This is a genomic window from Allobosea sp. (assembly GCF_017308075.1).
Classification (GTDB): domain Bacteria; phylum Pseudomonadota; class Alphaproteobacteria; order Rhizobiales; family Beijerinckiaceae; genus Allobosea.
Window position 1 is genome coordinate 1 of the sequence record NZ_JAFKFX010000024.1, and the last position, 55261, is coordinate 55261.

Genomic DNA, 55261 nt, shown 5'->3' on the forward strand with positions numbered 1-55261 from the left:
CGAGTTGCCTCAGGCTCTCTTGACTATGCTGTATCGCTCGACGGACCGCCTCTGTCGTGCGGGCGCTCCCGTGCAGAACCTGTCCCATAGCGCTTCCTTCCACTCGCGCGAAAAGACTGCACCATCAAAGCCTGGGATCAAACAACTAGTCTCAACCCCTGTCAGGGCCTGCAAGGACTTTACGCGCTTCGCCGCACCCTGAAATAGAGCCAGGGCAGGAGGAAAGCACTCACGATCGTGCTGATCAGCAGGAGGCCAAAGTTGTTGGCTGCGACATTGCCGCCCACCACGGCGTCGTGGACGTGCACGATCGTCACGCCCAGGTGGAATATCACCACGTAGACGATGACGGCGGCCTTGAAATCCAAGGTTCGCCAGGACGCCAAGAAGGCCATGACACCCATTGCGATGTCGGCAATGCCGATTTCGGTCTCGAAGGGGCTTGGTGCCCAGCCGATCGAAGCAGAAGCGATGCCGGGAAAGAAAACGTGGAAGATGCCGGACCACGTGCTGCCAATCCCCAGAAACAGAAGCAGCAGCCAGTCGAGCAGCCGGGCCTCATATCGCGCCGGCTTGCCTGCGAAGGCGGCAACGACGAACGAAAGGACGAATAGAATCGGGACGAGGTTGCCCAGTATTGCCCTGATCAACGCTTCCATATTTCGCGCGGCGCCCCATGTGACGTTACGGAGGGCAGCAGTATCTGAGTCCTGACGAGAGGCCTATCCCTGCGTTTCGCGGACCATGTCGGTGCGGCAGTCGCCTTGGCGCTCGCCCTGCAATACCGCCTCGATCCGTGCAAGGCCCCATTCGAGAAGCGTTGGGCCGGCCGTCGCCGGACGCGCGGTCGCGCTCACGGGGCGAGCCCGGGATGCTGCGCCGATAGCTGCCGCACAGCCCGTGCGATCCGCCCACGGCCCGATATCACCTGATCGGGAGTCGATTCGGGGCAATGCCTCGCTTGTTCGGCCGCGGTCCTGCTCTCGCCGCTATCGAAGGCACGAGTGACTGGTGTCGCAAGTCTTCCGCCGGCGCGGCCCTTCAGCCGGCGCGGGCGGCGGCCTTTTTCTCGAGGGCGTGCTGCTCCTCGGAGAGGCCGTTGCGCCAGTAGCTGACGATCAGGTGCTGGTCGAGGTCCGGGCGCAAACGCTGGCGCGTCGCGCTACGCAGCTGCCGGAACGCCTCGTGTTCCATCGCGGCCCAGACATAGAGGCTGGGACCGTCCTGCTCCCAGTCGAGCGCCTCGAATGCCGCCAGCAACTGTGGAGCGGCATCGCTCTCAGCCTGGTGGCGGTGCAGCCAGCGCACGGTGACGCCGGCCGGGGCCTGCAGCACCTGCTCCTCCTGCGCGTTCGCGACTTCGATCACGGCGAGCCCCCGCGCAGCGCTGGGCAGGTTCGCCAGCATGCGAGCAATGGCGGGCAGGCCGGTCTCGTCGGCGAGGAAGAGGTAGCGCTCGGCATCGCGCAGTCCGCGCCCACCGGGGCCGGCCATGCCGATCCGGTCGCCGGCCCGGGCGCGCTCGGCAAAGGTCGAGCCGGGACCCGTATCGCCGTGCAGAACGAAGTCTATGGCGAGCGTACCCGCGGCGACGTCGATCTCGCGGATCGTGTATTTGCGGACGGCCGGGCGCTGCTCGGCCGGAGGCTGGGTGATCAGCCCGTCCTCGCTCAGCACCGGCCAGGCCGGCTCGGCAAGACCGGCCGGCGGGATGAACAGGCGCACATGCAGCGCTTCCAGCGTGTCGAAGCGCGCCAGATCCTCGCCGTAGAAGCGGATGCGGCGCATATGCGGGGTCAGCGTTTCGGTGTCGGTGACGGTCAACACCCTGAAATCGGGCAGGAGCGAGGGACCGCTGCCATCACCTTGCCAACCGATGGCGGGCGCGCTGCCGGCAGGCGCGAGCTCGACGACATGGCTCGCGATCGCGAGCTTCATTGCCTGCAGTCCGGCGAGGTTCGGTGCCTCGACGCGCGCCAGGAGTTCCTGCTTCGCCAGGCGAAGCACAGCCTTGCTGCCGTCGAGCACGATCAGTGTCGCGCCCTCCCGCTCGCTCACCGTCGCATGGTGCTCGACGAGATGCTCGCAGAGCGCGCGCAGCAGCGCGGCCGGGTCGGCGAGGCTGAAACGCGCCTCGGTGCAAAGAACCGTCATGATCGGAAAGCCTTTCTGCTCGTGCGCCTCTAGCTTTTCAGCGCCGGCCTCTGGCGGTCCCGTCGATCCAGAGCGTGCCCTCGAGCGGGATCGCCGAGAACCGCGTCGAGATCTCTTTCAGCGTCGCCTGCGGGTCGAGATCGGCGAAGCGCTCGGGATGGATCCACTTCGCCAGCGCCTCGATCGCCACGATGTGCAGCGGGGTGTCGTTGAAGAGCTGCCAGAGGCCGTAGGCCCGGCCGTTGCGCACGGCACTGAGCGCGCTGATGCCCGGGCTGGCGAGCAGGGTGGCGAAGCTGCGCGCGCCTTCCTCCGGCGAAATGCCGAGTCCGAGCACGAGGCCGCCGCGCCGGGCGAGATGCACGCCGCCCGTCGCGACATAGATCGCAGGGTCGGCGGCCAGCAATTGCTCGAGGCTGATCTGGCCGGTCGCGCCGGGCAGGATGGAAGCTGCGATGTTGCGGCCACCGGCCAGCGTGATGAACTCGTCGAAGGTGCCTTTGCCGGGCGACTGGCAGCAGTCGAAGCCGCCGGCATGTGCATGCATGAAGACGCTCGGCCGTTCGGCGTCGCGTACGCGGCTGGCGAGCACGGCGCGCCGCGCCTCGTAGAAGCGGATATAGGCCTCGGCCTGCTCCTCGCGGCCGATCAGCTTGCCGAGCACGCGCAGGCTCGGCACCGTGTCGCGCAGAGGCTGCAGGTAGAAGTCGACTACGGCGACCGTGATGCCGGCCGCCTCGAAACGCGCGACGAGATCGCCCGGGCCGCGCCGCGTGCCGGCGAGCGATTGGCTGAGGATCACGAGGTCCGGCGCCAGCGAGACGGCTTTCTCGAATGAGAAGCCGTCCTGCGTACCGCCATCGCCGACCGTCGGCACGGTCTCGATCGCCGGGAATTTCGCGGCGTAGCGGGCATAGGCGTCGGGGTTCTGGCGCTTATGGTCGCTGCCCCAGCCGGCGAGCAGGCTGATCGGGTCGGGATGCAGGAGGCCGAGCCCGTTGAGCTGGCGCCCCTGGGCCAGCACGATGCGCTTCGCCGGCCCCGGCAGCGTCACCATACGTCCGGCGAGGTCGGTGACGGTGACCGGCTCGGCCGCCGCCGGGGCGGCGAGCATTCCAAGGGCGAGAAGAATTGGGATCAGCTTCGTCGCGATCCGCTTCAGCCGGACGATCATCGGGCGCTATCCCCCTGAACGGGTGCCTCGGCGAGCGTGAAAGCCACGGCGCGCGAGAGCATGGCGGGAATGACGGAAACATGGTTCTCGCCGGCGAAGACGACATGCTCGCAGTCGAGGTGACCGGAGGCGGCGAGGCTGCTTGCCATCTCGGCGGCATTGTCGACCATGCGGGCCTTCTCGAGGCGGGTCGCGCGTTCGGGGAAGCGAAGCGGATCGGTCTTCTGTTCTTCGCCACCGACGGTGATCAGCAGCCTTGGCCGCATGATCGGCGCCGGGCTGCGCAGGAACTGCGCCCGCGTGGCGAGGATGCCGCGCTCGTTCCACCAGATCGAAGGGCTGCCCGCGACGAGGCTGCGGAACAGCCCCGGTCTGTTGAACAGGGCGTGCAGGGTGAAAAGCCCGCCGAAGGAATGGCCGGCGAGCGCAAGTCGTGCCCGGTCGATCGGCGCGAGATCTGCCACCATCGGGAGCAACTGCGTCTCGATCAGGTCGAGGAACCGGTCGGCACCGCCACCGTCCGGTAGCAGGTCCTGCCGCCGCCGCTCGGCATCGAACGGGGCTGCGCCGGGATAGCCGATCCCGACGATCACCGCCGGGCAAACGCCGCTCACCTCGGGCCGGCCCCCCTGCAGGCGGGCGGTGGTCAACGCCGTCGCGAACAGCGCGTCGCCATCGACCAGCACCAGGACCGGAAAGCCAGCGGCAGGTGGCACCTCGGGAGGCACCGCGACCAGCAGGCGATAGGGCAGGCCCTGCGTCGAGCTGATCTCGAACTGGCGTGCATGCGGCAGCGCGACCGCGATGCCGGGCGAAAGCTCGCCCGGCCTGTTGCTTGCAGATGCAGCGCGCACGCCTTCTGCCCTCACCAGCGATAGGACAGGGTCGCCAGCACCGTCCGGCGCAAGCCGAAGGAGCACTGCACGACGGCGTAGCAGCCTGCGACATACTCCTTGTCGAACAGGTTCTGGGCGTTGACCTGGACCTTCCAGCCCTTCATCGCGGCATTGGCGGCGCTAAGATCATAGCTGATCGCAGCATCGACCAGGGCGTAGTCGTCGGTGAAGAAGGTGTTGCCGGGATCGCCGGCGCCCTTGCCGACATAGCGCACACCGGCACCGAGGCCGAGGCCGGAGAACAGGCCGGTCTTGAAAGTGTAGTGCGCCCAGAGCGAGGCCATGTGGCGGGGCACGACGGTCGGCCGCTTGCCGAGATCGGCACCGTTGCTCTTGGTCACCTCCGCATCGGTATAGGCATAGGCCGCGACGAGATCGAGATTCTCGAGCACGGTGGCGCGCGCCTCGAACTCGAAGCCACGGGCCCGGACCTCGCCGGTCTGGATCTGGAAGCCGACATTGTTCGGGTCGGCCGTCGCCACATTGGTCTGCGTCAGATCGTAGACCGAAGCCTGGAAGAAGGCGTTGTAGCCGGGCGGCTCGTATTTCAGGCCGACTTCGAACTGCTCGCCTTCTGTCGGCTTGAACGGGCTGCCGCCGAAGCTCGTTCCAGCCACCGGCTCGAACGAGGTCGAGTAGCTCGCATAAGGCGCAAAGCCGTTGTCGAAATTGTACATCAGCGCGACGCGCCCGGTATTGGCGGTGTCGTCCTGCTTGGTCAGGGCGCCGTTGGTCATGGCACGCGTCCGGGCCATGGCGCGGTCGAAGCGGCCGCCGACCAGCAGCGAGAGCCGGTCGAGCTTGATCTGGTCCTGCAGATAGACGCCGTACTGCTCGGAGAGCTGCGTCGTGCCGGGGGTGGCGGGGACCGCAAAGGGCCGGCGGCCATAGACCGGGAAGAAGGCATCGAGCGGCTGCACCGTGCCGCCGGCACCGGTGAAGGCCGTGCCGTCGGCCCAGTAACCGTCGACACCGAACAGGAGCTTGTGCGTCAGCGGCCCGGTCCGGAAATCGGCCTGGAGCTGGTTGTCGACCCCGAAGGTCTGGGCCGTTTCGTTCGAGGCGGTGACGCGCCGGTTGAGCGTGCGCTGGTTGGCTGCGAGCGAGGCGACAGCGACCGTCCGGTTGCGCGATTCGAGGTCGCTGTAGCGCAGGTTCTGGCGGAAGGTGAAGACGTCGTTGAAGCGATGCTCGAAGGCGTAGCCGAGGTTGAGCGCGTTGCGGCTGTAGCCCTCATAATTTGGCTCGCCCGGGAAGAGATTGCTGCGGATGCGGCCGTTCCGGTTCGGCAACGCGGTGCCGACGGACGGAATGAAGCCGTAGAAGCCGGTCTCGGGGTCGCGCTGGAACGAGGTCAGCAGCGTCAGGCTCGTTGCCGCATTCGGCTGGAAGGTCAGCGAGGGCGCGATGTAGAGCCGCTCCTCCTTTGTGAAGTCGACCTGCGTGTCGGCGGCGCGTCCGAGCCCGACGAGGCGATAGAGGATCGTCTTGTCCGGCGTCACCGGCCCGCCGATGTCGAAGGCGAGCTGGCGGCGATCATAGCTGCCGAGCACCAGCTGGACCTCGCCATGCGCCTGCTCCTGCGGGCGCTTGCTGACCATGTTGATCAGGCCGCCCGGCTTGACCTGGCCGAAGGTGATCGAGGACGGCCCGCGCAGCACCTCGACGCGCTCCAGCCCCCAGGGCTCGGCGATCGGCACGAGGAAGTTGACGCCGCGCTGCAGGCGCAGCCCGTCGAGATTGTTGATGAAGCCGGCGCTGCCGCCGCTGCCGCCGAATCCGCGGATGAAGACGCTGTCGTAACGTCCTGAGGAGAGTCGGGTTTCACCCAGAACGCTTGCGCTGTAGCGCAGCGCCTGGCTGACGCTTTGCACGCCCTGGTCGTCCATCTGCGCGCGCGGCACGACGCTGACCGATTGCGGCGTCTCGATCAGCGGCGTGTCGGTCTTGGTCGCGGTCGCGCTGCGCCGCGCGACATAGCCGTCGACCGGCCCGTTCGCCCGCTCGCCCTGCACCTCGATCGTGTCGAGGCCGATCGCGGGCTCGCTCTGAGCGTGGCTCGAGCCCGACCAGCCGACGATGATTGCCGCGAGCGCGACCGAGGCCTTGGCCACAGCGCGATTGCCGATGATGAAGTTCATGAACCCGACCTTTGCCCCACCACCTCGCGGTGGATTACCCAGGCGGGTTGTTTCAGGAACGGCGCCCCGGGGGCAACGAAGTCGGCTTTCGATCGCGGCAGTAATTCTTTCGCTGCAGTTTCGAACCGCTTCAACGAGAGAATAGCCTGCGTTGGACCAGCGGCGATCAACGCAACGCACTCGGCGGAATGCCGAAACGCTTGCGGAAGGCGCTCGAGAAATGCGCCGGACTGTAGCCGACGCGGAAGGCGGCGACGGCGACGCTGGCCTCGCCGCTGGCGATCATGGCGTGGGCCTGCTGCAGCCGATATTCTTGGAGATAGCCGAAGACGCTGGTGCCGAACTGGGCGCGGAAGGCCGAGGTCAGCTTGCTCGGATTGAGGCCGGTGCGGCGCGCCAGCTCCGAAAGGCTCGGTGGATCCTGCACCGACTCCTCCAGGATCTCGCGCACGGCCTGGATCTGGTCGCGGGTGCGCGCATCGAGCTTCGCCGGCCGCACAGGCCGTTCGCCGATGATCTCGTTGAGGGCGAGTGCTCCAAGCTCCAGCGCCTTGCCGGCGAGATAGAAGCTGCGCAGCGAAGCGGCGACGCGGCATTCGGCCATCTGGAGGGCGAGAGAACGCATTTCGGCGCTCGCCGGGCGAACCCAGAGCCCGGGATCGTCGGGTCCCGAGACCAGCAGCAGCCGGGAGAGTTCGGCGCCGAATTCCTGCGCCACGAAGTCGAGCTCGAATTGCATCAGCGCGCAGCGCACCGCTCCGCCCGCCAAGCCGGTGCGTTGCTGGATGTGCTCGCCGCCATTGGCGGCCACGAGCAGTGCCGGGCCTTCGATCATCACCGGCGGCCGGTCGTCGAGCTCCAGCATCTGGCGCCCGTCCAGCATCACGCCGACCTTGAGTCCGGGCCGCATCGGACCGGTGACGCTTTCTCCTTCGGCGATGAAGAACGTTCCGGCAGAGAGCGAGAGGCTGCCCGAGAACAGCTTCAGCATTTCGCCTGACGAATGTGCGGGAACGGGACCAGATGGCATCGCGACCTCGGGAGATCGCTTCGTGATACCGATCGTGAGACAAAAAGTAAAATAAATCAGTAGTTTATATGAGTTCCAAGTTTGTCGATGCGTGAGGCGTCAGCCGTCTGGCTCCAGGGCGTTATCCGCAGCATCTGCCGCCGCGCTGCGAGAAGGCGCGCTGGCGGCAGGAGAAGAAGATGATCTGCTGGTCGCTGGCCTGACGGTGCAGCGCGTCGAACATGCGCTCGATGCGGTCGCCTCGCTGTCAACTTCTTTGCCGCTGTCTGCATTGCAGCTGCCGTCAGCTACTGGTTATGAGCCTCGACCGTAGTTGGCGTCGCGGGCGCTGGGCGTGCGCGTCAGGATTTCGCGCCTCCACCTGGTTCTCTCCCCTGGCTACGGCAGAGCGGGCGGCCTCCCGCACGGGCGCGCGCGAATTGAGCGTGGGCTGTGCGATCAAGGCGGCGATCTCCTCGGCCGGCTCACCGCCGGCGAGTGCATGTCGCCGGCCGTTCGCACGATCCGTCCTTAGGCCGGCTGAGGAGGTCCGCCGCCCGGGCGAGCTTGGCTTGAAGCTTCTGCATCTGGCTGTCGTCGGCTAACAACTGCATGCGCAGTTCCCGGAGCGTGTCGACCTGGCGCTCGCTCTGGCCCTTCCACATGTCTCGGTTGTTTGTGATCCGCTCGAAGGCTGGGTGAATGCCCGATGGCAGCCACCTGTCGGTTTGATTGAACTGCTGGGGCGGGTGCAGCTTCCGTCTGATGCGGCGAGCGGTCGTCTCGAAGGCGACATCGGTCGGCTGATTGGAGCGATAGCCGTTGCGCCGCAGGCAGGCGGCAACAAGGTTGAACCAGTCGTCGCGCCCGCTGGCGGATCTCGTTGCGACATGGTTCTACGTTGTTCGACGGAATTCGTAGGGCGGGCGCTCACCAGTTGCAGGCTGCCCATCCCGTCACTCGGCGCGCTCCTTCTGTCGATCCTGGGCGACCTGAAATGCGCCGATGGTCACCAAAACGCGCTGCAGCCCGAGGCGATCGTCGAGCGGCAACCAGCCTGTGCTGCCGGAGGGACGCTTCAGCCTTCTGCTACTCGATCGTGAGCGCCGTCGAGAAGGCGGGCGGTCCAGGCAGCGGCATCGCCGTGGTCAAGCGGCCGAGCCCGGCCCTGAGAGTCTGCCAAGGCAGTGCTAATGTCTTTTTACGAAGTGAAAGATGGTGTGCGCAGTCATCGATGTTGCGGCGTTCGGCGGGATCGCGTACGCCGCTAGCTTATCCGGAGTATAGGTTCCCGCCATGTCCATCCGGTCGAACCCCTCAAATAAGGTGAGTAGCCGCTCCTTGGCATCGAGGGTGCCGAACGATCTGACGTGGTCGTGCTGGCCAAAAAGACGCTCTCGCTCGGCGTGGGGCATCGAAAGGTCCATGTCCTCGCGGTAGTAATTGGAATAAAACGGGACGCAGAAGGTATGGAATCCGCCGGGAGCGATCGCTGCATTCATGTCCTTGATCGTTCTGTGCAGATCGGAAGGTACATGTTCGAGCACATGTGAATGAACGAAACCCTGAACTGATTCTTTCTCAAAATAGTCGAGAGGACGCGTCAGGTCGATTTGCCTCACTGGTCTCTCGACCCACGGGTAGAATGACGGATCGTAGTCCGCTGGCTGGTAGTCGTCGCCGTATTTTTGCATCAGCAGTGCCGTAATGGCGTGTTCAGGCGCGCAATGAACGACCGGTAGGCCGTTCGGAGGTGGCGCCAAGTCTCTCAAGACACAGTATATGAAGCGTGTTCGCTCTTTCGAGCCACAGCCCGCGCACCGAACAAGTCTACGCCCGCGGTAATCGCCAAACTTGGTGGAGTGGCAGATCGGGCAGGCCGGTTCAGTCATTGCAGCGGTTCCTGGTTCGAGAGTCGGGCTACCGAATATCATTCGCTGACAGATCGCAACTTTCCCAACTGTCTTTGCGCAGCTTTTCTTTGTCGGGAGTATCCGATGAACCGCGCTGCGGCTTGGTGGGCACTGCTGGCACTCGGCTACGAGATCAGCAAGGTCGAAGGCGGAGCGGCTCCATGCAAGCCGGCTCTGTCTTCCAGTGCGGCCGCGGCCTGCGGAATCGACGCCGAGACGATCAAGGCGCAACAGGCGGCCGTGGCGGAAAGCGACCTGTGAACGATCGTGGCGACAGCGTCACTGATCGGCCTTGCGCTCGCCCGCCGCGCGAAAGCGAGCTGCTGCCGCGCGCCGCGGCTTATCCTGCTCGGAACTGGCTTCTGCGGGGCGAGCGGCGGCCAAGCTATGCGAGGCCGCCGCCAGTGGGCTCAGGCTACTGCCGCAACCGATGCGTTCTTGCCCGGCTCGTGGCCTTCGAGATTGGCGATCGCCGCCGCGACGCCGCCGGCGCGATAGGGCACCCCTGCTGCCGAAAAGCCCATCTCGACGCCGGAGAGTGCGCCGAGCAGGGCAAGCTCGTTGCATTCGCCGAGATGGCCGATGCGGAAGACCTTGCCGGCGACCTTGCCGAGGCCGGAGCCCAGCGAGATGTTGTATTTTTCCAGCGCGATCTTGCGGAAGCGGTCGGCATCATGGCTCGGCGGCATCAGCACGGCCGTCAGCACGGGCGAGTGCTCGGCCGGATTCTCGCAGAGCACTTCGAGGCCCCAGGCCTCGACCGCGGCGCGGCAGGCGCCGGCCAGGCGCTCGTGCCGGGCGAAGACATTGTCCAGCCCTTCCTCCTGCAGCATGGCGAGCGCCTCCTTCAGCCCGTAGAGGAGGTTCGTGGCTGGCGTATAGGGGAAGAAGCCGCCGGCGTTGATCTTGATCATCTCCTGCCAATCCCAGAAGGAGCGCGGCAGCGTGTTGGTCTTCGATGCCGCGAGTGCCTTCTCCGAGACGGCGTTGAAGCCGAGGCCGGGCGGCAGCATCAGCCCCTTCTGCGAGCCGGAGACCGTGACGTCGACCTGCCATTCGTCATGCCGGTAGTCGACCGAGGCGAGCGAGGAGATCGTGTCGACCATGAACAGGGCGGGGTGGCCGGCGGCGTCGATCGCCTTGCGGATCTCGGCGACGCGGCTGGTCGCGCCGGTCGAGGTCTCGTTATGGACGACCATCACGGCCTTGATCTTGCGGGCCTTGTCCTCGGCCAGCCGCGCCTCGATCGCGGCCGGGTCGGCACCGCGGCGCCAATCGCCGGGGATGAACTCGACCTCGATGCCGAAGCGCGTCGCGATGTTCTTCCACAAGGTCGCGAAATGGCCGGTCTCCGCCATCAGCACGGTGTCTCCGGGCGAGAGCGTGTTGACGATCGCCGCTTCCCAGGCGCCGGTGCCGGAGGAGGGGTAGATCACCACTGGCTGGCTGGTCTTGAACACGGCCTTGCTGCCTTCGAGCACATGCTTGCCGAGCGCGGCGAATTCGGCGCTGCGATGGTCGATGATCGGCATGGCGATGGCGCGCAGGATCCGGTCCGGAATCGGGCTCGGGCCGGGAATGTGCAGGAAGTGACGCCCTTGCATGATCTTCTTATCCTCCCAGAGGGTCAGGCGCTGTCACGCCATTCCGGATTATTTTGCATTCATTTTTTGGAAGATCAATCTTGATATGGTATGCGATAATCGTGCTATCAGGCTCGACAGCGGGTGCGGGCCGACTTAGCGGTGACGCATGAGCGTGCCATTGCCTGATCCTTGCGACGAAACCGCCCCGGTGGACGAGGCGACAAAACCCGCTGCCTCCCTGCATGAAGGGCTTCTGGTCGCGCTGCGCGACTTCATCGTCGAGGGCAGTCTGGCCGATGGTGCGCGCGTGCCGGAGCGGGCGCTGTGCGAGCGTTTCAACATCTCGCGCACGCCGTTGCGCGAGGCGCTGAAGGTGCTTGCGGCCGAGGGGCTGATCGAGCTCTTGCCCAATCGCGGTGCGCGCATTCGCCAGCTCAGCCCCGAGGATGTCCGCGAGCTCTTCGATGTCATGGGTGGGCTCGAGGCACTGGCCGGGCGCCTGGCCTGTGAGCGGATTTCGGAGGCCGAAATCGCCGAAATCGAGCGCATGCATCATGAAATGTATCGGTTCTATCTGCGTCGCGAGATGCATGGCTATTTCCACTGCAATCAGGCGATCCACCAGATGATCGTCGCAGCCGCCGGCAATGCCATGCTGGCCGCGACCTATGCCGGCCTGGCCGGGCGGATCCGGCGGGTGCGCTATTCCGCCAATCTCGCCAAGGATCGCGACCGCTGGGGCGAGGCGATGCGCGAGCACGAGGTCATTCTCGATGCGCTGCGCCGGCGCGCCGGCGCGGAGTTGTCCGAGATCCTGTTCCTGCATCTGCGCAACAAACAGAAGGCGGCGCAGGCTTCGTCCTGATCGGCATCGTCAGTGCGGTTGCGGCGTTTTCACGCCATGCATGCGCTGCTGTCTGCGGGAAACGCGATTGTCGCAGGAAATCGTCGCCAATTTTATGATCGGCAAATTTTGGATTGAATGCAAAAATTTTTGATCTAAGTTTTCTCCACAGCGCCGTCAGAGCGCAGTCATCGGGAGGGAGCGATCATGAAGCAGCACTGGCTTGCCGCGACCGCAATCTTGGCAGCAGGCATCGGCCCCGCGGCCGCCTGGGAGCCGACCAAGGCGATCGAGATCGTGGTGCCATTCTCGGCGGGCGGAGCGTCCGACCAGATGGCGCGGACGATGCAGGGCATCATCCAGAAGCACAACCTGACCTCGCAGCCGGTCATCGTCGTCAACAAGCCGGCCGCCGGCGGCGCCGAAGGCATGCTCGACATCCAGAAATCGGTCGGTGACGCCCACAAGCTGATCACCACCTCGAGCGGCATCTTCATGACGCCGATGGCGACCAAGCTGCCGCTGAACTGGCAGGACTACACGCCGGTCGCGATGATGGCGCAGGACTCCTTCGTGCTCTGGGTCAACGCCAAGGCGCCGTACCAGAATGCCGGCGACTTCATGGCCGCGGCCAAGGCGGCCTCGCCGCCACTCAAGGTCGGGGGCACCTCGTCCAAGCGTGAGGACAACCTGATCGTCTTCGCCATGGAGAAGGCCGGCGGCGTCAAATTCGCCTTCATTCCCCACACCAGCGGCGGCCAGACCTCGACGCAGCTCTCCGGCAATCATATCGACGCCAGCACCAACAACCCGGCCGAGGACGTCGCGAACTGGCGCGGCGGCGCGACCCGGCCGCTCTGCGTCTTCTCCGACCAGAAGATGACCTATTCGACCCCCGTCGCCGAAGGCAAATCCTGGGCGGACATTCCGACCTGCGCCTCCCAGGGGCTGAACGTCACCTACCAGATGCTGCGTGGCATGTTCATGCCGGGCAAGGTCACCAAGGACCAGCAGGCCTATTATGTGAGCCTGTTCAAGAAGGTCTCCGAGACGCCGGAATGGAAGGAGTACCTCGCGCGTAGCGCGCTGGTTCCCGACTACCGCGACGGCGAGGCCTTCGTGCAGTTCCTCAAGGCCGACGAGGCGAAGCACGCCAAGCTGATGGGCGACGCCGGCTTCATGGCCAAGTGAGGCCAACTCAGCACCGAAGCGCTTCGTCAGCTCTGCCCGGCCGTCATTTCGGGCGGAGCGAAGTGGAAGGCTCGGAATCCGTCGTAGGGCAGCGCCCTGCGATGGATCCCGGATCGGCGCCGCTACGCGGCTGGTCCGGGATGAGCGCGCGGGAGATGATCGATGTCGGGTTCAGCTGAAACCGAAGCTCCGGAACGCGGCATCTCGCGACGCCCGGTCGAGATTGCCACGGCCGCGATCCTGATCGGCCTCGGCCTGATCGTGCTCTGGGATTCCTATGGCCGCGGTGCCGGCTGGGACAACGGTCCGCAGAACGGCTTCTTCCCGGCTCGCGTCGGCTGGCTCTTCCTTGCGGCTTCGCTGTTCATCCTGTTCCAGTCGTTCCGCTCGGAAGACAAGATTTTCGTCACCTACGCGCAGCTGGGACAGGTGGCGCGGGTGCTGGGGCCGCTCATCGTCTTCGTCGCGCTGATCCAGCCGCTCGGGCTCTACGTGGCCTCTGCCGTCTTCATCCTGATTTTCATGGGTGTGATCGCGACGTCGCGCTGGTGGAGCATTGCGCTCACAGCGCTGCTCGTGCCGCTCGCCTGTTTCTGGATCTTCGAGCTGCAGTTCCGCGTGCCCCTGCCCAAGGGCCCGCTCGAAGCCATGCTCGGCTACTGAGGTTTCGCCGATGGATGACCTCTCCTCGCTGATCACCGGCTTTCAGATCGCGCTGTCCTGGCAGAATATCGGCTTCATGGCGATCGGGGTCATTCTCGGCATCGTCGTTGGCGTGCTGCCGGGGCTGGGTGGTCCGAACGGCGTCGCGATCCTCCTGCCGCTGACCTTCGGCATGGACCCGACCTCGGCGATCATCCTGCTCTCCTCGATCTACTGGGGGGCCCTGTTCGGCGGGGCGATCACCTCGATCCTGTTCAATATTCCGGGCGAGGCCTGGTCGGTGGCGACCACCTTCGACGGTTATCCGATGGCAGTGCAGGGCAAGGCGGCGGAGGCGTTGACCGCCGCCTTCACCGCCTCCTTCATCGGGGCGCTCTCGGGTGTCATCCTGATCACCTTCGTCGCGCCGCTCGTCGCCCAGTTCGCGCTGCGCTTCGGGCCGGCCGAGTTCTTCGCCGTCTTCCTTTTGACCTTCTGCTCCTTCATCGGCATGGGCCGCGAGAACCGGGCAAAAATCCTGGCCTCGCTCTGCATCGGCTTCCTGCTCGCGGCCGTCGGTCTCGATTCGATCTCCGGCGACCTGCGGATGACTTTCGGCTCGACCGAGCTGATGCGCGGCTTCGACTTTCTGATCGTCGTCATCGGCCTGTTCGGCGTCTCCGAGATCCTGCTGACCGTCGAGGAAGGGCTGGTCTTCAAGGGCAAGCAGGCGCGGATCGACCTGATGGTCGTGCTGCGCACCTGGGCCGGGCTGCCGCGCTACTGGGCGACGCTGATCCGCTCTTCGTTGGTCGGCATGTGGATGGGCGTGACGCCGGGCGGCGCTATCGCCGCATCCTTCATGGGCTACGGGCTCGCCAAGCGCTTCTCGAAGCGCGGCAAGAATTTCGGCAAGGGCGAGATCGAGGGCGTGCTGGCGCCGGAGACGGCAGCGCACGCTGCCGGCACTAGCGCCCTCCTGCCGATGCTGGCGCTCGGCATTCCGGGCTCCGCGACGGCCGCCGTGCTGCTCGGCGGCCTCCTGGTCTGGGGCTTGCAGCCCGGCCCGATGCTGTTCGTCGAGCAGAAAGACTTCGTCTGGGGGCTGATCGCCTCGATGTATCTCGGCAATCTCGCCGGGCTGATCATCGTGCTCGCGACCGTGCCGCTCTTCGCGGCGATCATGCGCGTGCCCTTCTCCTTCGTCGCGCCGGTGATCCTGATCGTCTGCGCCATCGGCGCCTATACGATCTCGAACTCGATCTTCGACATCTGGTTGATGCTGATCTTCGGCATCGTCGGCTATGTCTTCAAGAAGCTCGACTATCCACTGGCGCCTCTGGTGCTGGCGCTGGTGCTCGGCGACCGGGCGGAGGATGCTTTCCGTCAGGCGCTGCTCGGCTCCGGCGGCAGCCTGCATGTCTTCATCGCCAATGGCCTGGTAACGACCCTCGTCATCCTCGCCATGATCCTGCTGCTCTGGGGGCCGGTTTCGGACCTGATCGTCACGGCGCGCGGCCGCCACGCCGGAAAAGCGGCGGAAGCCGCCGAGTAGTCATGCCGCCTTCGGAAAGAACCACCGACATCCCGGATAGGCCGCAAAGCCGCACCGCTCCGGGGTCAATCGCAGAGCGCCCAGATTTCCGATGGATACCGGCGCTCCGCTTCGCTACGGCCGGGATGACGGCTCACATCAGAATTGGCTAGCAGAACGATGACACACGCAGCCCCCCTGCCCAAGCAGGGCTCTCGCAATCTCGGGCTGGAGCGGCGCCTGGCGCAGGCGCTGGAAGGGGAGGTTCGCTTCGACGCCTTCACCCGCGGGCGCTATGCCACGGACGCCTCGATCTACCAGATCATCCCGCAGGGCGTCGCCTTCCCGAAGAGCGAGGCCGACATCGCCGCGGCGCTCCAGATCGCGGCCGAGCACGGCGTCCCGGTGATCGCGCGTGGCGGCGGCACCTCGCAGAATGGCCAGCCGATCGGCGATGCGCTGATCCTCGATATGAGCCGGCACTTCAATGCGATCCGGGACTATGATCCGGCGAGCCGCACCGTCTCGGTCGCGCCCGGCATCGTGCTTGAGGCGCTCAACACGCATGTGAAGAAGGATGGGCTGTTCTTCCCGGTCGAACCCTCGACCGCGAGCCGCTGCACGATCGGCGGCATGGCCGGCAACAACTCCTCCGGTGCGCGCTCGCTGCGCTATGGCAAGATGGCCGACAACGTCATCGGCCTGCGGGCGCAGTTCCATGACGGCGAGGCCTTCGCGCTCGGCGAAGCGCCGGTGGGCGACAATGCCTCGGTCAGGACGCGCGAGCTGATGACGCGGATGCTGGTGCTGGCCGACAGCCATCGCGCCGAGATCGAGGCGATCTTCCCCAAGGTGCAGCGCCGCGTCGGCGGCTATAATCTCGACGAGCTGATCGTGCCGCGGCCGAATCTGTCGCATCTTCTGGTCGGCTCGGAAGGCACGCTCGCCATCACCACGCAGGCGACGCTGAAGCTCTCGACCCTGCCGGGGCATCGCGTCATGGGCGTCTGCCATTTCCCGAATTTCCACTCCGCCATGGAGACGACGCAGCACATCGTCGCGCTCGGGCCGGTCGCGGTCGAGCTCGTCGATAACAATGTGCTGGTGCTCGGCGCCGACATCCCGCTCTTCGTGCGCACCCTCGCCGACATCACCAAGGGCCAGCCGAACTGCCTGCTGCTGGTCGAGTTCGCCGGCGACGATCTCGCAGCGCTGAAGCGCGATCTGAAGCGCCTCGACCAGTGCATGGCCGATCACGGCTTCCCCGATGCCGTGGTCGAGGTCGTCGAGCCGGCCCGGCAGAAGCCGGTCTGGGAGGTGCGCGAGGCCTGCCTCAACATCATGATGTCGATGAAGGGCGACGGGAAGCCGGTCTCCTTCATCGAGGACTGCGCCGTCCCGCTCGAGCACCTCGCCGACTATACCGATGCGGTCACCGCGCTGTTCGAGCGGCATGGCACGCGCGGTACCTGGTACGCGCATGCTTCGGTCGGCTGTCTGCATGTCCGCCCGATCCTCAACATGAAGACGGAAGCCGGGGTGAAGGCGATGCGCGGCATTGCCGAGGAGGCCTGCGATCTCGTGCGGCGCTTCAAGGGCTCGTTCTCGGGCGAGCATGGCGACGGGATCTCGCGCTCGGATTTCGTCGAGCCGATGTTCGGCGGACCACTCACCCGCGCCTTCGAGGCGGTCAAGGACGGCTTCGATCCGGAGAACCGGCTCAACCCCGGCAAGATCGTCCGCCCCTACCATATGGACGATCGCAGCCTGATGCGCTTTCCGCCGGGCTATGCCACGCCGGTGCCGATCGAGACCGCGCTCGACTGGTCCGACTGGGGCGGGCTCGGCGGTGCCGTCGAGATGTGCAACAACAACGGTACCTGCCGGAAGATGGCCGGCGGCACAATGTGCCCGTCCTGGCGCGCGACGCGCGAGGAGCAGCATCTCACCCGTGGCCGGGCCAATACGCTCAGGCTCGCCATTTCCGGCCAACTCGGCGAGGGCGCCTTCACCTCGCTGGAGATGAAGGAGACGCTCGATCTCTGCGTCTCCTGCAAGGGTTGCAAACGCGACTGCCCGACCGGCGTCGACATGGCCCGGATGAAGGTCGAGTTCCTGCATCACTATCATGCGAAGCACGGCCTGCCGCTGAAGGAGAGGCTGATCGCTTTCCTGCCGCGCTATGCGCCGTTCGCCGCGAAGCTCGCGCCGCTGATGAACCTGCGCGACCGCATCCCGTTCCTGGCGAAGCTCAGCGAACGCTGGCTCGGCTTCTCGGCGCGGCGCTCCTTGCCGGTCTGGCGCAAGCCCTGGGCTCAGGGCGGCAAGGAAGCGACGATGGCAGAGGTCAAAGGCGACGGCCGGGACATCGTGCTCTTCGGCGACACCTTCAACCGCTATTTCGAGCGCGAGAATCTGGAGGCGGCCGAGCGCGTGCTCGCTGCCGGCGGCTACCGCCTCCACCGCGTCGCGGCGAAGGATGGCGGGAGGCCGCTCTGCTGCGGGCGCACTTTCCTCTCGGCCGGGCTGGTCGACGAGGCCCGGGCCGAGGCGCGGCGCACGCTCGATGCGCTCGGCCCCTTCGTCGCCAAGGGGGCGCGGGTCGTCGGGCTCGAACCCTCCTGCCTGATGAGCTTCCGCGACGAGTTCGCGGCGCTGTTGCCGAAGGCCAAGGTCGAGCCTTTGGCCAGGGCGGCGCTGCTGGTCGAGGAACTGCTCGCCGCCGACATGGCTGCGGGCAAGACCAGCCTGCCGCTGCGCGACCAGGGCGGGCGCGTCGCGCATCTGCACGGCCACTGCCACCAGAAGGCCTTCGACGCGATGGGAGCGGTCGAAAAGACGCTGCGGGCGGTGCCGGGGCTCGAGGTCAGGCCGATCGAGTCGAGCTGCTGCGGCATGTCGGGGGCCTTTGGCTATGGCGCGGCGACGATCGACGTCTCCTTCGCCATGGGCGAGCTTTCGCTGTTGCCGGCCGTGCGCAAGGCCAAAGCCGACGACCTCGTCGTCGCCGACGGCACGAGCTGCCGCCATCAGATCCACGATGGCGCGGGCCGCGAGGCGCTTCATGTCGTCAGGGTGCTCGACGAGGCATTGGCGGAGCGTGGCAGTCCGGCCTGACGGCGGACCCGGCGCCGCGAAACGCCGGCGCGTTTGATCTAGATTAAGCACCTCCGTCCCGGCGTTCTCTACCAAGGGGCCAGATGCCACTGCCCGAGTGGCTGCCGATCCCTGCTTAAGAGGCGTAGCTAACGTGTTGGATGCCGTTCTGGTCGGTGGCGGGATGATTTCCGTCGCCGGCTTTTCCTGGTGGGCGACGGTCCGCTGGAATCTCTAGATCATCGGTGAGCGGGAGCTGGTCTCCGGGCCTTCGCCTCCCGCCCCCAGCCGCGATCCCAATCAAAATCGATCCTCGTATCGGCCTGAAGCGGAGGTTTCGTCGTGGCGGCGGAACCTCCCGGGCGCGCTCCGGTTGCAGTGTCTGGAAAGGCAACTCGTTTCGCCGCGCCGCTTTGGAGGCGGCGGGCGATGGTGGGCAGGGCGGTTCGCGCGGTCGCCGGAGGCTGCCGTACGGTCGTGCCGGCGATGGGCTGCCACCATCGGCTGCGTGGAGATGCGATGATCGGCGAGATGGAATTGATCGGCAGGCTGCTCATCGGCACGGCCGCAGGCGTGGCCGTCGGCTTCGAGCGGACGCGCAAGCAGAAGAGCGCGGGAATCCGCACCTTTGGTCTCGTCGGGCTGGGGACCGCGGCTGCCGCCTCGATCTTCAGCGAGCCCGGCCAGACCGATGCGGCGAGCCGTGTCGTGCAAGGCATCGTCACCGGAATCGGTTTCCTCGGGGCCGGCACCATCGTCCTGCGGGATCGCGAGCTGCATCCGCGTGGCCTGACCACCGCTGCGGCGATCTGGGTCACGGCGGCGCTGGGCTGCGCGGCCGGGCTGGGCGACTGGCCCATCGTCGCGACAGCGGTTTTCGTCGCGCTGCTCCTGCTTGCGGTCGATCACTCCATTGAGCGCTGGGCCGGCGGCGATCGCGATCAGGAGGCGGAGGCCTCCAGAGCAACGCAGGATCGCGAAGGGGCGCCGTCCAAGGCAGCGGAGCGCTGATCCCGCGAGCCATCGCGGCCTGCGCCTTGGCGGTGGCCCTGGTCTCGTAACGATCAATGGACGGCTTCGTCGCGCCGCAGCTCGAATGCCAGCATGGCCTCGGCGAGGGCTTCCAGTTCGCGGGCCTTTTCCGGACTGTCGGGCGCGCTGCTCAGCTCTGCCACCCGGCGCTGGGCGCGTTCGTAGTCCTCGTCGGTGTGGACGGCGATCGCGGTCTTCATGACAAGGCTCCTCGCTGCTGCCGCGAGAGCGATGTTGCGCGTGCACCCGCAGCGGGCTCAACGGTTCAGGTGGTGGACGGCAGGGCGCAGATGCGCGCGGGCGCGATTCCGCCGTACCGCAAATGCGGTAGGAGGTTATTCCTCCCGACCCCAGTCGCGCAGCTGACGGATCGTCGGGCGGGCGCGCCAGAGATCGACCGCGAGCCTGCCGCCGAAGCAGAGCGCGAAGCCGGGCAGCGCGGTGGCGAACGGCACGGCGGCGAGCCCCATGGCGCAGCCGCCCGAATCGCCGGCGCCGCATCTGGGATCGAACAGCAGGAAGACGAGGGCCAGCAGCGTGGCGAGCAAGGGGCCGAGCAGAAGACCGAGAAGCCCTGTCTTGAACGCGCGCCACAGCATCGGAATTGCCCCCGAACCCGGCGCGGCTGAACGACGCGCAAGGCATGATAGCGGCTCGGCGTCCCGGCGTCGCCTGGGGTGGCGCGCCGGTGCATTCGCCGGCAGCATCTTGCCGCTGGCGCCGCGAGGCCGTAAACGCGCGGCAGCCGCGCCGCCATGATCATGCCCGAAAGGCGGGCCATGGCGCTGCGCCTCGTCTGTGGGACCGGCCCGCGATCTCCCGTCGGCGTTCGGGCGGCCACAGGTTTGCGATCCCGCAAGGCGCGGCGGCCAGGCCGCAGCTGCAAGGAGTGTCGATGATCCCGTTCGGCTCTGGCCTCGACCGGCTCGCCGGCTTCGCCTCGGCGAGCCATTGGCGGGCCTGCCTGCTGCTGCTCCTGATTTCGCTCGGAGCCTTCCTGCCGGGCTTCGCCTCGCTGCCGCCCTTCGATCGCGACGAGCCGCGCTTCGCCCAGGCCAGCAAGCAGATGCTGGAGACGCGCGATTTCGTCGATATCCGCTTCCAGGACGAGGCCCGGCACAAGAAGCCGGTCGGCATCTACTGGTTGCAATCGGCCAGTGTCGCGGCCGGCGAGGCGCTCGGCGTTTCCGAGGCCCGCACGCAGATCTGGCTCTATCGCCTGCCGTCGCTGATCGGGGCGATCGCGACCGTACTCTTGAGCTATTGGGCGCTGCTCGCCTTCGTCGGCGCGCGCCTCGCTCTGCTCGGCGGGGCGCTGATGGCTGCGGCCGTGCTGCTCGGCGTCGAGGCGCGGATCGCCAAGACCGATGCGGTTCTCGCCGCCTGCGCCGTCGCGACGATGGGCGCGCTCGCCCGGGCCTGGCTCGACTGGACCCGCTCGCTCGCCTTCGTGCCCAGCCGCCACAACTGGCTGGTCTTCTGGGGCGCGACGGCGCTTGCTTTGCTGATCAAGGGGCCGATCGTGCCGATGGTCTGGGGCCTGGCCGCGCTGGTGCTCAGCATTCGCGAGCGCTCGCTGCGCTGGTTCGCCCCGCTGCGACCCGGCCGGGGTCTGCTGCTCTGCCTGGTCGCCGTCATGCCCTGGTTCATCGCCATCGCGCTGAAGAGTGGCGGCGAGTTCTTCGCCGAGAGCGTCGGCAAGGACATGCTCGGCAAGGTCGGCGAGGGGCAGGAGAAGCATTGGGGCCCGCCTGGGCTCTACCTCCTGCTGTTCTTCGGCACCTACTGGCCGGCGGCGGCGTTCGCCGCCATGGCGGTTCCCTTCGCCTGGGCAAGACGCCGCGAGCCGCAGATCCTGTTCCTGATCGCCTGGATACTGCCGTCCTGGCTCGTCTTCGAGGCGGTACCGACCAAGCTGCCGCATTACGTGCTGCCGCTCTATCCGGCGATCACGGCCCTGCTGCTGCTGGCGATGATCAATGGCGGCATCGACCGTTTCCGGCGCGGCGCGACGCTTACCGCGGCGCTGGTGGTGCTGGTGCCGGCCGCGCTCGTCGGCGTCGTGCTCTACGGCAACTGGACGCTCGACCGCACTCTGCCGTTCCTGGCATTGCCCGTTCTTGCGCTCGCCCTGTTCGTCGCCTGGCTCGTCTTCCGGGCCTTCCAGCGGGGCGAGATTGAGGGCGCGCTCTGGCGCGGCGTCGTCGCGAGCCTTTTGCTCAGCGCTGGCGTGCTCGGCCTTGCCGCGCCTAGCCTGCGTTCCCTGCAGATGTCGCCGCGGCTCGCCGAGGCCGTCCGTGCCGTGGGCTGTCCCGATCCGAAGGTCATCACCGTCGGCTATCGCGAGCCGAGCCTGGTGTTCCTGGTCGGGACCGATCTCGCCATGGGCTATGACGGCGCCGCGGCCGCCGCTTTCCTGCGCCAGCCGGGCTGTCGCGTCGCGCTCGTCGAGCAGCGCACGGCAGCTGATTTCGTCGCCGCCATCGCCGCCATCGACCCGCCGCCGCGCGTTGCCACCACTGTCCGGGGCTTCAACCTCAATGGCGGCAAGCGCCTTTCCATCAGCGTCTATGTGCGTGAGTGATCGACGCTTGCCCCGCTGCGCCAGTTGACGCAGTTTGCGCCCGCAACTGCAGAAAGACCTGTTTACGTGACCGAATCCGTGCCTCCTGACGGCTTGCCGCGCCTCAGCATCGTCGTCCCCGTCCGCAATGAGGAGGGCAATATCGCCCCGCTCCTGCGCGACATCGAGGCCGCTTGCGCGCAGACCGGCCTGTTCGAGGTGATCTATGTCGACGACGGCTCGAGCGACGGCACGGCCGGCGTGCTCGCCGGCCTGGCGGCGACGCGGCCCTGGCTGCGTGTCGTTGGCCACGCGCAGAGCTGCGGGCAGTCGGCAGCGGTGCGCAGCGGCGTCAGGGCCGCGCGGGCCGCGATCGTGGCGACGCTCGACGGCGACGGCCAGAACGATCCTTCCTTCCTGCCGGCGATGCTGGCCCAACTCGAGGCGGCCGGCCCGGGGGTCGGCCTGATCCAGGGGCAGAGGGTCGGGCGCAAGGATACCGGCTTCAAGCGCTTCCAGTCGCGCGTCGCCAACAAGGTGCGCGGCGCCGTGCTGAAGGACGCGACGCGGGATACCGGCTGCGGCCTGAAATGCTTCCGCCGCGAGGCCTATCTGGCCTTGCCCTATTTCGACGCGCTGCACCGCTTCATGCCGGCCCTGATCGTGCGCGAGGGTTATGCGGTCGCCCATCACGATGTGCGCGACCGTCAGCGCATCAGCGGCGTCTCGAATTACGGCTTCTTCGATCGGCTCTGGGTCGGCATGCTCGACCTGATGGGCGTATGGTGGCTGATCAGGCGCCGCAGGCGGGTGCCGCAGCTCCGAGGGGAGGCGCGCTGATGCTCGTCGACCTGCAGAACATGATCGGTGACTATTTCCACGACGTCTTCGTCAACAATGTCGACTGGTGGGTGCTGCTCGGCGTGGTCGCGCAGGGTCTCTTCACCATGCGCTTCGTGGTGCAGTGGCTTGCCAGCGAGAAGGCGCAGCGCTCGGTCGTGCCGATGACCTTCTGGTGGTTCTCGATCGGCGGCGGCGCGCTGCTGCTGGTCTATGCGCTCTATCGGCGCGACCCGGTCTTCATCCTCGGCCAGGGCTTCGGCCTGTTCGTCTATCTGCGTAATCTGCAATTCGTCCTGCGCGCCAAGGCGCGCGGCGAGGATACCAATTCCGGCCCGGGCTGAGCGGCTGCGTCCAGACGGCGATGCGGCGTCATTCCGGGGCTCAGGCCTGTCGGCCCGCCCCGGAATGACGGCGGAGTTTCACCTGAGGCCAGCGGACTTCAACTCGCCGCCCTCAGCCGGGCAAAGCCGGCATCGAGGTCTTCCTTGAGATCCTCGAGGTCTTCCAGCCCGATATGCAGACGGATCGTCGGGCCGGCGAAGCCTGGCTTGGTCGCCGTGCGATAGGCCGTGCAGTCGAAGGGCAGGACGAGGCTTTCATAGCCGCCCCAGGACGCGCCCATGCCGAACAGGGAGAGCCCGTCCAGCATCGCGCCGACGGCCTTGGTCGCAACCGGCTTGAGTTCGATCGCGAACAGCGAGGAGGCGCCGGTGAAATCGCGCTTCCAGATCGCGTGGCCGGGATCGCTCGGCAGGGCCGGGTGCAGCACGCGCGCGACCTCCGGGCGGGCGGCGAGCCAGTTCGCCATCTCGATTCCGGCCGGCATCTGCTCCTTCAGCCGGATCTGCATGGTGCGGATACCGCGCAGCGTCAGGAAGGCGTCCTCGGGCGCGATGATCACGCCGAGCGTCTCCCAGGCCTCGCGCAGGCGCTTGTAGAGCGCGGGCGTGCGGGCCGAGACGGTCCCGATCAGCACGTCCGAATGGCCGGCATAGTATTTGGTGCCGGCCTGGACCGAGAGGTCGACGCCTAATTTATGCGAGTCGAAGAAGAGCGGCGTCGCCCAGGTGTTGTCCATCAGTACCAGCACGTCGCGGGCATGCGCAGCTTCGACGATCGCCGGGATGTCCTGCATCTCGAAGGTCTGCGAACCGGGGGCCTCGGTCCAGACCGCCTTGGTGTTCGGCTTGAACAGATCGGCGATCCCGGCACCGATGGCCGGATCGTAATAGGTCACCTCGACGCCCATCCGCGACAGCATCTTGTCGCAGAACATTCGCGTCGGCCGGTAGACGCTGTCCGTCACCAGCAGGTGGTCGCCGGAGGAGAGCACGGCGAGCAGGGGCAGGGTGCAGGCCATCAGGCCGGAGGGGCAGACCACCGAGCCGGCGCCGCCTTCCATTGTGTTGAGCGCCGCCACCAGCGCATCGATCGTCGGGTTGCCCTGCGTGCCATAGGTGTAGCGCGCCTTGCGGAGGAGAAAGTCCTCCATGTTCGGGTAGACGACCGTGGAGCCGCGCACGATCGGCGGGTTGACGAAGCCGTAGGAATCCGCCGGATCGCGACCGGCGAGGACGAGGCGTGTCTTCTCGCGAAGACGCGAGAATTCGGGTGTCGACAGCTTTTTCATGGGATCTAGGCCGGGCCGCGGAGCAGGAATCGGGGGCGGTCGCACTTGACCACCCTATGAAACTCGCATGTGATGTTTGAGGTGAAAAGAGGCGGGTGTGCGGGGGAGCCTTTGCTTGACGCTCATGGGTTGCTCTGGCAATCGACCGAGGCCGGACGCTCCCTAGAATGGTGCATCAAACGGGACATCCAAGTCGCGACGATGCCAGGGAACCGGCATGCTCCCAGCGGCAGCAGCCGACGGGGAAATCAATGGGAGAGATGACGATGAAGAAGTTCATGGCAGCCGCGGTCGCCGGGCTGGGACTGGCGCTGGCCGCGACGACGGCACAGGCGCAGGCGCCCCAGACGCTCGCGCAGGTGAAGAACCGCAACGTCCTGAACTGCGGCTCCAATACCGGCCTTGCCGGTTTCGGTCTGCCGGATGCGCAGGGCAATTGGGTCGGTCTCGACGTCGATCTCTGCCGGGCGATCTCGGCCACGATCTTCAACGACCCGACCAAGATCAAGTTCATCCCGCTCTCGGCCAAGGATCGCTTCACTGCGCTCCAGTCGGGCGAGGTCGATGTTCTCGTCCGCAACTCGACCTGGACGATGTCGCGCGACACCGCGCTCGGCCTGCTCTTCACCGGCGTCAACTATTATGACGGCCAGGGCTTCATGGTGCGCAAGAAGCTCGGCGTGACTTCGGCGCTGCAGCTCTCCGGCGCCTCGGTCTGCACCCAGCAGGGCACCACGACCGAGCTCAACCTCGCCGACTTCTTCCGCGCCAACAATCTGAAATACGAGGTCGTCGCGTTCGCCACCTCCGACGAGACGGTCAAGGCCTATGATTCCGGGCGCTGCGACGCCTTCACCACCGACGCCTCCGGCCTCTATGCCGAGCGCCTGAAGCTGACCGCGCCGGACGACCATATGGTCCTGCCCGAGATCATCTCCAAGGAGCCCCTCGGACCGGCGACGCGCAACAACGACGCGCAGTGGTTCAACCTGGTGAAGTGGGTGCACTTCGCCATGGTCAATGCCGAGGAACTCGGTGTGACCAAGGCCAATGTCGACGAGATGCTGAAGTCGCCGAATCCGGAGATCAAGCGCCTGCTCGGGACCGAAGGCAAGTTCGGCGAGGCCATCGGCCTGACGCCCGACTGGGCCTACCGGATCATCAAGCATGTCGGCAATTACGGCGAGAGCTTCGAGAAAAACGTCGGTCAGGGTTCGCTGCTGAAGATCGCCCGCGGTCAGAACGCGCTCTGGACCAAGGGCGGCCTGCAATACGCCCCGCCGGTGCGCTGAGTTGACGGGGGCGGCCGCTTCGCGCGGCCGCCCCTTTCGTGTTTCCGGGAAGACTTGAAGAGGCTGGTTTGCACGGGGCGGGTGGGCCTCGGATTCGCCAGCCGGCAGAGAACGGGCCGAACCCGTTCCGCCTGACAGGGGAAAAGCATGTTGAAATTCATCAGCGCGGCGTTGCTGGTCGCCGCGAGCGTATTCGGCTCCGCGAATGCGCAGGCGCCCCGGACCCTCGATCAGGTCAAGAGCCGCGGCGCCCTGAACTGCGGTGCAAATCCCGGCCTGATCGGCTTCGGCGCGCCCGACGCGCAGGGCAACTGGGCTGGGCTCGATGTCGAATACTGCCGCGCCATCGCCGCGGCCATCTTCGGCGACGCCTCCAAGGTCAAGTTCATCCCGCTCTCGGCCAATGACCGCTTCAAGGCACTTCTGGCCGGCGAGGTCGATGTGCTGATCCGCAATTCGACCTGGACGATCTCGAACGACACGCCCCCCGGTCTACTCTTCGTCGGTGTCAATTACTATGATGGCCAGGCGATCATGGTGCGCCGCAAGCTCGGTGCGACCTCGGTGATGCAGCTGTCAGGCGCGTCGATCTGCGCGCAGCGCGGCACTACGACCGAACTCAATCTCGCCGACTACTTTCGCGTCAACAAGCTGAAGTACAAGCTCGTTTCCTTCGATACCGGCGCCGAGACGATCAAGGCCTACGATGCCGGCCGCTGCGACGCCTTCACCACGGACGCATCGTCGCTCTATGCCGAGCGCCTGAAGCTGTCGGCGCCGGATGATCACATGGTGCTGCTCGAGATCATCTCGAAGGAGCCTCTCGGTCCTTTGACGCGCGACAATGACTCGCAATGGTTCAAGCTGGTGCGCTGGGTCCACTTCGCCATGCTGAACGCCGAGGAGCTCGGCGTTACCAAAGCCAATGTCGACCAGATGCTGAAATCGGAGAATCCGGAGATCCGGCGTCTCCTGGGGATCGACGGGGCGTTCGGGGAGGGGCTCGGCTTGACCAAGGATTGGGCCTACCGGATCATCAAGCAGGTCGGCAATTACGGCGAGAGCTTCGAACGCACGGTCGGCAACCGCTCGGTCCTGAAGATGATGCGCGGCCAGAACGCGCTCTGGACCAATGGCGGTCTGCAATACGCGCCGCCGATCCGGTAAACCAGGGCCGTTGCGGGCAGGTCGAGCCGCTCGTCCCGACGTCTCTTCTTACGGCTACGACGAAATTCTTGTTGCTATGACGAAAGGAGACAGGCGGACCGGAGGCTGGTCCGGGACTTGCTAGCTAACCGAGAACGGGCAGGAACCCGTTCCGCCAAACAGGGGAAAGCAAGATGAAGAAATTTATGGGCGCGGCGTTGATCGCCGCCGCCGGCGTGATCGGAGTCTCCGCTGCACAGGCGCAGGGCGGCGGCCTGCTCGCGCAGGTCAAGAGCAAGGGCGTGCTGACCTGCGGTGTCGGCCCCGGGCTTGCCGGCTTCGGAATGCCAGACGCACAGGGCAATTGGAGCGGCCTCGATGTCGATCTCTGCCGCGCCATCGCGGCGGCGATCTTCAACGATCCCGCCAAGGTCAAGTTCATCCCGCTCTCGTCGAAGGATCGCTTCACGGCGCTGCAATCGGGCGAGGTCGACCTGCTCTCGCGCAACACCACCTGGACGATGTCGCGCGACACCTCGCTCGGCCTGAACTTCGCGGGCGTCAACTATTATGACGGCCAGGGCTTCATGGTGCGCAAGAAGCTGGGCGTCGACTCGGCGATGAAGCTCGAGGGCGCCTCGGTCTGTACCCAGCAGGGCACCACGACCGAGCTCAACCTCGCCGACTTCTTCCGCACCAACAAGATGAAATACGAGGTCGTCGCCTTCGCCAGCAATGACGAGACCGTCAAGGCCTACGAGTCCGGCCGCTGCGACGCCTTCACCACCGATGCCTCCGGCCTCTATGCCGAGCGGCTGAAGCTCAGCACCCCCACCGATCACATCGTGCTGCCGGAGATCATCTCCAAGGAGCCGCTCGGCCCCGTGGTGCGCCATGGCGACGATCTCTGGCTCGATGTCGTCAAATGGACGCACAATGCCATGCTGAATGCCGAGGAGCTCGGCATCACCAAGGCCAATGTCGACGAGATGCTTAAATCGGAGAATCCCGAGATCAAGCGCCTGGTCGGCACCGAGGGCAAGTTCGGCGAGGCGATCGGCCTGACCAATGACTGGGCCTACCGGATCGTCAAGCATATCGGCAATTACGGCGAGAGCTTCGAGCGCAATGTCGGGATGGGCTCGCTCCTGAAGATCGCGCGCGGCCAGAACGCGCTCTGGACCAAGGGAGGTCTGCAATACGCGCCGCCGATCCGGTGAGCTGACATTCAGCGGCGCGCCGCCCTCGGGTCGCGCGCCGTCCACCTTGTCTCCATTCGGGTGAGCCGGATAAAAATGGCCGCGATCGGTTCCTTCAGGGATCGCTTCCGGACCTCGGCCGCCAGACCAAAAAAAGGGCGTCAGACGTGTCCACGACTTCAACGGAACCGGTTCGACCGGGCAGAGCATCGCTCCTCTACGATCCCAGGATCAGAGGCTATATCTATCAGCTGGCCTTGCTCGCCATCGTCGGTTTCCTGATCTATTCGGCCGCGTCCAACGCCATCGAGAACCTGCGCGCGCAGAAGATCGCTTCGGGTTTCGGCTTCTGGCACAACGCCTCGGGCTTCGACGTCAACCAGAAGCTGATCCCCTATGACGCCTCGACCGGCACCTATGGCAGGGCCTTCTATGTCGGCCTGCTCAACACGCTGCTCGTCGCCGCGATCGGCATCGTGCTCTCGACCTTCCTCGGCTTCTTCGTCGGCGTCGCCCGGCTTTCGAGCAACTGGGTCGTGGCGAAGATCGCGATGGTCTATGTCGAGATCATCCGCAATCTGCCGCTGCTGCTGCAATTGTTCTTCTGGTACAATGCGGTTCTGAAGCCGCTGCCCAATCCGCGCCAGTCGATCCAGCTGCCGGCCGGGGCGCTGCTCAACAATCGCGGGCTCTACATTCCCGACCCGCATCTCGGCCCCGGCGGCAGCCTGATCATCTGGGCCTTCCTGATCGGCATCGCCGCGACGCTGGTCTTCCGTCACTGGGCCCGCAAGCAGCAGGCCGCGACCGGCAAGCAGTATCCGATCGGGCTCGTCGCGCTCGGCCTGGTCGTGCTCCTGCCGCTGGCGGTCTATTTCGCCACGGGACGCCCGGTTTCCTTCGTCTATCCGGAGCTCGCCGGCTTCAACCTGCGCGGCGGCATCCAGATTTTCCCCGAATTCGTCGCGCTGCTGCTGGGCCTCACCACCTATACCGCGGGCTTCATCGCCGAGGTGGTGCGTGCCGGAATCCTCGCCGTGTCCAAGGGCCAGACCGAAGCCGCCAATGCGCTCGGGCTGAGGGCCGGGCCGACGCTCAAGCTGGTGGTGATCCCGCAGGCCATGCGGGTGATCATCCCGCCGCTGACCTCGAACTATCTCAACCTGACCAAGAACTCTTCGCTTGCCGTGGCGATCGGCTATCCCGATCTCGTCCAGGTCTTCACCGGCACGGTGCTCAACCAGACCGGCCAGGCGGTCGAGGTCGTCGCCATCACCATGGCGGTCTACCTGACGATCTCGCTGGTGACGTCGCTGTTCATGAACATCTACAACCGGCGCATGGCGCTGGTCGAACGGTGAGGGCGCTGCGATGACCGATGCAACCACCGAAATGGCGCCCTACGCCTTCGTCCGCAAGGAAACCCTCGAGCAGCAGGCGGCGCCGCTTTCCGTCGCCGGCCCGCTGGCCTGGGTCCGCAACAACCTGTTCTCGGGGCCGCTCAACACGTTGCTGACGCTGCTCTGCGTCTACATCGTCGCGACGAGTCTGCCCGAGCTCATCCGCTTCTATTTCATCGATGCCGTCTGGACCGGTGCGAATCGCGATGCCTGCCTCGCCGACAAGGTCGGCCGGCCGGTCGGCGCCTGCTGGGCCTATGTCGCCGACCGCCTGCAATACTTCATCTATGGTTCCTATCCGATCAGCGAGCGCTGGCGGGTGAACATCGTCTTCGCGATGTTCGCGCTCGGTGTCGTCTGGATGCTCTGGACCCAGGCGCCGAAGAAGAAGCTCGGCTTCTTCTACTTCTTCGTGCTGATGCCGATCTCGGCCTATGTGCTGCTGCTCGGCGGGGCCGGCGCGGAGCGCCTGGTGCGCAACGGCATGGTCCTGTCGCTCGCGCTGGCGGCGATCTATGTCGTGCTCTCCTTCGTGCCGCAACTGGTTGGCTTCTATCTCGGCTCGGCCAATCTCGCCGTGGTCCAGGAGGCTTCGCCGCTGAAGCGTTTCTCCGGCCCCAAGCAGCTCATCCTGTTCGCGCTCGTCGTCTTCGGCGCGCTCGGCGTGCTGGCGAGCTCGATCGGCCTGCCGCGCGTCGACACCGGGCTCTGGGGCGGCATGACCGTGACCTTCCTGATCGCGGCGGTCGGCATCGTCTTCTCGCTGCCCTTCGGCATCTTGCTCGCCCTCGGGCGGCGCTCGAAGCTGCCGATCATCCAGCTCATCTCGGTGATCTTCATCGAGTTCGTGCGCGGCGTGCCGCTGATCACGGTGCTGTTCATGGCCAACACCATGCTGCCGCTGTTCGTGCCGCAGGAATATTCGCCGGACCGCCTGCTGCGGCCGCTGATCGGCGTCGCCATGTTCGCCGCCGCCTATATGGCGGAGGTTATCCGCGGTGGCCTGCAGGCGATGCCCAAGGGCCAGTATGAAGGGGCGATGTCGCTCGGGCTCGGCTATTGGAGCATGATGCGGCTGATCATCCTGCCGCAGGCGCTGCGCATCGTGATCCCCGGCATCGTCAACACCTTCATCGGGTTGTTCAAGGATACGACGCTGGTCACCATCGTCGGCATTTTCGACTTCCTGCGGACCATCGAGGCGACCCTGGTCGATCCGACCTGGGCGACGCCGACCACCCGCGCGACCGGCTATGCCTTCGCCGCGGTCTTTTATTTCCTGTGTTGTTGGGGCATGTCTCGCTATTCGATCTCGGTCGAGAAGCGGCTCGCCGCCGGCCAGAAGCGTTGAGGAGAACTGGGAACATGGCCATGGCAGAGACCAAGACGAGCGCCGCGCGCCCCGCCGCCCTGAAGCAGACCTCGCTGAACACGGCGACGGCGGTCGAGATGATCGGCGTCAACAAGTGGTATGGCGAGTTTCATGTCCTGCGCGACATCAACCTCAAGGTCGGCCGCGGCGAGAAGCTGGTGATCTGCGGCCCGTCCGGCTCGGGCAAGTCGACGATGATCCGCTGCATCAACCGGCTGGAAGAGCACCAGAAGGGGCAGATCATCGTCGACGGCACGGAACTCACCAACGATCTCAAGAAGATCGACGAGATCCGCCGCGATGTCGGCATGGTTTTCCAGCACTTCAACCTGTTCCCGCATCTGACGATCCTGGAGAATCTGACGCTGGCGCCGATCTGGGTGCGCAAAATGCCGAAGAAGGATGCCGAGGAGATCGCGATGCACTATCTCACCCGCGTCAAGATCCCCGAGCAGGCGGCCAAATACCCCGGCCAGCTCTCGGGCGGCCAGCAGCAGCGCGTCGCGATCGCCCGCTCGCTCTGCATGAGCCCGAAGATCATGCTGTTCGACGAGCCGACCTCGGCGCTCGACCCGGAAATGGTCAAGGAAGTGCTCGACACCATGGTCTCGCTGGCGGACGAGGGCATGACCATGCTCTGCGTCACCCACGAAATGGGCTTCGCCCGCCAGGTCGCCGACCGTGTCATCTTCATGGACGCCGGCCAGATCGTCGAGATGAACGAGCCCAACGAGTTCTTCAAGAACCCGCAGCACGAGCGCACCAAGCTCTTCCTCAGCCAGATCCTGCACTGACCGCAGGTATCTGCTCTTCAGACAGGTTTTCCGGAACGGCGTCCGCTCAGGCGGGCGCCGTTTTGGCTATGGCGGGATCTCGGACAAGGCCTCGACCCGCGTTCACGATTGGTTCAAAAAACTTGCCCATGGTCGCGCCAAGTTTGCGGCAGTGTCCCCGCTGCCGCCGTATTGGAGAACGACCATGAAGCGTATCATCCCCGCCCTCGTCGCGGTCCTGCTCGCCGGGGCCGGCGCTTCTGCCCAGAGCCTGAACATCGGGCCGGGCGGCATCACGGTCGACCCGCGCACGCCGCGCGAACGCGCGATCGATCGCGAAATTCGCCGCGAGGAGAGGGAGCGCGAGATCCGTCGCGAAGAGCGCGCTCGGGAGCGCGACGCCTATGAGCGTCGTCGTGAATGGGAACGCCGCCGCGACTGGCGTGAAGGCCGCCGTGGCGAGCGCTGCCGCACCATCACCACTGTCGAGGAGACCCGCCGCGGGCCTGTTCGGCGCACGACCCGCATCTGCGATTGAGCAGGCCCTTCCGGGCGCTATCGGGTCGGCGCGGATCGCGCCGGCCTTTTTTGTTTCGCGTCCTACTCAAGGCCAATCCGGAACTTTCTGGTGATTTTCCGGTTGTTCGCCACAGAAGCAGAGGAAAAACGCGATGAAACTCGCTTTGTCTACGATCGCCGTCGGGCTGCTGCTCGGCAGCGCCGGCGTCAGCGCCCAGTCCGTGAATATCGGCCCCGGCGGCATCTCCGTCGACCCGCGTACGCAGCGTGAGCGCGCCATAGACCGCGAGATTCGTCGCGAGGAGCGCTGGCGCGAGCGTGAGCGCTATGAGCGTCGCCGCGACTGGCGGGCAGAGCGTGGCCGCGATTGCCGCACCATCACGGAAACCCGAGAGACCCCGCGCGGCGAGGTCAGGCGCACCACCCGCGTCTGCGACTGATCGCTCACGATCGGGGCAGGCAGGATCGGGGCAGGTCGGAAACCAAAGGGCCCGTCCCGCGGCAGCGGGGCGGGCCTCGACTTTCTGGCGGTTCGGGCGCTGGACTACTTCGCGTTGCGCGCCTTAACGGCGGTGCCCGGGAAGTCGGAGAACAGCCCGTCGATACCGAGCGCGAGGAAGGCCTTGTACTCGGCCGCCGCGTCGCCCTTGAAGTCCGAGGCGAGACGCTTGGGTTCGCTGCGGAAGGTCCAGGTGTGGACGAAGAGCCCCGCGGCGTGCGCGTCCTTGACGACATTGGTCGGTGTGATCAGCACGCGATCCTGCTCGTCGATCTTGCCGTCGCCATTCAGGTCCTTCGGCTTGCCGTCCTCGCCGATGACCTGCTTGCCGGCCAGGATGTAGGGCTTCCAGGGGCCGACGCCGTCGGCATAGGTCCTGATCTCTTTGAGCCCTTCGGCGGTGACGAGATCCTTGAACGTCCGCTTGTCGCCGGTGACGGCGAAATCATAGGGCTTGTCGAAGGGCGCGGCGAGCACGATGCCGCCATCCTTGTCGACATCGTCGGCATCGACGAGCTGGACGAGGCGCAGCTGGGTCTTGCCGCGCAGATATTTGAGATTGGCGGTCTCGAAGCTCTGGATGATCACCGGCGAGCTCTTCTCGGTCCAGCCGGCGGCCTTGAGCTGGTCGAGCAGCCGGTCCTCGAGCGGCAGGCCGATCGCGACGTGGAAGATCGGGTGCTTGGTCTCCGGATAGATCCCGATGGTGCGCCCGGTTCGGGCGCTCTCCGCCTTGGCGAGGTCGATCACCTGCTGCAGGGTCGGAATCTCGAACTTGCCGTTATGCGACTGGTCGCGATCGGCGAAGGCCTGCTTGGCGCGCAGAGTCTTGAGCTCGGCCAGGGTGAAATCGCCGGCGAACCAGTCATTCGTGTCGACACCGTCGACCTTCTTCACGGTCTTGCGCGCGGCGAATTCCGGCCGGGTCGAGACGTCGGTGGTGCCCGACAGCATCGGCTCGTGCCGCGCCACCAGAACCCCGTCCCTGGTCGCGACCAGGTCCGGCTCGATGAAGTCGGCGCCTTGTTCGATCGCGAGCTTGTAGGCTTCCAGCGTGTGCTCGGGCAGCGTGCCGCTGGCGCCGCGATGGGCGACGATCAGCGCCGGCTTGCCGTCGAGCGTCGGCGCCTGGGCGAGGGCGGCGGGCGCCGCCAGAGAAAGAGCGAATGTGGCCAGCAGCGAGGCCGATTGCAGCAAGGGCTTCATGACGATCCGATCCTTGGACGCGAAATCAGGCGGCAAGCGTGCTCGGTCGATATGACAGCGCTTTGAAGGCGGCGCCCTTCTTGTTGGGGCGCCGGTGTCCGGCGCCCATCTCGGCGTCGTCTCAGCGCCGGCCGCTTTCCAGCTTGGTCTTGGCGTCGACCGGTTTGGCCGGAGGCGGGGTCAGATCCTGCTGCGGGGTGGCGCAGGCAGCGAGCGAAAGGCAGAACAGGCTGGCGAAGGCAAGGCGGGCGAACTTGGTCATCGGCGACGGCCCCGAGGCTGGGTTGGCGTTACGTAAGCTATTGTATCGTCTTTCTGCTTGTGGAACGACGGCGTCAAGAGCCCCAAACCTTGTTCAGAATCGGTCGAGACCGCGCGCGGTCCGACAAGCTCAATCCCAGGAAGCCGGACATGACGCCCGCCGCCCGCATCAGCGCCGCCATCGAGGTCCTGACCGATCTGATCCAGCGCCGCCGGCCCGCCGCGGACGCCTTGAAGGATTGGGGGCTGGCCCGCCGCTTCGCCGGCTCGAAGGACCGCGCCGCCGTCGCCTCGCTGGTCTATGACGCCCTGCGTCGCCGGGCGTCCTCCGCCCATGCGCTCGGCGAGGAGACGCCGCGGGCCCTCGTGCTCGGCATGCTGGTCAGCCAGCGCGGGATGCGGGCGGACGAGATCGCCGCCCTGTTCACCGGCCAGAACCATGCTCCGGCACCGCTGACGGAATTCGAGGTGGCGGGGCTCGCCACCTTCGATCTCTCGGCCGCCCCGGGCTGGGTCCGCGCCGATGTCCCGGAATGGCTCTGGCCTTCCTTCGTCGAGGCCTTCGCCGAGCATGCCGTCGCGGAGGGCGAGGCGCTCGCGGAGCGGGCGCCGGTCGACATCCGGGCGAACCGCCTCAAGACCGGGCGGGACGCGCTGCGCTCCGCGCTGGCTCATCTCCAGCCGGAAATGGGAGCCTGGTCGCCGGATGCGCTGCGCTTCCAGCCCGGTCCCGACGGCCGCGGGCCGACGCTGCAGAGCGAGGCCGCCTTCTTCGCCGGCGAGTTCGAGATCCAGGACGAGGGCTCGCAGCTGGTCGCTGCGCTGGCTGGAGCGCGAGCGGGCGAGACCGTGATCGATCTCTGTGCGGGCGCCGGCGGCAAGACGCTGGCGCTGGCGGCGCTGATGGGCAATGAGGGCCGTATCTTCGCGACCGATCTCGATAGCCGCCGGCTCTCGCCGCTGCATGACCGGCTGACGCGCTCCGGGGCGAGCAATGTCGAGGTGCGCGTCCCGCGCAGCCGCGGCCATGACGCACTCTCCGATCTTTCCGGCACCGCCGATCTCGTCGTCGTCGACGCGCCCTGCACCGGCTCAGGCACCTGGCGGCGCAATCCCGACGCCAAATGGCGCGTGCGTCCGGGCGCGCTCGCCGAGCGGATCAAGGAGCAGGCCGAGGTGCTCGACCGCGCCGCCGGCCTCGTCCGCTCGGGCGGGCGTATCGCCTATATCACCTGCTCGGTCCTGCCCGAGGAGAACGATGTCGCGGTCGAGGCCTTCCTCGCGCGTCATCCCGGTTTCGCCCTGGTCCCGATGCGCGATCTTTTGAGCGCGGGCGAGGTCGATTATGGCCTGCTCGCCCGTTTCGCGACGCAGAGCGGGCTGCAATTGTCGCCGGCACGGACCGGGACGGACGGCTTCTATCTGAGCTGCCTCGCGGCGCCGGGCTGAGCCTCAGCTGGGCGTTGCGCGCTCGCTCGCGATGGCGTAACCGAGCGCGATGAGCGCTCAGCCCCAGAACCCCACCCACGACTCCATCCTCATCATCGATTTCGGCAGCCAGGTGACGCAGCTGATCGCGCGCCGGGTGCGCGAGATCGGCGTCTATTGCGAGATCGCCCCCTTCCAGTCGGCTTCCGAGGCTTTTGCCCGGATGAAGCCGAAGGGCGTGATCTTCTCCGGCGGCCCCGCCTCGGTCCCGGACGTGAATTCGCCGCGTGCGCCGCAGGAGGTCTTCTCCTCCGACCTGCCGGTCCTCGGCATCTGCTACGGCCAGCAGACCATGGCCCATCAGCTCGGCGGCAAGGTCGAGGGCGGCCACGCCGCCGAATTCGGCCGGGCCGATGTCGAGATCGTCACGCCTTCGGCGCTGTTCGCAGGCGTCTGGGAGCAGGGCGGGCGCTATCCGGTCTGGATGAGCCATGGCGACCGGGTCACGCAGCTCCCGGCCGGCTTCAGCGTGAAGGCCACCTCCGAGAACGCGCCCTATGCGGTGGCGAGCGACGAGGATCGCCGCTTCTACTCGACCATGTTCCACCCCGAAGTGGTGCACACCCCGGATGGCGGCAAGCTGCTGCGCAACTTCGTCGTCAACATCTGCGACTGCAAGCCGGACTGGAGCATGTCGGCTTATCGTGCCGAGATGCAGAAGAAGATCCGCGACCAGGTCGGAACCGGCCGGGTGATCTGCGGGCTCTCCGGCGGTGTCGACTCGGCCGTCGCGGCTGTGCTGATCCACGAGGCGATCGGCGACCAGCTGACCTGCGTCTTCGTCGATCACGGCCTGATGCGGATGAACGAGGCCGAGGAGGTCGTTCGCCTCTTCAGGGATCACTACAACATCCCGCTCGTCCATGTTGAAGCTGAAGAGCTTTTCCTCAGCGAGCTCGCCAAGTGCGGCGCCGATCCCGAGGCCAAGCGCAAGACCATCGGACGGCTCTTCATCGACGTCTTCGACGCCGAGGCGGCCAAGCTGGGCGGCGCCGATTTCCTCGCGCAGGGCACGCTCTATCCCGACGTGATCGAGAGCGTCTCTTTCTCCGGCGGCCCCTCGGTGACGATCAAGAGCCACCACAATGTCGGCGGCCTGCCCGAGCGCATGAAGATGAAGCTCGTCGAGCCGCTGCGCGAGCTCTTCAAGGACGAGGTCCGCGTGCTCGGCCGCGAGCTCGGCCTGCCCGAGGCCTTCGTCGGCCGCCACCCCTTCCCGGGGCCGGGCCTCGCCATCCGCTGCCCCGGCGAGATCACCAAGGAGAAGCTCGACATCCTGCGCAAGGCCGATGCGATCTATCTCGAGGAGATCCGCAAGGCCGGGCTCTACGACGTGATCTGGCAGGCTTTCGCCGTGCTGCTGCCGGTGCGCACCGTCGGCGTGATGGGCGACTACCGGACCTACGACCATGTCTGCGCCCTGCGCGCCGTGACCTCGGTCGACGGCATGACCGCCGACTTCTATCCCTACGACATGGCCTTCCTCGGCCGCACCGCGACCCGCATCATCAACGAGGTCAAGGGCATCAACCGGGTGGTCTACGACGTGACCTCGAAGCCGCCCGGCACAATCGAGTGGGAATGAGGACGGCGCGTCGAACCGTCCGGTAAGCCGCGCCGGGTGTCCTTGGCCGCCCGGCCATCAGCGCTTCGCCGCCTGTAGCGCCGTCGCCAGCTTCCCGACCGCAGCCTCGATCTCGCTCGGCGTATAGGCGGCAAAGCCCATCAGGAAGCCGGGCTTGCCGTCGCCGGCGGCGTAGAGCGACGACAATCCCAGCAGCGCGATACCGGCACGGCGTGCAGAGTCGATGGCGGCCTGCTCGGACAGGCCGGATTTCAGCAGGCAGGGCATCTGCAGCCCGCCGGCCGGCACCTGCGCCTCGGCGACTCCCGCAAGATGCTTGTCGACGAGGCCGGCCAGCAGGCCGAGGCGCTCGGCATAGATGCCGCGCATGGCGCGGACATGCGCGCCGAAATGCCCGCCTTCCATGAAGCGGGCGAGCGTCATTTGGGCGAGCGGGGCGGAATGGCCGTCGAGCAGCGTCCGCGCCACGGTCATCGGCTCGACGAGTTCGCGCGGCAGCACGACATAGCCGATCCGCAGGCCCGGAAAGAGCGATTTGGTGAAGGTGCCGATATAGATGGTCCGCTCATGCGGATCGAGCCCCTGGACGCAGGCGGTCGGCTTGCCGGCATAGTGGAACTCGCTGTCGTAATCGTCCTCGATGATCCAGGCCTGATGGCGGTCCGCCCATTCGATCAGCGCCAGGCGGCGATCGAGCGCCAATGTCGCGCCGCTCGGGAACTGGTGCGAGGGGGTGAGGAACACGGCCCGGGCCCGGCGTGGCTCGGAAATGATCTCGTCGACCAGCAGGCCCTGATGGTCGAGCCGGATCGGGACGCAATCGAGCCCGGCGGCATCGAAGGCCTTGCGCGCGCCGTAATAGGCGGGGTCCTCGATGAAGATGTGCTCGCCCGCGTCGAGCAGCACGCTCGCGCACAGTGCCAGCGCCTGCTGCGAACTGGTCAGGACGAGAACCCGGTCGGGCGTGGCATGGGCGCCGCGTTCGAGATTCACATAGTCGGCGATCGCCCGCCGCAGCGGCTCGACGCCTTGCGGGTCGGCGTGCAGCAGTGCCGCCGTGCCGGCCTCCTTCAGCACCTGCCGTTCCAGGCGTTCCCAGAGCCGGATGGGAAAGCTGCGCGTCTCCGGTATGCCCGGCGCGAAGGGCCGCGGTGATAGAAGCTCGCGCACGCCGCCGCTGCGGAATATCGCCTCGCCGCGCCGGCTGAGGTTCGGCGCGTGGCTGAGCCGGGGCGCCGCGCGCCGCCACTGCCGGCGGCCGGGAGCGAGCTCCGACGTCTCCGCCACGAAGCTGCCGCTGCCGACCCGGCGCTCGATGAAGCCTTCGGCATGCAGCTGCGCATAGGCGGCTTCGACCGTGTCGCGTGACAGGTCGAGCGATCGCGCCAAGGCACGCGAGGCCGGCAGCGGCTTTCCGCGTCCGAGGGTGCCGTCGAGGATGAGCTGGCGGATCGCACGCTGGATCCTGGCATGCAGCGGCAGCCCCGCATGAGCGGGATGGGCCAGCCAGGCTTTCACCGATTCCAGTTGCGAATGCTTGAACAAATGGTCTGGGCCTCTCTTCGGAAGTGGTTGGGATTGTCAGACCATTGATCGGCTAGTTGTCAACGTGCCCCGCAGCGCCTGCGCCCCATCTCTTGGAAGACCTGTCACGATCATGCCGTCCGGTTCCGCGCCCTCCAGCCGCCTCAACGACCTCATGCATCCCGTCGTCGCGGGGGTGATCTCGGTGATCGTCAACTATGGCGGCACCTTCATCCTGGTCTTCCAGGCAGCGAAGGTCGCCGGCCTCAGCCCGGAACTGACCGCTTCCTGGGTCTGGTCGGTCTCGATCGGCGTCGGCGTGACCGGGCTTGTCCTCAGCTGGCGCTATCGCGAGCCGATCATCACGGCATGGTCGACGCCCGCTGCCGCCTTCCTCGTCACCGCGCTCGCGACCACGCCCTATGCCGAGGCGGTCGGCGCCTACATCGTCTCCGCGGCAGCCTTCGTCGCGCTCGGCCTATCGGGCTGGTTCGAAAGGGTCATCCGCCTGATCCCGCCCGGAATCGCCTCGGGGCTGCTCGCTGGAATCCTGCTGCAATTCGGCATCGGCGCCTTCGGCGGTGCGAGCGTCGATCCGTTGCTGGTCGGCCTTCTGGTCCTCGCCTATCTCGCCTTGAAGCGCTGCTCGCCGCGCTATGCCGTGGTCGGCATACTCGTGCTCGGCCTCGTCTTCCTGCTGCTGCAGGGCAGGGTGGACCTGTCCGGCTTGCGGCTTCAGTTCGCGGCGCCGGTCTTCACCATGCCGGAATTTTCGCTCAACGCGCTGCTCAGCGTCGCGCTGCCGCTGTTCCTGATCACCCTGACCGGCCAGTACATGCCGGGAATGCTGGTCCTGCGGAACGACGGCTTCAAGACCAGCGCCGATCCGCTCGTCACCGTGACCGGGCTCGGCTCGCTGCTGATGGCGCCTTTCGGCTCCCATGCCTTCAATGTTGCGGCGATCACGGCGGCGATCGCCACCGGCAAGGAGGCGCATGAGGACCCGTCGAAGCGCTGGATCGCGGGGATCGCGGCCGGCGTGGCCTATATCCTCGTCGGGGTGTTCGGGGTGACGCTGGCGGCGGTGTTCATGGCGTTTCCTGCGACCTTCATCACGACGCTTGCCGGCCTTGCCTTGCTCGGTACGATCGGCGGCAGCCTGGCCGGCGCAATGGCCGATCCCGCGTCCCGTGAGGCGGCTCTGATCACCTTCCTGGCCTCGGCCGCGAACATCCAGCTGCTCGGCATCGGCGGAGCATTCTGGGGCCTGCTGATCGGCCTCGCCGCGCACCTCATCCTGAACGGCCGTCTGCCGCAGCGTGCGCGTGCCGAAATCCTCACAGGGCAGGGCGCAGGGAAATAATGGCTGGGGCGACCATGCCCGCGCCTGGTCGCCATCTAGCGCGGTCGCCGTACCGCCCTGAGCACGCCGCTCTTGCCGCCGCCGCAATAGAAGCGGTCGCCGCCATCGGCCTCGAGGCCTGAGACGCCGGTGCCGGTCGGCATGTCGAGGCGCTCGAGCACCGCGCCGGTCCGCGGATCGACGCGCCTGAGCTCGCTCTCGTCGTTCTCCCAGGTGCCGTGCCAGAGCTCGCCATGGCTCCAGGTCACGCCGGTGACGAAGCGGTTCGACTCGATGCTGCGCAGGACGGCGCCGGTTTCCGGGTCGATCTGATGGATCTTGCGGTTGCGATACTGGCCGACCCAGAGCGTCCCTTCCGCCCAGGCGAGCCCGGAACTGCCGCCCCCCGGCGCCGGGATTGTCGCCAATACGGTGCCTGTCCGCGGGTCGAGCTTCTGGATGCGGTCCTCGGCGATCTGGAAGAGGTGGCGGCCATCGAAGGCCGTGCCGGCATCGGCGGCGACATCGAGCGAGCGTTCAGTCGCTCCGCTTTCGGGATCGAGCGCGTTCAGCCTGCGGTCGGTCGCGAACCAGACATGCCGGCCGTCATAGGAGACGCCGTGAACGCCGTCGATGTCGGGGAAGGGGCCGTATTCGCGGATGATCTCGGCTGCTGATCGTTTCATGGCGCGTCTCCGGAACGGGTGATTGCGACCTTGCTGTCGCCTGCCGTTCTAGCTGCCGGGCGAGGAGGCCGGGAGTAACAACACTGTCGGGAACCCCGGCACGGGCGGCGTCACCCAGCGCCGCGCCGGCCCGCGCCCGAAGGACTGGACCCGGCCTGCCGAGGCGAGCACCTCGAGCGCGCGCTGCACGCTGCGCGGGCTGGTCGCGAGTGCCAGCGCGAGGCCCGAGCTCGACCATGCCTCGCCATCCGAAAGCAGGGCGAGCAGCGTCCCATGCCGTTCCTCGACGGGCGGGGCGAGAACGACGATCTCGGCGCCGTGGCGAGGAACCATGGCGAAACCGTCGGCCGTCGCATCGATCGCGGCCAAGTCCCTGAGCTCGGCGCGCAGCCGCCCGATCTCGACCCGCAGCCGGGCGCGGTGCGATTCATCGACCTGCCTTGCCCGGAAGGCCCGTGCGACGAGGACGCTGCGCGGCACGTCGACGGGCCAGGCTTCGGCGAGGGCACGCGCCAGCGAGAACAGCACCGGCCGCGTCGCGAGCGAGACCGCCGCATTCCTGCTCCGCACGCTGTTCCGGCAGGCGTCGATGATCAGCGCGTCCGTCGCAGACAGGGCTTCGACCTCTTCGAGCGGGAGAAGCCTGGCTTCGCCCCGTGCGATCAACTGTGCCGCCGGCGCGCGCAGCAGGGCCGCTGCGCTCTCGACTTCGGCTATAAGGGCGCCGATACCGGACTGGCGGGCGGCGCGTTCGGCCTGCGCCAACGCGTCGTGGGCGATCTGCGTCCGCAGCCGCCTGATCGCGATTCCGGCAATGACGAGTGCATGCGCAGCCTGCAGGGCAGCCGGGAACGGGCTCGGATCGATCCCGGCCAGAGCCTGTTCTGCTTGGTCGAGCTGGCCGATCAGGAGGAAACGGCGAACCGAAAGATGCCGGGCATGGGCGGCATTCAGCCGGTCGCCATGTTGCTCCAGCACCGCTTGCGCCGCCTCGAGCACCTTCGCCGGCCAGCCGAGATCGCGCGAGACTAGGGCGATCTCGGCTTCGGCGACGATACATCTCGCGCGGGCCACCGCTTCCCTCTGCCCGAAGCCGCGTGCCGCCTTCTGCAGCAAGGCCTTGGCGCGGGCAAAGTCGCCGAGCCGGGCCATGGCGATGCCGCGCAAGGCCAGTGCCGGCGGGTCCTCGCGCAGCGCGACGCGGTTCAGCACGCCGAGCAGATCGCCCGCCGCCAGCGCACGCGCCGCGGCCGTGATCATCGAGTCCATTCAGATCCCGCCAAACTTGTCACTCCAGCGTCTCACGGCCGGCGACTACCAACAAGGCGACGCCGCTCCGCCACGAAACCCGCGGCGCAGGACAGGCGACGACAGGAGACAAGATCGATGACGATGCATCCGACCGCTTCCCGCGACGAATGGCTCGCAGCGCGCATCGCACTGCTCGGCAAGGAAAAGGAGCTGACGCGGCTCAGCGACGAACTCGCCCGCCAGCGCCAGCAACTGCCCTGGGTCCGTATCGACAAGGCATTCCGCTTCGAGACCGAGGAGGGGCCGGCCTCGCTGGCAGAGCTGTTCCGGGGGCGCTCGCAGCTCCTCGTCTACCACTTCATGTTCGGGCCCGATTACAAGGCGGGCTGCCCATCCTGCTCGGCCATCGCCGATGGCTTCGACGGCGTCGCCGTGCACCTCGCCAATCACGACGTGACGCTGATGGCGGTCTCCCGCGCGCCGCTGGCCAAGCTCCTGGCTTACAGGCAGCGCATGGGCTGGCGCTTCCCCTGGGCCTCGTCCTCGGACGGTGCCTTCAGTTTCGACTTCAACGTCTCCTTCACCGAGCGGCAGCAGCGCGACGGCTCGATCGAGTACAATTTCCAGCGCGAGCCGGCCTTCGTATGGCGTTCGCGTCTGGAAGGCGACAGCGCCTCGGTGACTGAGCGCTTCGCCGCCACGACTGGCACCGATGTGGCGAGCTATACGCGCGAGCGGCCGGGAGTGAGCGCCTTCGTGATCGAGGATGGCGTCGTCTACCACACCTATTCGACCTATGCGCGCGGCGTCGACGGCATCTGGAGCATGTATCCCTGGCTCGACCGGGCTCCCAAGGGCCGCAACGAGGCGAACGGTCCGTGGTGGCGGCGCCATGACGAATATGAGCGGAGCTGAGGCGGTCATGGAAAGCCGCTCCGGTCCCGTCGGTGCCGTCGCCCTCGGTGCAGCGGGCTGGCTGGCCTTGGCCGCGGCGCCGACCTTCGCCACCATGGGCGTGCTCACGCTGGTCTTCGAGAGCGGCGCGCCGGCGGTCCTGTGCCCGGCCATGCCGGGCGCCGGGCCGATGCACGGCATGGCTGCGATGTACCTGCTGATGAGCGCCTTCCATCTGGCACCCTGGCTCAGGCTGGCAGCCGGTCGGAGTTCCGCTGCTTCGGCCTGAGCAGGCAACAGGCAGGAGGGCTCGCCTTGCTGCGAGCTCGCCCGGCGCGTCGGGCTCTTGCATATGTGTTCTCTTTATGTTCTTTTTCTCGCAAGGGCGTAACCGAGGAGAGGCACATGTTCATGGCCGAACCGGGCGGGTATCGGCTTCGCCAGCCCGCTAATCGCTACTTCTTCGCCGTCCTGCCGACCGCCGAGGCGGCCAGGGCAATCGCCTGCATCGCCGACGGGTTTCGGCGAGCCCACGACCTCCGCGGACCGATCATCGGGCCGGACCGCTACCATATCTCGCTCTGCGGCGTCGGTGCGCCCGGTCCGGCGCCGGACGAGGTGCTGTCCTCGCTATTGGCTGTCGGCGACCAGGTTCGTTGCCAGCTATTCGATGTCGGCTTCGATCATGCCGTGAGCTTCAGCCAGGGCGCGCGTAAGCGGCCTCTGGTCCTCGCCAGCAGCGAGGGATTGCCGGCGTTGGGCTGGCTGCAGGCCGGGCTCAGGCGCGCCATGGCCGCATGCGAACTTCCGGTCAAGCGCCAGTTCAATCCGCATCTGACCATGCTCTATGACGAGCAGATCGTGCTGGAAACCGGCATCCCGCCGCTGCGCTGGACGGTGCGCGACTTCGTGCTGATCCACAGCGTCAACGGAGAAGGCCGGCACCGCCATCTGGCGCGCTGGCCGCTCGTCGTCGCTTGATCCCCGTCGCCGCTCATGCGAGGCGAGGTGCGTCCGCCATCGGGGCGGGCACAGCAACGATCTGCGCGAGCGATTGAACGAATGGTCACCCTCTACGGCATCCGCAATTGCGACACGATGAAGAAGGCCTGGAGCTGGCTCGAGGCGCATGAGATTCCCTACGCCTTCCATGATTACCGTGTCTCCGGCATCGACAAGACGAGCCTCGAGGCTTGGTGCCGCGAACTCGGCTGGGAGAAGGTGCTCAACAAGGCCAGCACGACCTTCCGGGCGCTGCCGGAGGCGGAGAAGCAGGAGCTTGATGCCGACAAGGCCGTTGCTCTGATGCTGGCGCAGCCGACCATGATCAAGCGCCCGGTGCTCGACATCGGCGAGCGTCGCCTGCTCGGTTTCAAGCCGGACGCCTACGCTGCCGCCTTCGCCAAGCGGTAGAGCTGGGGCGTCATTGCGAGCGTAGCGAAGCAATCCAGTCTCATAGAGCTTTGCCGTCTCCGGATGGCTTCGTCGCTGCGCTCCTCGCAATGACGGTCGGCGTAATCGCTCTTCCGTAGAGCGCCGGCCTGGGCTAGGCCGGCGAAATGACAACAGATTTCAGCTTCCATCTGCTCGGCCGCGACGGCGCGGCGCGCACCGGCGAGGTCCGGATGCCGCGCGGCGTGATCCGCACCCCCGCCTTCATGCCGGTCGGCACGGCCGCGACCGTCAAGGGCATGTATCCCGAGCAGGTCAAGGCGCTCGGCGCCGATGTCGTGCTCGGCAACACCTATCATCTGATGCTGCGCCCCGGCGCCGAACGCGTTGCCAGGCTCGGCGGCCTGCACAAATTCATGAACTGGCCGCACCCGATCCTGACCGATTCAGGCGGCTTCCAGGTGATGTCGCTCGCCAATCTGCGCAAGCTGACCGAAGAGGGCGTGACCTTCCGCTCGCATATCGACGGCTCGAAGCATGTGCTGACGCCGGAGCGCTCGGTCGAGATCCAGAACCTGCTCGGTTCCGACATCGTGATGCAGCTCGACGAATGCGTCGCCTTGCCTTGCGAGCACAAGGTCGCGGAGAAGGCGATGCGGCTGTCGCTGCGCTGGGCCGAGCGCTGCAAGGCGGCTTTCGGCACGCAGCCGGGCAGGGCGCTGTTTGGCATCGTGCAGGGTGGCGACGTGCCTGCCCTGAGGGTCGAGAGCGCGCGCGAACTCGCCGCCATGGACCTCAAGGGCTACGCCATCGGCGGGCTCGCGGTCGGCGAGCCGCAGGAGGTGATGCTGGCGATGATCGAGACGGTCGAGCCGCATATGCCGCAGGAAAAGCCGCGCTATCTGATGGGCGTCGGCACGCCTGACGACATCGTCGAGGCGGTACGCCGCGGCGTCGACATGTTCGACTGCGTGATGCCGACCCGGGCCGGGCGCCACGGCCAGATCTTCACGCGCTTCGGCAGGATGAACCTGAAGAACGCCAAGCATGCCGAGGATGTCAGGCCGATCGATCCGCAATCGAGCTGCCCGGCTGCGAACAGCTATTCGCGCGCCTATCTGCACCATCTGGTCAAGGCCGAGGAGATGCTCGGCAAGATGCTGCTGACCTGGATCAACCTCGCCTATTACCAGGATCTGATGGCCGGGCTCCGGGGCGCCATCGCGGCCGGCCGGCTGGGCGATTTCATCGCCGAGACCAAGCTGGGCTGGGAGCGGGGCGAGCCGGCGTGATCGAGCCCTGGCTTGCGCTGCTCGCCCTGAAGATGGCGATCGCCGCCGGCATCGTCGTCGGCTGCTCGGTCATCGCCGAGCGTAGCGGCCCTTTCCTGGCTGCGATGATCGCGACCCTGCCGATCTCGGCGGGGCCGGTCTATGTCTTCCTCGCTCTGGAGCATGATCCGGCCTTCATCGCGGCGAGCGCGCTCGCCGGCATGGCGACCAATCTCGCCAATGGCGGCTTTCTGCTCGCCTATGTGCCGCTGGCGCAGCGCTTTGGCCTCGTCGTCAGCCTTGGGGCCGCGCTGCTGAGCTGGTCGGCGGCGATCCTGCTGTTTCGCGCCAGTCAGCCACCGTTCCTGGTTCTTCTGGCGCTCACACCGCCGGTTTTCCTCCTGCTCAATCACCTGCTGGGTTCCTATCGGCAGGCCCGTCCCGCCGTGCCGCCCAAACGCGTCTGGTTCGCGATCCCGCTGCGCGCGGCGGCCGTCGCTACCCTGGCGGGCGTCGCCAGCACGGTCAGCGCGCAGGTCGGCCCCACCTGGTCCGGCGTGATGGCCGGGATGCCGATCGTGCTCTCGAGCCTGGTCGTCATTCTCCAACCGCGGATCGGCGGGCCGGCCTCGGCGGCGGTGATCGCCAACTCCGCCATCGGCTTTCTCGGCTTCGGCGGGGCGCTGGCGGTGGTGCACCTTGCCGCGCCGGCGCTGGGGTCATGGCCGGCCCTGGCGCTCGGCTTCTGCGTCAGCATCGGCTGGAACCTGGCGCTGATGGGTCTAGCGCGCCGCCGTGCGGCGCCATGAGGCGACGAACAGCCCGGCAATGATCATGGCGATGCCGCCGATCTGCAGGCCGCTCGGGATCTCGCCGAGCACCGGAATGGCGAGCAGCGTGCCGATCACCGGAATCATCGGCGGGAAGCGGCCGATCACCGCCGAACCCAGAATCGGCGCCGACCAGCTCCAGATCCACAGGCCGACGATGACGTTGAGGACGCCCTGATTGATGGCATGCGCTGCCAGAACCCACCAGGGAGCGACGTCGAAGCCGCGGAAGAAGAACAGGAAATAGAAGGGCAAATAGAGCATCGACAGGACCGAGACGACGGCGGTCGCCTTCAGCGCGTCGACGCGCCAGAGCTGGACGACGAGCGGATAGCCGCCCCAGATCAGGCCGACACCCAGGAAGCAGAGATCGCCGAGGAGGATCGTGTCGCTGGTCTGGCGCGTCCCGGCGATACCGAGGCAGGCGAGGCCGAGGAGCACTGCCAGGACGCCGATGACGAGCGGGCGTGTCAGCCTGCTGCCGAACAGCACGACGCTGCCGACGATGCCGATTACCGTGACGGTGCCGGGACCGATGACCGCCCCGTGCGCGGCGGGCGCCAGGGTCAGGCCGGTCATCATCAGATAGCTCATCGGGAAGCCGCTCATCACGGCGAGCGCGAGCCCGCGTGGCCAGCCGATGCCGGCGCAGGAGGTGATGCCGGCTGAGACGAAGGTCGGGAGCAGCAACAGGCCGGCGGTAGCGAAGCGCAGCGCCAATATGTCGTGCGAACTCAGGCCGTTGAGCACCGCATGCCGGCTGACGACGAAGTTCGCGCCGAAGATCAGCATGGCGAGCATCATGCCGCCGAAGGCCAGCCGACGCCGAAGGCGGATCTTCGCGTCGGAAAGCGGCACTGCTTGATGCATGCTCCGGCTTAGCGCCGGAGCATGGTCTTCGTTAGTGGGTTTGCCGCATGGGCTGTGCGCGCCGCTCGCGTTGCGGTGCACAAGAAACCGTCAGGCGAGCGCCTTCAGGGCGGAGCGGCCGGCATAGATCGCCTGGTCGCCGAGCTCCTCCTCGATGCGCAGGAGCTGGTTGTACTTCGCGGTCCGGTCGGAGCGGGCGAGCGAGCCGGTCTTGATCTGTCCGCAATTGGTCGCGACCGAGAGGTCGGCGATGGTGGAATCCTCGGTCTCGCCCGAGCGATGCGACATCACCGCGGTGTAGCCGGCGCGCTGGGCCATCTCGACAGCCGCCAGGGTCTCGGTCAGCGTACCGATCTGGTTGACCTTGACCAGGATCGAGTTGGCGGTCTTCGCCTTGATGCCCTGCGATAGGCGGGTGACGTTGGTGACGAAGAGGTCGTCGCCGACGAGCTGGCACTTGTTGCCGACGAGATCGGTCAGCGCCTTCCAGCCCTCCCAGTCATCCTCGGCCATGCCGTCCTCGATCGAGACGATCGGATAGCTGCCGACGAGCTTGGCGAGGTACTTGGCCTGCGCCTTGGGATCGCGGGTTTTGCGTTCGCCCGCATAGACATAGGCGCCGTCCTTGAAGAACTCGGTCGCGGCGCAGTCGAGCGCCAGGGCGATGTCCTCGCCGGGCTTGTAGCCGGCCTTCTCGACCGCCTGCATGACGAAGTCGAGCGCCGCTTCCGCCGACTTGATGTTGGGAGCGAAGCCGCCCTCGTCGCCGACATTGGTGTTGTGGCCGGCGTCGTGGAGCGCCTTCTTCAACGTGTGGAAAATCTCCGCGCCCATGCGCAGGCCTTCGGCGAAGGAGGGCGCGCCGATCGGCATCACCATGAATTCCTGGAAGTCGATCGGGTTGTCGGCATGGGCGCCGCCATTGACGATGTTCATCATCGGCACGGGCAGGACGCGGGCCTGGGTGCCGCCGACATAGCGGTAGAGCGGCAGGCCGGAGGCGTCGGCGGCGGCCTTGGCGACGGCGAGCGAGACGCCGAGAATGGCGTTGGCGCCGAGCTTGCTCTTGTTGGGCGTGCCGTCGAGCTCGATCATCGTCTCGTCGATCGCGACCTGGTCCTCGGCGTCCATGGCGACGAGGGCCTCGGCGATGGTCATGTTGACCGCCTCGACCGCCTTCTGCACGCTTTTGCCGAGATAGCGGCTCTTGTCGCCGTCGCGCAGTTCGACGGCCTCATGCGCGCCGGTCGAGGCGCCCGACGGAACCGCGGCGCGGCCCATTGAGCCGTCTTCGAGGATGACGTCGACCTCGACCGTCGGGTTGCCGCGGGAATCGAGGATCTGGCGGCCGATGATGTCGATGATCGCGGTCATGGCGGACTCCGGAGAGAGGCGGGAACGGATTGATGTCGCGCTTCTAGACAAGAGCAGGGGCGACGGGAAGGGGTGGTGGCGTTTGCAGGGCGTCAGCGATACAAGCCGCGCTTGAAAAGAACCGGATGCCGCCCACCGGCGGTCTCATTGAAGCATCTCTGATCCTTTGAGCCGCGCGCGTTCGCGTGCCCATCAGGAGGCGGGATGGATGTCGATTGGAGCGACGATGACCCTCGATGCCTCGACCCTGCAGCTCGGCCAGGCCAGCGCCCTGCCGCAATCGCCGGAGGAAGCCCGCCTCGACCGCGTGCCGAATCCGCATGCCGGCACGGATTATCTCGCCCGCTTCACCTGCCCGGAATTCACCTCGATCTGCCCGGTCACCGGCCAGCCCGATTTCGGCATTCTGGTGATCGACTATCTGCCCGGCGACTGGCTGGTCGAATCGAAGTCGCTGAAGCTCTATCTCGGCGCCTTCCGCAATCATGGCGCCTTCCACGAGGACTGCACGGTCAATATCGGCAAGACGCTGGTCGAGCTGCTGCAGCCGAAATGGTTCCGCATCGGCGGCTACTGGTATCCGCGCGGCGGCATCCCGATCGATGTTTTCTTCCAGACCGGCGAGCCCCCCAAAGGCTTGTGGCTGCCCGACCAGGGCGTGGCGCCCTATCGCGGGCGCTGAGAGGTCGTCATTCCGGGGCGCCGCGCCATGCGACGTCCCGGACGACGGTGGTGCCTACGTCCGGCTGCCGCCCAGCGAGAGAACCCGCGGCACCAAGAGGCCGAGCAGTCCGACCGCCGCGGCGAAGGACAGGATCGCGCCGCTGGTGCCGAACAGATGCAGGGCCGTGCCCATCAGCAGCGGTCCGAGCGCATGGCCGCAGAACAGCGCGCAGGCGAACAGTGCCACCGCCGAGCCGCGTGCGCTCGGCGCAAGCTCTGTCGCCAGCGCCTGGAAGGTGCCGTGCATCAGGAAGAAGCCGAAGCCGCTCAGCATGAAGATGGCGATCGCGCTCCACCAGGGCAACATCGGCAGTGCGAACAGGCAATAGGCCAGCGCCATCAGCGCGCCGCCGACCGTGGTCATCCGCGCCGGGCCGAGCCGCTCGACCAGGATCCGCGTCAGGATGCCGTAGACGATGCCGCCGAGCCCGGTGCCGGCGATGACGATGCCGGCCTGCGAGGGGCCGACGCCCGCCCGTTCCTGCAGGATCGCCGCGACATAGGGCGGCATGCCGAAGACCAGCGCTCCCTCGATGATGACGAGGCCGTAGAGCACCTTGGTCTGCGGGTTGGCGAAGACGGTGGCGTAGCGCGCGAGCGCGCCTGAAAAACTCAGCTTCGGGCGCTGCGCGTCCGGCCGCGGCTTCAGCACGACCATCACCAGGATGCCGGCGATGGCGGCGAGCGCGCCGGCGACCAGGAAGACGCCGCGCCAGCCGATATGCGTGGCGATCAGGCCCGAGCAGGCTGCCCCCGCCATCTGGCCGACGATCATCAAAACGAGGAAGCGCCCGAGCTGGACCTGGCGCTCGGCCATCGGGGCTCGGTCGCCGATCGCCGCCATCGCCGCCGGAATCACGCCGCCGGCGACGATGCCGGCCGCGGTGCGCATGACCGTCAGCGCATCGAAGGACCAGGCGAACGCCGCCGCTGCCGAGAGCGTGGCGAGCAGGAGCAGACAGGTCGAGATGGTGCGCAGCTTGCCGAAGGAATCGGCCACCGGCCCGAGAAAGGGCTGGCCGACGGCATAGGCGAAGGAGAAGGCGGTCGCGATCGCGGCGACCTGAGGGACGCTGCGCGTGAATTCGCTCGCCAGCGTCGGGACCAGCGGATCGAGGATCCGCATGGTGAAGGTGGAGGCGAAGCCGCAGGCCCCGAGGACGAGGATCAGGGCCTTGAGCGAGCCGGGGGCGGGCTGCGGCTGCGCCGCCTCAGCCATGGGCCGGCGCAACCTGCGGGATGCGCTTGGCGACGCGGTCGAACTCCTGCAACTGCCGGATCAGGGTGGGGAACTCGCGCAGCGGCACCATGTTGGGCCCGTCGGACGGCGCCTTGTCGGGATCGGGATGGGTCTCGATGAAGACCCCGGCGACGCCGACCGCGACCGCCGCCCGCGCCAGAACCGGTACGAATTCGCGCTGTCCGCCGGAGGAGGCGCCCTTGCCGCCGGGCTGCTGCACCGAATGGGTGGCGTCGAAGATCACCGGTGCGCCGATCTCGGCCATGATCGGCAGGCTGCGCATGTCGGTCACCAGCGTGTTGTAGCCGAAGGAGGCGCCGCGCTCGGTCAGCATCACGTTCGGGTTGCCGCTCTCGGTCACCTTGGCGGCGACATTGACCATGTCCCAGGGGGCGAGGAACTGGCCCTTCTTGACGTTGACGATCTTGCCGGTCGCGGCGGCCGCGACGAGCAGGTCGGTCTGGCGGCAGAGGAAGGCGGGAATCTGCAGGATGTCGACGACCTCGGCGACGGCGGCGCATTGGCCGGCTTCGTGCACGTCGGTCAGCACCGGCAGGCCGGTGCGCTCGCGAATCTCGGCAAAGACGGGCAGGGCGGCCTGCAGTCCCATGCCGCGCTGGCCCTTGACGCTGGTCCGGTTCGCCTTGTCGAAGGAGGTCTTGAAGACGAGGCCGATGCCGAGCTCGGCAGCCATGTCCTTGAGCGCCAGCGCGACTTCCAATGCGTGCTCGCGGCTCTCCATCTGGCAGGGGCCGGCGATCAGGGCGAGCGGCAGGGCGTTGCCGAAGCGGACCGGCTGGGCGAGGTCGGCGCCGGCGGTGACGATGGCGTTGGCGCTCATGGCTTTTTGATCCTGCTTTCGGATGTGCCGAGGGCCGAGGCGCCGGGCTGGGAGATCCGGCTGCTCTGCCGCCTGCGCGGCACTATCCTGCGACGCGTCCCGCGCTCTAGGGCCTGTCCGCCTCGCAGGTCAAGCAGTCGGCGCCCTCTGAGGCCCAGGCCGGGAGCCGGACATGCGGCCTGCGCAGATCCGTGGCCGCGGCGATATCGATCCGGCTCGCAATCTGCCGGCGAAAGTGCTACCCGGCAGGGCAGCAAGCATTTCCGAGGCGTTATGTCCGATATTTTCCGCGAGATCGACGAGGAGGTTCGCCGCGAGAAGGCGGCGGCCATCTGGAGCAAGTACAGCAACGTCTTCATCGCGATTGCCGTGATCGCCGTCGTGGGCGTCGCCGGCTGGCAGTTCTGGCAGCACCAGGAACGGCAGAAGGCGGAGGCCGTCGGAGCGAAGTTCGAAACCGCCCTGCGCGCCGCCCGTGACGGCAATGGCAGCGAGGCGGAGTCGATCCTGACCGAGCTTTCCGTCAATGCACCGGCCGGTTATCGCCAGCTCGCCCGTTTCCGCCTGGCCGGCGAGGTCGGCAAGCGCGATCCCGCCGCTGGCGCCACCGCCTTCGACGCGCTCGCCAATGACGGCGCGCTCGAGACGAGCTATCGCGATCTCGCCCGCCTGCGCGCCGGCCTGCTGCGGGTCGACCTCCTGCCTTATGCCGAGCTGCGCAAGGCTCTCGAGCCGCTGGCGACGCCGGCCGGGAACTGGCGCCATTCCGCCCGGGAAGCGCTCGGCATCGCGGCGCTCAAGGGCAATCTCTACGAGGACGCCGGCCGCTGGTTCGACGCCATCGTGACCGATGCCGAGACGCCGGCGAGCTTGCGCCAGCGGGTCGAGCTCTATCTTACGCTGGTTCGCGGCGGCGCCGTCGAAACCAAGAACTGACGCCGCGCGCCGGTCCGTATCGGCCGGTGCCGGCCCAACTGGACGGATCATGACCGCGACCATCGCCATTGTCGGCCGGCCCAATGTCGGCAAGTCGACCCTGTTCAACCGGCTCGTCGGCAAGAAGCTGGCGCTGGTCGACGACCGTCCGGGCGTCACCCGCGACCGGCGCGAGGGCGAGGCCAGCCTCGGCCATCTGCGCTTCACGGTGATCGACACTGCCGGCCTCGAGGAGGCCGACCAGCACTCGCTCGCGGGTCGTATGCGCGCGCAGACAGAGACGGCGATCGAGCAGGCCGACGTCATCCTGTTCATGATCGACGCCCGGCTCGGCCTGACGCCGATGGACCAGCCCTTCGCCGATCTGGTGCGTCGCTCCGGCAAGCCCGTCATCCTGCTCGCCAACAAGGCGGAAGGAAACAAGGGCAAGGACGGTGTCATGGAGGCCTATTCGCTCGGCCTCGGCGACCCCGTGCCATTCTCCGCCGAGCATGGCGAGGGCACCGCCGACCTGCTCGAGGCCCTGATGCCCTATGTCGCGGAAGAGCCGGAGGAGGACGAGGAGGAACTCTGGGCCGATGCGCCCGCCGCCCTCGCGGAGGACGAGGAGGAGGGCGACGACCCCAACAAGCCGCTGCGCGTGACCATCATCGGTCGCCCCAATGCCGGCAAGTCGACCCTGGTCAACCGGATGATCGGGCAGGACCGTCTGCTGACCGGCCCTGAGGCCGGCATCACCCGCGACACCATCTCGGTCGACTGGGACTGGCGCGGCCGTCCGGTCAGGCTGTTCGACACCGCCGGCATGCGCAAGCGCGCCCGTATCGAGGAGAAGCTCGAGAAGCTCTCGGTCGCCGATGCGCTGCGCGCCATCCGCTATGCCGAGGTCGTGGTCGTGCTGCTCGACTCGACCATTCCCTTCGAGAAACAGGACCTGACCCTGGTCGATCTGACGGAGCGCGAAGGCCGCTGCGTCGTCATCGGCCTCAATAAATGGGACCTCGTCGCCGACAAGCAGGGCTTGCTCGCCGAGCTGAAGGAAAAGGCCCATCACCTGCTGGCGCAGGTCCGTGGAGTCGAGATCGTGCCGCTCTCCGGCCTCGCCGGCGAAGGCATCGACAGGCTGATGCAGGCGGTCTTCCGCGCCTATGGCGTCTGGAACCGCCGGGTCTCGACCGCGCGAATCAACCGCTGGCTGGAAGGCGTACTCTCGGCCCATCCGCCGCCGGCCGTCGCCGGCCGCCGCATCAAGATTCGCTACATGACGCAGGCCAAGGCGCGCCCGCCGACCTTCGCGCTGTTCGGCAACCAGCTCGAGCATCTGCCGGTGTCGTATACGCGCTATCTGGTCAATAACCTGCGCGACGCCTTCGAGCTGCCGGGCACACCGATCCGTCTGCATACGCGTGGGAGCACGAACCCCTACGACAAGGCCAAGCGCTGATGCTTCGAGACTGAGCGGGATCGATGCGAGAAACCGGTTCCCATGTTTTCGCATCCTGCTCAGGCGCGCCCGAAACGGTCAGCGCGCTCTTCCTCAGAACCGACGGCAAGGTGCTGCTTGGTCTGCGAGCCTCTTGGAAGCGCGCCTGGGCCGATCATTGGGATGCGATCGGCGGACGCGTCGAGGCCGGCGAGGGGCTCGACGAAGCCTTGCTGCGCGAATGCCGCGAGGAGGTCGGGCTCGTGCCGACGGTCTATCGCCTGATGCTCTCGGCTCCCGAATATTTTCCGGAGCGGAACGGTGCGGCGCTGCATCACATCTATGTGGTCTCGGCCTGGGATGGCGAGACGGCCGAGAACCTCACCGACGAGCACAGCGAGATCGGCTGGTTCTCGCTCGACGAGATGGCGGCCCTGCCGAACCTGACGGTGGCCGAGCTGATCGCGGTGGTGCAGGAGTATCGGGCGGCGCCGTAAGGGCGCGTCATGCTCGGGCCTGACCCGAGCCTTTCATGACGAGAAAAGGCGCCCCTGTCGGCGAGAACCGCTCGGCTCTTCGCTACGCCCTGGCCGAGAATGACGGCCTTAGGCCGGCATTTGCGGCGTCAGCACCTTGCCTTGCGGGAAATCGAAGATCTTGCCGGTCTCCGTCCAGTCGGGCGAGGCGAGAGCAACCAGATGCGGAGCCAGATCCTCCGGTGTCCTCAGGGTCTGCGGGTCCTCGCCCGGCATCGCCTGGGCCCGCATCCGCGTCCGCAGCGGGCCGGGGTTGACCAGCATGACGCGCAGCGGCGATGTCGACGTCTCGTTGGCATAGGTGCGCGCCATCGCTTCGACCGCGGCCTTGGAGATCGAATACGGCCCCCAATAGGCCATGCATTTATGCGCGGCGCCCGAGGAGAGCAGGATCACCCGGCCGGCATCGGAAGCCTGCAGTGCCGGCTCGACGGATTTCAGCAGCCGCCAGTTCGCGCTGACGTTGATGTCGAAGACCTGGGCCCATTCCTTGGGGCTGGCATGGGTCAGCGGTGCGAGCGGGCCGAGGATGCCGGCATTGGCCAGCATGATGTCGAGCTTGCCCCAGCGCTGCAGCAGGGCCGGGCCGAGCTTCTCGATCGCGCCGGCATCGGCGAGATCGGCCGGAACCAGCGTGGCGCTGCCGCCGACCGCCCGGATCTCGTCGTCGAGTTCCTCGAGCGCACCGGTCGTACGCGCCAGCGCCACGACATGGGCGCCGGCTTCGGCATAGGCGAGCGCCGCGGCGCGGCCAATCCCGCGCGAGGCTCCGGTGATGAGCGCAACGCGCCCCTGCAAAGGCTTGGTCATGGCAATCCGTCGAAGGTTCAGCCGGCTTCGGCCAGCAGCGACAATTTCTGCTTGGCGCTCTCGCCGACGACATCGGTCAGCGAGGTCGGATAGTCGCCGGTGAAGCAGTGATCGGTGAAGGCGGGCTGGGCCGGGTCGCGGCCGGAATGGCCCATGGCGCGATAAAGTCCGTCCACCGAGAGGAAGGCGAGCGAATCGGCGCCGACGAACTGGCGCATCTGCTCGAGCGTATGCGTCGCCGCGAGCAGCTTTTCGCGGTCCGGCGTGTCGATCCCGTAATAGTCGGGATGGGTGATTGGCGGCGAGGAGATGCGGAAATGCACCTCGCGC

General features: G+C 66.9%; 53 protein-coding genes and 1 pseudogene (1 of these 54 cut by a window edge). 31 read left to right on the forward strand and 23 right to left on the reverse strand.

Translation table 11 applies throughout. The features are described from left to right. Positions 1 to 179: 179 nt before the first annotated feature. The 8 genes and pseudogenes from J0J10_RS03335 to J0J10_RS03365 form a co-directional block, all read right to left on the reverse strand. Entirely contained in the window at positions 180 to 659 is a 480-nt protein-coding gene (locus J0J10_RS03335; RefSeq protein ID WP_291645285.1) for a DUF6790 family protein, read from the reverse strand. A 382-nt stretch (positions 660 to 1041) separates the two neighbouring features. Beyond that, positions 1042 to 2154 (reverse strand): siderophore-interacting protein, encoded by a 1113-nt coding sequence (locus J0J10_RS03340; protein ID WP_291645286.1) that lies wholly within the window; start codon positions 2152 to 2154, stop codon positions 1042 to 1044. A 37-nt stretch (positions 2155 to 2191) separates the two neighbouring features. Continuing rightward, the gene (locus J0J10_RS03345) at positions 2192 to 3328 is read right to left on the reverse strand and encodes an ABC transporter substrate-binding protein (protein WP_291645287.1); all 1137 of its coding nucleotides are present in this window, start codon (positions 3326 to 3328) and stop codon (positions 2192 to 2194) included. Continuing rightward, positions 3325 to 4182, reverse strand: coding sequence for an alpha/beta hydrolase (locus J0J10_RS03350; protein WP_291645288.1), 858 nt, complete (start codon positions 4180 to 4182; stop codon positions 3325 to 3327). Before J0J10_RS03350 ends, J0J10_RS03345 begins: the two co-directional genes overlap by 4 nt. 11 nt (positions 4183 to 4193) lie before the next feature. Next, complete coding sequence (locus tag J0J10_RS03355; protein WP_291645289.1) at positions 4194 to 6365, reverse strand: TonB-dependent siderophore receptor; 2172 nt, start codon at positions 6363 to 6365, stop codon at positions 4194 to 4196. 166 nt (positions 6366 to 6531) lie between these two features. Further along, complete coding sequence (locus J0J10_RS03360; protein WP_291645290.1) at positions 6532 to 7395, reverse strand: helix-turn-helix transcriptional regulator; 864 nt, start codon at positions 7393 to 7395, stop codon at positions 6532 to 6534. A 56-nt stretch (positions 7396 to 7451) separates the two neighbouring features. Continuing rightward, positions 7452 to 7633, reverse strand: a pseudogene (locus J0J10_RS27090) (hypothetical protein); the annotation flags it as partial. 931 nt (positions 7634 to 8564) lie between these two features. Continuing rightward, positions 8565 to 9137 carry a class I SAM-dependent methyltransferase gene (locus J0J10_RS03365; RefSeq protein ID WP_291645291.1) on the reverse strand — a complete coding sequence of 191 codons (573 nt, stop codon included), beginning with the start codon at positions 9135 to 9137 and terminating at the stop codon, positions 8565 to 8567. A 234-nt stretch (positions 9138 to 9371) separates the two neighbouring features. On the opposite strand from J0J10_RS03365, the gene J0J10_RS03370 reads away from it, so the two are divergent. Continuing rightward, on the forward strand, positions 9372 to 9548 hold the full coding sequence (locus J0J10_RS03370; RefSeq protein ID WP_291645292.1) for a hypothetical protein: 177 nt from the start codon (positions 9372 to 9374) through the stop codon (positions 9546 to 9548). A gap of 149 nt (positions 9549 to 9697) precedes the next feature. Here the strand turns inward: J0J10_RS03370 and J0J10_RS03375 are convergent, their stop codons facing one another. Next, positions 9698 to 10891 carry a pyridoxal-phosphate-dependent aminotransferase family protein gene (locus J0J10_RS03375; protein ID WP_291645293.1) on the reverse strand — a complete coding sequence of 398 codons (1194 nt, stop codon included), beginning with the start codon at positions 10889 to 10891 and terminating at the stop codon, positions 9698 to 9700. Between the two features lie 148 nt (positions 10892 to 11039). Between J0J10_RS03375 and J0J10_RS03380 the strand changes: the two genes are divergently transcribed. The 6 genes from J0J10_RS03380 to J0J10_RS03405 all read left to right on the forward strand — a co-directional run bounded on the left by J0J10_RS03380 (position 11040) and on the right by J0J10_RS03405 (position 19191). Beyond that, positions 11040 to 11738: a GntR family transcriptional regulator gene (locus tag J0J10_RS03380; protein WP_291645294.1), complete on the forward strand. Its 699-nt coding sequence runs from the start codon at positions 11040 to 11042 to the stop codon at positions 11736 to 11738. Positions 11739 to 11924: 186 nt separating this feature from the next. Continuing rightward, positions 11925 to 12908 carry a Bug family tripartite tricarboxylate transporter substrate binding protein gene (locus J0J10_RS03385; protein WP_291645295.1) on the forward strand — a complete coding sequence of 328 codons (984 nt, stop codon included), beginning with the start codon at positions 11925 to 11927 and terminating at the stop codon, positions 12906 to 12908. Between the two features lie 162 nt (positions 12909 to 13070). After that, the gene (locus J0J10_RS03390) at positions 13071 to 13571 is read left to right on the forward strand and encodes a tripartite tricarboxylate transporter TctB family protein (protein WP_291645296.1); all 501 of its coding nucleotides are present in this window, start codon (positions 13071 to 13073) and stop codon (positions 13569 to 13571) included. A 10-nt stretch (positions 13572 to 13581) separates the two neighbouring features. After that, positions 13582 to 15105: a tripartite tricarboxylate transporter permease gene (locus J0J10_RS03395; RefSeq protein ID WP_291645297.1), complete on the forward strand. Its 1524-nt coding sequence runs from the start codon at positions 13582 to 13584 to the stop codon at positions 15103 to 15105. Positions 15106 to 15264: 159 nt separating this feature from the next. Beyond that, positions 15265 to 18201, forward strand: coding sequence for an FAD-binding and (Fe-S)-binding domain-containing protein (locus J0J10_RS03400; protein WP_291645298.1), 2937 nt, complete (start codon positions 15265 to 15267; stop codon positions 18199 to 18201). Between the two features lie 498 nt (positions 18202 to 18699). Next, positions 18700 to 19191 (forward strand): MgtC/SapB family protein, encoded by a 492-nt coding sequence (locus tag J0J10_RS03405; RefSeq protein ID WP_291645299.1) that lies wholly within the window; start codon positions 18700 to 18702, stop codon positions 19189 to 19191. Positions 19192 to 19244: 53 nt separating this feature from the next. On the opposite strand, the gene J0J10_RS03410 is transcribed toward J0J10_RS03405, so the two are convergent. Both J0J10_RS03410 and J0J10_RS03415 read right to left on the reverse strand, forming a co-directional pair. Further along, entirely contained in the window at positions 19245 to 19412 is a 168-nt protein-coding gene (locus J0J10_RS03410) for a hypothetical protein (protein WP_291645300.1), read from the reverse strand. Positions 19413 to 19547: 135 nt separating this feature from the next. Then, positions 19548 to 19811: a hypothetical protein gene (locus J0J10_RS03415; protein WP_291645301.1), complete on the reverse strand. Its 264-nt coding sequence runs from the start codon at positions 19809 to 19811 to the stop codon at positions 19548 to 19550. Positions 19812 to 20107: 296 nt separating this feature from the next. Between J0J10_RS03415 and J0J10_RS03420 the strand changes: the two genes are divergently transcribed. The 3 genes from J0J10_RS03420 (at position 20108) to J0J10_RS03430 (ending at position 22959) form a co-directional block, all read left to right on the forward strand. After that, the gene (locus J0J10_RS03420) at positions 20108 to 21796 is read left to right on the forward strand and encodes an ArnT family glycosyltransferase (protein WP_291645302.1); all 1689 of its coding nucleotides are present in this window, start codon (positions 20108 to 20110) and stop codon (positions 21794 to 21796) included. Between the two features lie 66 nt (positions 21797 to 21862). Beyond that, positions 21863 to 22615 carry a glycosyltransferase family 2 protein gene (locus J0J10_RS03425; protein ID WP_291637396.1) on the forward strand — a complete coding sequence of 251 codons (753 nt, stop codon included), beginning with the start codon at positions 21863 to 21865 and terminating at the stop codon, positions 22613 to 22615. Continuing rightward, positions 22615 to 22959, forward strand: coding sequence for a lipid-A-disaccharide synthase N-terminal domain-containing protein (locus J0J10_RS03430; protein WP_291637398.1), 345 nt, complete (start codon positions 22615 to 22617; stop codon positions 22957 to 22959). The genes J0J10_RS03425 and J0J10_RS03430 overlap by 1 nt, the downstream gene beginning before the upstream one ends. Before the next feature lie 98 nt (positions 22960 to 23057). Here the strand turns inward: J0J10_RS03430 and metC are convergent, their stop codons facing one another. Further along, a complete protein-coding gene (metC, locus tag J0J10_RS03435) occupies positions 23058 to 24248 on the reverse strand; it encodes a cystathionine beta-lyase (protein WP_291645303.1) in 1191 nt (396 codons plus the stop codon). A 266-nt stretch (positions 24249 to 24514) separates the two neighbouring features. Between metC and J0J10_RS03440 the strand changes: the two genes are divergently transcribed. The 8 genes from J0J10_RS03440 to J0J10_RS03475 all read left to right on the forward strand — a co-directional run bounded on the left by J0J10_RS03440 (position 24515) and on the right by J0J10_RS03475 (position 32389). Beyond that, positions 24515 to 25540, forward strand: coding sequence for an amino acid ABC transporter substrate-binding protein (locus J0J10_RS03440; protein ID WP_291637401.1), 1026 nt, complete (start codon positions 24515 to 24517; stop codon positions 25538 to 25540). Between the two features lie 147 nt (positions 25541 to 25687). Next, complete coding sequence (locus J0J10_RS03445; protein ID WP_291645304.1) at positions 25688 to 26707, forward strand: amino acid ABC transporter substrate-binding protein; 1020 nt, start codon at positions 25688 to 25690, stop codon at positions 26705 to 26707. Positions 26708 to 26880: 173 nt separating this feature from the next. Further along, complete coding sequence (locus tag J0J10_RS03450; RefSeq protein ID WP_291637403.1) at positions 26881 to 27906, forward strand: amino acid ABC transporter substrate-binding protein; 1026 nt, start codon at positions 26881 to 26883, stop codon at positions 27904 to 27906. Between the two features lie 146 nt (positions 27907 to 28052). Next, on the forward strand, positions 28053 to 29246 hold the full coding sequence (locus J0J10_RS03455; RefSeq protein ID WP_291645305.1) for an amino acid ABC transporter permease: 1194 nt from the start codon (positions 28053 to 28055) through the stop codon (positions 29244 to 29246). Between the two features lie 10 nt (positions 29247 to 29256). Continuing rightward, on the forward strand, positions 29257 to 30636 hold the full coding sequence (locus tag J0J10_RS03460; RefSeq protein ID WP_291645306.1) for an amino acid ABC transporter permease: 1380 nt from the start codon (positions 29257 to 29259) through the stop codon (positions 30634 to 30636). Positions 30637 to 30656: 20 nt separating this feature from the next. Next, positions 30657 to 31451 carry an amino acid ABC transporter ATP-binding protein gene (locus tag J0J10_RS03465; RefSeq protein WP_452116506.1) on the forward strand — a complete coding sequence of 265 codons (795 nt, stop codon included), beginning with the start codon at positions 30657 to 30659 and terminating at the stop codon, positions 31449 to 31451. A gap of 184 nt (positions 31452 to 31635) precedes the next feature. Beyond that, positions 31636 to 31968 carry a hypothetical protein gene (locus J0J10_RS03470; protein ID WP_291645307.1) on the forward strand — a complete coding sequence of 111 codons (333 nt, stop codon included), beginning with the start codon at positions 31636 to 31638 and terminating at the stop codon, positions 31966 to 31968. Between the two features lie 133 nt (positions 31969 to 32101). After that, entirely contained in the window at positions 32102 to 32389 is a 288-nt protein-coding gene (locus J0J10_RS03475; protein ID WP_291645308.1) for a hypothetical protein, read from the forward strand. Between the two features lie 104 nt (positions 32390 to 32493). Here J0J10_RS03475 and J0J10_RS03480 read toward each other — a convergent pair whose 3' ends face one another. Beyond that, positions 32494 to 33654 carry a glycerophosphodiester phosphodiesterase gene (locus J0J10_RS03480; RefSeq protein ID WP_291645309.1) on the reverse strand — a complete coding sequence of 387 codons (1161 nt, stop codon included), beginning with the start codon at positions 33652 to 33654 and terminating at the stop codon, positions 32494 to 32496. Positions 33655 to 33775: 121 nt separating this feature from the next. Continuing rightward, positions 33776 to 33916, reverse strand: a complete 141-nt coding sequence (locus J0J10_RS03485) for a hypothetical protein (protein ID WP_291645310.1) — start codon at positions 33914 to 33916, stop codon at positions 33776 to 33778. Positions 33917 to 34065: 149 nt separating this feature from the next. On the opposite strand from J0J10_RS03485, the gene J0J10_RS03490 reads away from it, so the two are divergent. Then, positions 34066 to 35364, forward strand: a complete 1299-nt coding sequence (locus tag J0J10_RS03490) for an RsmB/NOP family class I SAM-dependent RNA methyltransferase (RefSeq protein ID WP_291637415.1) — start codon at positions 34066 to 34068, stop codon at positions 35362 to 35364. A gap of 49 nt (positions 35365 to 35413) precedes the next feature. Beyond that, on the forward strand, positions 35414 to 36988 hold the full coding sequence (gene guaA, locus J0J10_RS03495; protein ID WP_291645311.1) for a glutamine-hydrolyzing GMP synthase: 1575 nt from the start codon (positions 35414 to 35416) through the stop codon (positions 36986 to 36988). Between the two features lie 57 nt (positions 36989 to 37045). Here the strand turns inward: guaA and pdxR are convergent, their stop codons facing one another. Then, the gene (gene pdxR / locus J0J10_RS03500; protein WP_291645312.1) at positions 37046 to 38533 is read right to left on the reverse strand and encodes a MocR-like pyridoxine biosynthesis transcription factor PdxR; all 1488 of its coding nucleotides are present in this window, start codon (positions 38531 to 38533) and stop codon (positions 37046 to 37048) included. Between the two features lie 112 nt (positions 38534 to 38645). Here pdxR and J0J10_RS03505 point away from each other — a divergent pair, with 112 nt between their 5' ends. Beyond that, positions 38646 to 39875, forward strand: a complete 1230-nt coding sequence (locus J0J10_RS03505) for a benzoate/H(+) symporter BenE family transporter (RefSeq protein WP_291645313.1) — start codon at positions 38646 to 38648, stop codon at positions 39873 to 39875. Between the two features lie 35 nt (positions 39876 to 39910). Here J0J10_RS03505 and J0J10_RS03510 read toward each other — a convergent pair whose 3' ends face one another. After that, positions 39911 to 40540 carry a Vgb family protein gene (locus tag J0J10_RS03510; protein ID WP_291645314.1) on the reverse strand — a complete coding sequence of 210 codons (630 nt, stop codon included), beginning with the start codon at positions 40538 to 40540 and terminating at the stop codon, positions 39911 to 39913. Between the two features lie 48 nt (positions 40541 to 40588). Then, on the reverse strand, positions 40589 to 41809 hold the full coding sequence (locus J0J10_RS03515) for a coiled-coil domain-containing protein (protein WP_291645315.1): 1221 nt from the start codon (positions 41807 to 41809) through the stop codon (positions 40589 to 40591). Positions 41810 to 41926: 117 nt separating this feature from the next. Between J0J10_RS03515 and J0J10_RS03520 the strand changes: the two genes are divergently transcribed. From J0J10_RS03520 to J0J10_RS03545, 6 genes are all read left to right on the forward strand, one after another. After that, complete coding sequence (locus J0J10_RS03520) at positions 41927 to 42706, forward strand: DUF899 domain-containing protein (protein ID WP_291645316.1); 780 nt, start codon at positions 41927 to 41929, stop codon at positions 42704 to 42706. 7 nt (positions 42707 to 42713) lie between these two features. Then, positions 42714 to 42974, forward strand: a complete 261-nt coding sequence (locus J0J10_RS03525; protein WP_291637429.1) for a hypothetical protein — start codon at positions 42714 to 42716, stop codon at positions 42972 to 42974. A 116-nt stretch (positions 42975 to 43090) separates the two neighbouring features. Next, complete coding sequence (locus tag J0J10_RS03530) at positions 43091 to 43666, forward strand: 2'-5' RNA ligase family protein (protein WP_291645317.1); 576 nt, start codon at positions 43091 to 43093, stop codon at positions 43664 to 43666. Between the two features lie 81 nt (positions 43667 to 43747). Next, positions 43748 to 44098 (forward strand): ArsC family reductase, encoded by a 351-nt coding sequence (locus tag J0J10_RS03535; protein WP_291645318.1) that lies wholly within the window; start codon positions 43748 to 43750, stop codon positions 44096 to 44098. Between the two features lie 146 nt (positions 44099 to 44244). Beyond that, on the forward strand, positions 44245 to 45369 hold the full coding sequence (tgt, locus tag J0J10_RS03540; protein WP_291645319.1) for a tRNA guanosine(34) transglycosylase Tgt: 1125 nt from the start codon (positions 44245 to 44247) through the stop codon (positions 45367 to 45369). Beyond that, a complete protein-coding gene (locus J0J10_RS03545; protein ID WP_291645320.1) occupies positions 45366 to 46157 on the forward strand; it encodes a hypothetical protein in 792 nt (263 codons plus the stop codon). Before tgt ends, J0J10_RS03545 begins: the two co-directional genes overlap by 4 nt. Here J0J10_RS03545 and J0J10_RS03550 read toward each other — a convergent pair. Both J0J10_RS03550 and eno read right to left on the reverse strand, forming a co-directional pair. Beyond that, positions 46131 to 47048, reverse strand: a complete 918-nt coding sequence (locus tag J0J10_RS03550) for a DMT family transporter (RefSeq protein ID WP_291645321.1) — start codon at positions 47046 to 47048, stop codon at positions 46131 to 46133. The two genes, J0J10_RS03545 and J0J10_RS03550, sit on opposite strands and share 27 nt — an antisense overlap. 90 nt (positions 47049 to 47138) lie before the next feature. Further along, complete coding sequence (eno, locus tag J0J10_RS03555) at positions 47139 to 48422, reverse strand: phosphopyruvate hydratase (protein WP_291645322.1); 1284 nt, start codon at positions 48420 to 48422, stop codon at positions 47139 to 47141. A gap of 226 nt (positions 48423 to 48648) precedes the next feature. Here eno and queF point away from each other — a divergent pair, with 226 nt between their 5' ends. Next, positions 48649 to 49104, forward strand: coding sequence for a preQ(1) synthase (queF, locus tag J0J10_RS03560; protein WP_066468859.1), 456 nt, complete (start codon positions 48649 to 48651; stop codon positions 49102 to 49104). A 54-nt stretch (positions 49105 to 49158) separates the two neighbouring features. Here the strand turns inward: queF and J0J10_RS03565 are convergent, their stop codons facing one another. Together J0J10_RS03565 and kdsA are read right to left on the reverse strand one after the other, a co-directional pair. Next, complete coding sequence (locus tag J0J10_RS03565; protein ID WP_291645323.1) at positions 49159 to 50364, reverse strand: MFS transporter; 1206 nt, start codon at positions 50362 to 50364, stop codon at positions 49159 to 49161. Next, positions 50357 to 51226 carry a 3-deoxy-8-phosphooctulonate synthase gene (kdsA, locus tag J0J10_RS03570; RefSeq protein ID WP_291640028.1) on the reverse strand — a complete coding sequence of 290 codons (870 nt, stop codon included), beginning with the start codon at positions 51224 to 51226 and terminating at the stop codon, positions 50357 to 50359. The genes J0J10_RS03565 and kdsA overlap by 8 nt, the downstream gene beginning before the upstream one ends. Before the next feature lie 273 nt (positions 51227 to 51499). Between kdsA and J0J10_RS03575 the strand changes: the two genes are divergently transcribed. From J0J10_RS03575 to J0J10_RS03585, 3 genes are read left to right on the forward strand one after another with little or no spacing between them, the layout of a single operon-like run. Further along, positions 51500 to 52162, forward strand: coding sequence for a tetratricopeptide repeat protein (locus J0J10_RS03575; protein WP_291645324.1), 663 nt, complete (start codon positions 51500 to 51502; stop codon positions 52160 to 52162). A gap of 49 nt (positions 52163 to 52211) precedes the next feature. Next, on the forward strand, positions 52212 to 53606 hold the full coding sequence (gene der, locus J0J10_RS03580) for a ribosome biogenesis GTPase Der (RefSeq protein WP_465247154.1): 1395 nt from the start codon (positions 52212 to 52214) through the stop codon (positions 53604 to 53606). Positions 53607 to 53629: 23 nt separating this feature from the next. Beyond that, positions 53630 to 54082, forward strand: coding sequence for an NUDIX hydrolase (locus J0J10_RS03585; protein ID WP_291645325.1), 453 nt, complete (start codon positions 53630 to 53632; stop codon positions 54080 to 54082). A 108-nt stretch (positions 54083 to 54190) separates the two neighbouring features. Here the strand turns inward: J0J10_RS03585 and J0J10_RS03590 are convergent, their stop codons facing one another. Together J0J10_RS03590 and purF are read right to left on the reverse strand one after the other, a co-directional pair. Continuing rightward, the gene (locus J0J10_RS03590; protein ID WP_291645326.1) at positions 54191 to 54931 is read right to left on the reverse strand and encodes an SDR family NAD(P)-dependent oxidoreductase; all 741 of its coding nucleotides are present in this window, start codon (positions 54929 to 54931) and stop codon (positions 54191 to 54193) included. Between the two features lie 17 nt (positions 54932 to 54948). Continuing rightward, positions 54949 to 55261 carry the 3' end of an amidophosphoribosyltransferase gene (purF, locus tag J0J10_RS03595; RefSeq protein ID WP_291645327.1) on the reverse strand. The gene runs 1160 nt beyond the window's last position, so only the last 313 of its 1473 coding nucleotides appear in the window; the start codon falls outside the window, past its right edge; its stop codon occupies positions 54949 to 54951.

Coding starts and splice junctions, on each gene's coding strand:
- J0J10_RS03535 (WP_291645318.1), top strand. CDS start 43,748: ATGGTCACCCTCTACGGCATCCGCAATTGCGACACGATGAAGAAGGCC.
- J0J10_RS03400 (WP_291645298.1), top strand. CDS start 15,265: ATGACACACGCAGCCCCCCTGCCCAAGCAGGGCTCTCGCAATCTCGGG.
- J0J10_RS03460 (WP_291645306.1), top strand. CDS start 29,257: ATGACCGATGCAACCACCGAAATGGCGCCCTACGCCTTCGTCCGCAAG.
- J0J10_RS03480 (WP_291645309.1), bottom strand. CDS start 33,654: ATGAAGCCCTTGCTGCAATCGGCCTCGCTGCTGGCCACATTCGCTCTT.
- J0J10_RS03420 (WP_291645302.1), top strand. CDS start 20,108: ATGATCCCGTTCGGCTCTGGCCTCGACCGGCTCGCCGGCTTCGCCTCG.
- der (WP_465247154.1), top strand. CDS start 52,212: ATGACCGCGACCATCGCCATTGTCGGCCGGCCCAATGTCGGCAAGTCG.
- eno (WP_291645322.1), bottom strand. CDS start 48,422: ATGACCGCGATCATCGACATCATCGGCCGCCAGATCCTCGATTCCCGC.
- J0J10_RS03375 (WP_291645293.1), bottom strand. CDS start 10,891: ATGCAAGGGCGTCACTTCCTGCACATTCCCGGCCCGAGCCCGATTCCG.
- J0J10_RS03490 (WP_291637415.1), top strand. CDS start 34,066: ATGACGCCCGCCGCCCGCATCAGCGCCGCCATCGAGGTCCTGACCGAT.
- J0J10_RS03360 (WP_291645290.1), bottom strand. CDS start 7,395: ATGCCATCTGGTCCCGTTCCCGCACATTCGTCAGGCGAAATGCTGAAG.
- J0J10_RS03590 (WP_291645326.1), bottom strand. CDS start 54,931: ATGACCAAGCCTTTGCAGGGGCGCGTTGCGCTCATCACCGGAGCCTCG.
- J0J10_RS03515 (WP_291645315.1), bottom strand. CDS start 41,809: ATGGACTCGATGATCACGGCCGCGGCGCGTGCGCTGGCGGCGGGCGAT.
- J0J10_RS03475 (WP_291645308.1), top strand. CDS start 32,102: ATGAAACTCGCTTTGTCTACGATCGCCGTCGGGCTGCTGCTCGGCAGC.
- J0J10_RS03410 (WP_291645300.1), bottom strand. CDS start 19,412: ATGAAGACCGCGATCGCCGTCCACACCGACGAGGACTACGAACGCGCC.
- J0J10_RS03440 (WP_291637401.1), top strand. CDS start 24,515: ATGAAGAAGTTCATGGCAGCCGCGGTCGCCGGGCTGGGACTGGCGCTG.
- J0J10_RS03575 (WP_291645324.1), top strand. CDS start 51,500: ATGTCCGATATTTTCCGCGAGATCGACGAGGAGGTTCGCCGCGAGAAG.
- J0J10_RS03340 (WP_291645286.1), bottom strand. CDS start 2,154: ATGACGGTTCTTTGCACCGAGGCGCGTTTCAGCCTCGCCGACCCGGCC.
- J0J10_RS03445 (WP_291645304.1), top strand. CDS start 25,688: ATGTTGAAATTCATCAGCGCGGCGTTGCTGGTCGCCGCGAGCGTATTC.
- J0J10_RS03565 (WP_291645323.1), bottom strand. CDS start 50,364: ATGGCTGAGGCGGCGCAGCCGCAGCCCGCCCCCGGCTCGCTCAAGGCC.
- J0J10_RS03415 (WP_291645301.1), bottom strand. CDS start 19,811: ATGCTGTGGCGCGCGTTCAAGACAGGGCTTCTCGGTCTTCTGCTCGGC.
- J0J10_RS03390 (WP_291645296.1), top strand. CDS start 13,071: ATGTCGGGTTCAGCTGAAACCGAAGCTCCGGAACGCGGCATCTCGCGA.
- J0J10_RS03510 (WP_291645314.1), bottom strand. CDS start 40,540: ATGAAACGATCAGCAGCCGAGATCATCCGCGAATACGGCCCCTTCCCC.
- guaA (WP_291645311.1), top strand. CDS start 35,414: ATGAGCGCTCAGCCCCAGAACCCCACCCACGACTCCATCCTCATCATC.
- J0J10_RS03525 (WP_291637429.1), top strand. CDS start 42,714: ATGGAAAGCCGCTCCGGTCCCGTCGGTGCCGTCGCCCTCGGTGCAGCG.
- J0J10_RS03335 (WP_291645285.1), bottom strand. CDS start 659: ATGGAAGCGTTGATCAGGGCAATACTGGGCAACCTCGTCCCGATTCTA.
- J0J10_RS03520 (WP_291645316.1), top strand. CDS start 41,927: ATGACGATGCATCCGACCGCTTCCCGCGACGAATGGCTCGCAGCGCGC.
- J0J10_RS03470 (WP_291645307.1), top strand. CDS start 31,636: ATGAAGCGTATCATCCCCGCCCTCGTCGCGGTCCTGCTCGCCGGGGCC.
- J0J10_RS03370 (WP_291645292.1), top strand. CDS start 9,372: ATGAACCGCGCTGCGGCTTGGTGGGCACTGCTGGCACTCGGCTACGAG.
- J0J10_RS03465 (WP_452116506.1), top strand. CDS start 30,657: ATGGCAGAGACCAAGACGAGCGCCGCGCGCCCCGCCGCCCTGAAGCAG.
- J0J10_RS03355 (WP_291645289.1), bottom strand. CDS start 6,365: ATGAACTTCATCATCGGCAATCGCGCTGTGGCCAAGGCCTCGGTCGCG.
- J0J10_RS03385 (WP_291645295.1), top strand. CDS start 11,925: ATGAAGCAGCACTGGCTTGCCGCGACCGCAATCTTGGCAGCAGGCATC.
- queF (WP_066468859.1), top strand. CDS start 48,649: ATGACCCTCGATGCCTCGACCCTGCAGCTCGGCCAGGCCAGCGCCCTG.
- tgt (WP_291645319.1), top strand. CDS start 44,245: ATGACAACAGATTTCAGCTTCCATCTGCTCGGCCGCGACGGCGCGGCG.
- J0J10_RS03485 (WP_291645310.1), bottom strand. CDS start 33,916: ATGACCAAGTTCGCCCGCCTTGCCTTCGCCAGCCTGTTCTGCCTTTCG.
- J0J10_RS03530 (WP_291645317.1), top strand. CDS start 43,091: ATGTTCATGGCCGAACCGGGCGGGTATCGGCTTCGCCAGCCCGCTAAT.
- J0J10_RS03505 (WP_291645313.1), top strand. CDS start 38,646: ATGCCGTCCGGTTCCGCGCCCTCCAGCCGCCTCAACGACCTCATGCAT.
- J0J10_RS03380 (WP_291645294.1), top strand. CDS start 11,040: ATGAGCGTGCCATTGCCTGATCCTTGCGACGAAACCGCCCCGGTGGAC.
- kdsA (WP_291640028.1), bottom strand. CDS start 51,226: ATGAGCGCCAACGCCATCGTCACCGCCGGCGCCGACCTCGCCCAGCCG.
- J0J10_RS03450 (WP_291637403.1), top strand. CDS start 26,881: ATGAAGAAATTTATGGGCGCGGCGTTGATCGCCGCCGCCGGCGTGATC.
- J0J10_RS03405 (WP_291645299.1), top strand. CDS start 18,700: ATGATCGGCGAGATGGAATTGATCGGCAGGCTGCTCATCGGCACGGCC.
- J0J10_RS03345 (WP_291645287.1), bottom strand. CDS start 3,328: ATGATCGTCCGGCTGAAGCGGATCGCGACGAAGCTGATCCCAATTCTT.
- J0J10_RS03585 (WP_291645325.1), top strand. CDS start 53,630: ATGCGAGAAACCGGTTCCCATGTTTTCGCATCCTGCTCAGGCGCGCCC.
- J0J10_RS03550 (WP_291645321.1), bottom strand. CDS start 47,048: ATGCATCAAGCAGTGCCGCTTTCCGACGCGAAGATCCGCCTTCGGCGT.
- metC (WP_291645303.1), bottom strand. CDS start 24,248: ATGAAAAAGCTGTCGACACCCGAATTCTCGCGTCTTCGCGAGAAGACA.
- J0J10_RS03395 (WP_291645297.1), top strand. CDS start 13,582: ATGGATGACCTCTCCTCGCTGATCACCGGCTTTCAGATCGCGCTGTCC.
- J0J10_RS03430 (WP_291637398.1), top strand. CDS start 22,615: ATGCTCGTCGACCTGCAGAACATGATCGGTGACTATTTCCACGACGTC.